General features: G+C 44.9%; 52 protein-coding genes (1 of these 52 running past the window's edge). 17 read left to right on the plus strand and 35 right to left on the minus strand.

Annotated features, from left to right (window positions below; genetic code table 11):
* From J7E26_RS13100 to J7E26_RS13150, 11 genes are all read right to left on the minus strand, one after another.
* Positions 1-6,204, minus strand: a 6,204-nt coding sequence (locus J7E26_RS13100) for a DNRLRE domain-containing protein (RefSeq protein ID WP_214813532.1), incomplete at its 3' end; no start/stop codon positions are given.
* A 165-nt stretch (positions 6,205-6,369) separates the two neighbouring features.
* Positions 6,370-7,434 carry a pectate lyase family protein gene (locus J7E26_RS13105; RefSeq protein WP_214813536.1) on the minus strand — a complete coding sequence of 355 codons (1,065 nt, stop codon included), beginning with the start codon at positions 7,432-7,434 and terminating at the stop codon, positions 6,370-6,372.
* Between the two features lie 157 nt (positions 7,435-7,591).
* Positions 7,592-8,506 carry a DMT family transporter gene (locus J7E26_RS13110; RefSeq protein ID WP_214813540.1) on the minus strand — a complete coding sequence of 305 codons (915 nt, stop codon included), beginning with the start codon at positions 8,504-8,506 and terminating at the stop codon, positions 7,592-7,594.
* Between the two features lie 141 nt (positions 8,507-8,647).
* Positions 8,648-9,094 (minus strand): universal stress protein, encoded by a 447-nt coding sequence (locus J7E26_RS13115; protein WP_214800177.1) that lies wholly within the window; start codon positions 9,092-9,094, stop codon positions 8,648-8,650.
* Between the two features lie 115 nt (positions 9,095-9,209).
* Complete coding sequence (gene bglH, locus J7E26_RS13120; protein ID WP_214800178.1) at positions 9,210-10,607, minus strand: aryl-phospho-beta-d-glucosidase; 1,398 nt, start codon at positions 10,605-10,607, stop codon at positions 9,210-9,212.
* Positions 10,608-10,624: 17 nt separating this feature from the next.
* On the minus strand, positions 10,625-12,469 hold the full coding sequence (locus J7E26_RS13125) for a beta-glucoside-specific PTS transporter subunit IIABC (protein WP_214800179.1): 1,845 nt from the start codon (positions 12,467-12,469) through the stop codon (positions 10,625-10,627).
* Positions 12,470-13,064: 595 nt separating this feature from the next.
* A complete protein-coding gene (locus J7E26_RS13130) occupies positions 13,065-13,382 on the minus strand; it encodes a hypothetical protein (protein ID WP_214800180.1) in 318 nt (105 codons plus the stop codon).
* Between the two features lie 153 nt (positions 13,383-13,535).
* The gene (locus J7E26_RS13135; RefSeq protein WP_214800181.1) at positions 13,536-13,748 is read right to left on the minus strand and encodes a hypothetical protein; all 213 of its coding nucleotides are present in this window, start codon (positions 13,746-13,748) and stop codon (positions 13,536-13,538) included.
* Positions 13,739-14,236 carry a hypothetical protein gene (locus J7E26_RS13140; protein WP_214800182.1) on the minus strand — a complete coding sequence of 166 codons (498 nt, stop codon included), beginning with the start codon at positions 14,234-14,236 and terminating at the stop codon, positions 13,739-13,741. The genes J7E26_RS13135 and J7E26_RS13140 overlap by 10 nt, the downstream gene beginning before the upstream one ends.
* A 459-nt stretch (positions 14,237-14,695) precedes the next feature.
* A complete protein-coding gene (locus tag J7E26_RS13145; RefSeq protein ID WP_214800183.1) occupies positions 14,696-15,124 on the minus strand; it encodes a very short patch repair endonuclease in 429 nt (142 codons plus the stop codon).
* 62 nt (positions 15,125-15,186) lie between these two features.
* A complete protein-coding gene (locus tag J7E26_RS13150) occupies positions 15,187-16,314 on the minus strand; it encodes a DNA cytosine methyltransferase (protein ID WP_214800184.1) in 1,128 nt (375 codons plus the stop codon).
* Positions 16,315-16,391: 77 nt separating this feature from the next.
* Here J7E26_RS13150 and J7E26_RS13155 point away from each other — a divergent pair, with 77 nt between their 5' ends.
* Positions 16,392-17,498 carry a hypothetical protein gene (locus J7E26_RS13155; RefSeq protein ID WP_214800185.1) on the plus strand — a complete coding sequence of 369 codons (1,107 nt, stop codon included), beginning with the start codon at positions 16,392-16,394 and terminating at the stop codon, positions 17,496-17,498.
* Between the two features lie 762 nt (positions 17,499-18,260).
* Here the strand turns inward: J7E26_RS13155 and abnB are convergent.
* Positions 18,261-19,667: an arabinan endo-1,5-alpha-L-arabinosidase AbnB gene (gene abnB / locus J7E26_RS13160; RefSeq protein ID WP_214800186.1), complete on the minus strand. Its 1,407-nt coding sequence runs from the start codon at positions 19,665-19,667 to the stop codon at positions 18,261-18,263.
* 241 nt (positions 19,668-19,908) lie between these two features.
* On the opposite strand from abnB, the gene hutP reads away from it, so the two are divergent.
* The 6 genes from hutP (at position 19,909) to J7E26_RS13190 (ending at position 27,360) form a co-directional block, all read left to right on the plus strand.
* Entirely contained in the window at positions 19,909-20,355 is a 447-nt protein-coding gene (gene hutP / locus J7E26_RS13165) for a histidine utilization transcription antiterminator HutP (protein WP_214800187.1), read from the plus strand.
* 113 nt (positions 20,356-20,468) lie between these two features.
* Positions 20,469-21,989 (plus strand): histidine ammonia-lyase, encoded by a 1,521-nt coding sequence (gene hutH, locus J7E26_RS13170; protein WP_214800188.1) that lies wholly within the window; start codon positions 20,469-20,471, stop codon positions 21,987-21,989.
* Between the two features lie 13 nt (positions 21,990-22,002).
* Complete coding sequence (gene hutU, locus J7E26_RS13175; RefSeq protein WP_214800189.1) at positions 22,003-23,667, plus strand: urocanate hydratase; 1,665 nt, start codon at positions 22,003-22,005, stop codon at positions 23,665-23,667.
* Between the two features lies 1 nt (position 23,668).
* On the plus strand, positions 23,669-24,934 hold the full coding sequence (gene hutI, locus J7E26_RS13180; RefSeq protein WP_214800190.1) for an imidazolonepropionase: 1,266 nt from the start codon (positions 23,669-23,671) through the stop codon (positions 24,932-24,934).
* Positions 24,927-25,877 carry a formimidoylglutamase gene (hutG, locus tag J7E26_RS13185; protein WP_214800191.1) on the plus strand — a complete coding sequence of 317 codons (951 nt, stop codon included), beginning with the start codon at positions 24,927-24,929 and terminating at the stop codon, positions 25,875-25,877. The genes hutI and hutG overlap by 8 nt, the downstream gene beginning before the upstream one ends.
* A gap of 109 nt (positions 25,878-25,986) precedes the next feature.
* On the plus strand, positions 25,987-27,360 hold the full coding sequence (locus J7E26_RS13190) for an amino acid permease (protein ID WP_214985341.1): 1,374 nt from the start codon (positions 25,987-25,989) through the stop codon (positions 27,358-27,360).
* Positions 27,361-27,404: 44 nt separating this feature from the next.
* Here the strand turns inward: J7E26_RS13190 and J7E26_RS13195 are convergent, their stop codons facing one another.
* The 4 genes from J7E26_RS13195 to J7E26_RS13210 form a co-directional block, all read right to left on the minus strand.
* Positions 27,405-28,706, minus strand: coding sequence for a pyrimidine-nucleoside phosphorylase (locus J7E26_RS13195; protein WP_214800193.1), 1,302 nt, complete (start codon positions 28,704-28,706; stop codon positions 27,405-27,407).
* 27 nt (positions 28,707-28,733) lie between these two features.
* Positions 28,734-29,915, minus strand: coding sequence for a NupC/NupG family nucleoside CNT transporter (locus J7E26_RS13200; protein WP_214800194.1), 1,182 nt, complete (start codon positions 29,913-29,915; stop codon positions 28,734-28,736).
* Positions 29,916-30,008: 93 nt separating this feature from the next.
* A complete protein-coding gene (gene deoC / locus J7E26_RS13205) occupies positions 30,009-30,677 on the minus strand; it encodes a deoxyribose-phosphate aldolase (RefSeq protein ID WP_214800195.1) in 669 nt (222 codons plus the stop codon).
* 90 nt (positions 30,678-30,767) lie between these two features.
* Positions 30,768-31,709 (minus strand): DNA-binding transcriptional repressor DeoR, encoded by a 942-nt coding sequence (locus tag J7E26_RS13210; protein WP_214800196.1) that lies wholly within the window; start codon positions 31,707-31,709, stop codon positions 30,768-30,770.
* Between the two features lie 471 nt (positions 31,710-32,180).
* Here J7E26_RS13210 and J7E26_RS13215 point away from each other — a divergent pair, with 471 nt between their 5' ends.
* The 7 genes from J7E26_RS13215 to J7E26_RS13245 are packed head-to-tail and all read left to right on the plus strand — an operon-like array spanning position 32,181 to position 36,486.
* The gene (locus J7E26_RS13215; protein ID WP_214800197.1) at positions 32,181-32,759 is read left to right on the plus strand and encodes a hypothetical protein; all 579 of its coding nucleotides are present in this window, start codon (positions 32,181-32,183) and stop codon (positions 32,757-32,759) included.
* A gap of 11 nt (positions 32,760-32,770) precedes the next feature.
* Positions 32,771-33,202 (plus strand): hypothetical protein, encoded by a 432-nt coding sequence (locus J7E26_RS13220; protein WP_214985254.1) that lies wholly within the window; start codon positions 32,771-32,773, stop codon positions 33,200-33,202.
* Between the two features lie 33 nt (positions 33,203-33,235).
* The gene (locus J7E26_RS13225) at positions 33,236-33,640 is read left to right on the plus strand and encodes a hypothetical protein (RefSeq protein WP_214800198.1); all 405 of its coding nucleotides are present in this window, start codon (positions 33,236-33,238) and stop codon (positions 33,638-33,640) included.
* A 55-nt stretch (positions 33,641-33,695) separates the two neighbouring features.
* The gene (locus tag J7E26_RS13230; RefSeq protein WP_214800199.1) at positions 33,696-34,502 is read left to right on the plus strand and encodes a hypothetical protein; all 807 of its coding nucleotides are present in this window, start codon (positions 33,696-33,698) and stop codon (positions 34,500-34,502) included.
* A complete protein-coding gene (locus J7E26_RS13235; protein ID WP_214800200.1) occupies positions 34,489-35,307 on the plus strand; it encodes a hypothetical protein in 819 nt (272 codons plus the stop codon). Before J7E26_RS13230 ends, J7E26_RS13235 begins: the two co-directional genes overlap by 14 nt.
* 16 nt (positions 35,308-35,323) lie before the next feature.
* Positions 35,324-35,983: an ATP-binding cassette domain-containing protein gene (locus J7E26_RS13240; RefSeq protein ID WP_214800201.1), complete on the plus strand. Its 660-nt coding sequence runs from the start codon at positions 35,324-35,326 to the stop codon at positions 35,981-35,983.
* The gene (locus tag J7E26_RS13245; RefSeq protein ID WP_214800202.1) at positions 35,983-36,486 is read left to right on the plus strand and encodes a hypothetical protein; all 504 of its coding nucleotides are present in this window, start codon (positions 35,983-35,985) and stop codon (positions 36,484-36,486) included. The genes J7E26_RS13240 and J7E26_RS13245 overlap by 1 nt, the downstream gene beginning before the upstream one ends.
* 1,013 nt (positions 36,487-37,499) lie before the next feature.
* Here J7E26_RS13245 and yidA read toward each other — a convergent pair.
* The 3 genes from yidA to J7E26_RS13260 form a co-directional block, all read right to left on the minus strand.
* The gene (gene yidA / locus J7E26_RS13250) at positions 37,500-38,312 is read right to left on the minus strand and encodes a sugar-phosphatase (RefSeq protein WP_214800203.1); all 813 of its coding nucleotides are present in this window, start codon (positions 38,310-38,312) and stop codon (positions 37,500-37,502) included.
* A gap of 69 nt (positions 38,313-38,381) precedes the next feature.
* Entirely contained in the window at positions 38,382-38,903 is a 522-nt protein-coding gene (locus J7E26_RS13255; RefSeq protein WP_214800204.1) for a hypothetical protein, read from the minus strand.
* Positions 38,893-39,258, minus strand: a complete 366-nt coding sequence (locus J7E26_RS13260) for a DUF3255 family protein (protein WP_214800341.1) — start codon at positions 39,256-39,258, stop codon at positions 38,893-38,895. Before J7E26_RS13260 ends, J7E26_RS13255 begins: the two co-directional genes overlap by 11 nt.
* A 169-nt stretch (positions 39,259-39,427) precedes the next feature.
* On the opposite strand from J7E26_RS13260, the gene J7E26_RS13265 reads away from it, so the two are divergent.
* Both J7E26_RS13265 and J7E26_RS13270 read left to right on the plus strand, forming a co-directional pair.
* Positions 39,428-39,823 (plus strand): hypothetical protein, encoded by a 396-nt coding sequence (locus tag J7E26_RS13265; protein ID WP_214800205.1) that lies wholly within the window; start codon positions 39,428-39,430, stop codon positions 39,821-39,823.
* 161 nt (positions 39,824-39,984) lie between these two features.
* On the plus strand, positions 39,985-40,347 hold the full coding sequence (locus J7E26_RS13270) for a hypothetical protein (RefSeq protein ID WP_214800207.1): 363 nt from the start codon (positions 39,985-39,987) through the stop codon (positions 40,345-40,347).
* A 179-nt stretch (positions 40,348-40,526) separates the two neighbouring features.
* Here the strand turns inward: J7E26_RS13270 and J7E26_RS18630 are convergent, their stop codons facing one another.
* Complete coding sequence (locus J7E26_RS18630) at positions 40,527-40,715, minus strand: hypothetical protein (protein ID WP_214985259.1); 189 nt, start codon at positions 40,713-40,715, stop codon at positions 40,527-40,529.
* 131 nt (positions 40,716-40,846) lie between these two features.
* On the opposite strand from J7E26_RS18630, the gene J7E26_RS13280 reads away from it, so the two are divergent.
* Complete coding sequence (locus J7E26_RS13280; protein ID WP_214800208.1) at positions 40,847-41,809, plus strand: iron-hydroxamate ABC transporter substrate-binding protein; 963 nt, start codon at positions 40,847-40,849, stop codon at positions 41,807-41,809.
* A gap of 43 nt (positions 41,810-41,852) precedes the next feature.
* Here the strand turns inward: J7E26_RS13280 and J7E26_RS13285 are convergent, their stop codons facing one another.
* From J7E26_RS13285 to iolA, 15 genes are all read right to left on the minus strand, one after another.
* Positions 41,853-42,200 (minus strand): YxeA family protein, encoded by a 348-nt coding sequence (locus J7E26_RS13285; protein ID WP_214800209.1) that lies wholly within the window; start codon positions 42,198-42,200, stop codon positions 41,853-41,855.
* A gap of 13 nt (positions 42,201-42,213) precedes the next feature.
* On the minus strand, positions 42,214-44,082 hold the full coding sequence (locus tag J7E26_RS13290; RefSeq protein ID WP_214800210.1) for an FtsX-like permease family protein: 1,869 nt from the start codon (positions 44,080-44,082) through the stop codon (positions 42,214-42,216).
* Entirely contained in the window at positions 44,057-44,830 is a 774-nt protein-coding gene (yxdL, locus tag J7E26_RS13295) for an ABC transporter ATP-binding protein (RefSeq protein ID WP_214800211.1), read from the minus strand. The genes J7E26_RS13290 and yxdL overlap by 26 nt, the downstream gene beginning before the upstream one ends.
* A gap of 144 nt (positions 44,831-44,974) precedes the next feature.
* Positions 44,975-45,952 (minus strand): sensor histidine kinase, encoded by a 978-nt coding sequence (locus J7E26_RS13300; RefSeq protein WP_214800212.1) that lies wholly within the window; start codon positions 45,950-45,952, stop codon positions 44,975-44,977.
* Positions 45,949-46,638, minus strand: a complete 690-nt coding sequence (locus J7E26_RS13305; protein ID WP_214800213.1) for a response regulator transcription factor — start codon at positions 46,636-46,638, stop codon at positions 45,949-45,951. Before J7E26_RS13305 ends, J7E26_RS13300 begins: the two co-directional genes overlap by 4 nt.
* 115 nt (positions 46,639-46,753) lie before the next feature.
* Positions 46,754-47,626 carry a class II fructose-1,6-bisphosphate aldolase gene (gene fba / locus J7E26_RS13310; protein ID WP_214800214.1) on the minus strand — a complete coding sequence of 291 codons (873 nt, stop codon included), beginning with the start codon at positions 47,624-47,626 and terminating at the stop codon, positions 46,754-46,756.
* Positions 47,627-47,644: 18 nt separating this feature from the next.
* Positions 47,645-48,481, minus strand: a complete 837-nt coding sequence (gene iolI / locus J7E26_RS13315; protein WP_214800215.1) for a sugar phosphate isomerase/epimerase family protein — start codon at positions 48,479-48,481, stop codon at positions 47,645-47,647.
* An 86-nt stretch (positions 48,482-48,567) separates the two neighbouring features.
* On the minus strand, positions 48,568-49,437 hold the full coding sequence (locus J7E26_RS13320) for a sugar phosphate isomerase/epimerase family protein (protein WP_214800217.1): 870 nt from the start codon (positions 49,435-49,437) through the stop codon (positions 48,568-48,570).
* A gap of 17 nt (positions 49,438-49,454) precedes the next feature.
* Positions 49,455-50,489 carry a bifunctional inositol 2-dehydrogenase/D-chiro-inositol 1-dehydrogenase gene (iolG, locus tag J7E26_RS13325; protein ID WP_214800219.1) on the minus strand — a complete coding sequence of 345 codons (1,035 nt, stop codon included), beginning with the start codon at positions 50,487-50,489 and terminating at the stop codon, positions 49,455-49,457.
* 21 nt (positions 50,490-50,510) lie between these two features.
* The gene (locus tag J7E26_RS13330) at positions 50,511-51,806 is read right to left on the minus strand and encodes an MFS transporter (RefSeq protein ID WP_214800220.1); all 1,296 of its coding nucleotides are present in this window, start codon (positions 51,804-51,806) and stop codon (positions 50,511-50,513) included.
* A gap of 12 nt (positions 51,807-51,818) precedes the next feature.
* Positions 51,819-52,715 carry a myo-inosose-2 dehydratase gene (iolE, locus tag J7E26_RS13335; protein WP_214800221.1) on the minus strand — a complete coding sequence of 299 codons (897 nt, stop codon included), beginning with the start codon at positions 52,713-52,715 and terminating at the stop codon, positions 51,819-51,821.
* A 15-nt stretch (positions 52,716-52,730) separates the two neighbouring features.
* Positions 52,731-54,644 carry a 3D-(3,5/4)-trihydroxycyclohexane-1,2-dione acylhydrolase (decyclizing) gene (gene iolD / locus J7E26_RS13340; RefSeq protein WP_214800222.1) on the minus strand — a complete coding sequence of 638 codons (1,914 nt, stop codon included), beginning with the start codon at positions 54,642-54,644 and terminating at the stop codon, positions 52,731-52,733.
* 34 nt (positions 54,645-54,678) lie between these two features.
* On the minus strand, positions 54,679-55,656 hold the full coding sequence (gene iolC, locus J7E26_RS13345; protein WP_214813552.1) for a 5-dehydro-2-deoxygluconokinase: 978 nt from the start codon (positions 55,654-55,656) through the stop codon (positions 54,679-54,681).
* 23 nt (positions 55,657-55,679) lie between these two features.
* Complete coding sequence (gene iolB / locus J7E26_RS13350; protein WP_214800224.1) at positions 55,680-56,495, minus strand: 5-deoxy-glucuronate isomerase; 816 nt, start codon at positions 56,493-56,495, stop codon at positions 55,680-55,682.
* A gap of 75 nt (positions 56,496-56,570) precedes the next feature.
* Positions 56,571-57,671, minus strand: partial view of a CoA-acylating methylmalonate-semialdehyde dehydrogenase gene (iolA, locus tag J7E26_RS13355; protein ID WP_214800225.1) — the 3' portion only. Its footprint extends 363 nt past the window's final position; 1,101 of the gene's 1,464 nt are visible here — the last part of the coding sequence; its start codon lies beyond the right edge, outside the window; it ends in the stop codon at positions 56,571-56,573.

Genomic DNA, 57,671 nt, shown 5'->3' on the forward strand with positions numbered 1-57,671 from the left:
GCCGCTGTCGCCGTACGTGTACGATTTTGTGACGTTGTTGTCTGCGTCTGTTTCATACAGGACATTCAGGCTGTCTCCGTCATAAAAGTAGTTCGTGACGTTTCCGTTGACGGTTTTTTGGATTCTGTTGCCTTTTTCATCGTATTTGTATGTTGCGAATGGCTTGTCTTCGCCTTTTTTCGTCACGGCGGTCAGGTTGTCTTCCGCGTCCCATGTGTACGTGTATTTTCCGTCGGATGTGCGGTTGCCGTTTTTATCGTAGGACAGTTCTTCGTCATTCACCTTCGTCAGCTGGTTCATGATGTTGAAGGAAGCGTTGACTGATTTGCTTGCGCCGTCCTTTGTTGTGGTGACGTTTGTCCGGTTGCCGAAGCCGTCGTACGTGTATTGAATGACGGTGCCGTCTTCATGAGTTTCTTTGACGAGCTGGTTGAGCTTGCCGTATTCGTATTGCACCTTTCCGCCCGCTGAGCTGTCGATGATCGTGCGGTTGCCGTTGGCGTCGTACTCATAGCTTTCTTGGAAGATGCTGCCGCCATTTTTCGCTCCGATATGAAGAGAGCTGACGAGATTCCGCTCATCATACGAGAAGCTCGTGCCGACTTCATTGCCGCTGATGAATGTCTGCACATTTCCGTTTTCATCGTAATCAAATGTATAGGCTGAAGTGCCGTCTTTCATTTCAATCATTTGATCAAGTTTGTTGTACGTAAAGCTGTTTGTTCCTTTTTGGCCGCCGTGGCTCCATGAGAAAGTTTTCAGCTTATCCGAATCAGCCGGATACGTCCAGCTCTGGCTGCCGTCGCGGTCGGTTAATTCGGTCAGGCGGTTTTTGTTGTCAAATGTGCGTTTCTTCGTTGTATTTTGTTCTTTATTGACGACAGACGTTTCATTGCCGTTTTTGTCATACGCAAAGTTGTACTTTTCAGTGCCGTTATATGATTTTGACTTTACCCGGTCTGTTCCGTCATAGGTCAATGAGACTTCATTGCCGTTGGCGGAGACGGTTTTCGTCAGGTTGCTGTTGGCGTCATATTCACTCTTCAGTACATTGCCGAGCGGGTCGGTTGTTTTGACGAGCTTGCCCATGACGTCATATTCATATTGATAGGTCTGGTCTGCGCCGGCCCGTATCGTTTTTGTCAGCTCATGGCCTTCCTTGTCATAGCTGTGAAGGATGGATGTGCCGTTTGACAGGGACAGCTTTGTCAGCTGGTCTGCCTGATCGTATTCGTAGGCGGTTGTTTCGCCTTTCGCGTCGGTTTCAGACGTTTTCTTGCCTGTCTCATCATATGCCGTTGTGCTGGCGTAGCCTAGTTCGTCTTCTTCTTTTGTGACATAGTTTCCTTTTTCGTCATAGGTGCTTTTCGTTAAGATGCTTCCTTCGATTAATCGGATATCATCAAACCATGCCGTTCCTGTCGCGCTTTTTTGGAACAGAATGCTGATGTCGATTTTGCTGATCGGCTTTGTTTTCGGAATGACTGCCGCTGCGCGGTTCCATTCCTGTGTCCCCTGCGGGAATTTGGCGCTGTATACCCCTGTCGTGCCGTCCGCATAAGTGACATTGGCTTGAAGCGAGTAATCATTTTCATTTGTCAATTTGACGCCGTCAGCCTTGGACATCCCTGTCAGCGTGATATATACCGGTTTATCGTCTGCGCTTTGGCCTAATGTGACGGTTTGTTTTGCGGCCGCATTGGCTTGTGATGTATTTGTGCGGGACGCTTTTAATGAGACGTCGTCATCGAAGCCTTCATCCGAATCTGCGGCGGCTCCGCTTGCGCTCCAGCTGTCTGTTTTGGCAGTGAAACTGCTGTTTTGAACCGGGTTATAGCTTGACGATACTTCGCCTTTTTCCAGCTGAACCTGATCAAACCAAGCTTTTCCTTTGCCGTCCTTGTCGTTATGATCCACTTCCATATAGATGACGGCTTTTCCTGCATTGGCCGGTGTTGTAAAGGTGATTTGCCGTTTCGTCCAGTCATTCTTTCCGGCTAATGCGCTGGATTCGTTGTGAATCCATTGAATGCGTTTTTGGTCTTTGTCACGCAGATCAATGTTAAAATAGGCTCTTGCTTTCGTCAGATCTGTTTTGATCTGGCCGCTGAGTGTATATGTTGTATTCGGTTCAAGCTGTACTTCCTGTGTTGCGGACGCATGGCCGTGCTCCGTTCCGGCAGAAGCGGATTGAGATGTAATTTCCAGCGCTTTTTGCCCTGACAGCGCGCCGCTTCTTTCGTTTACCGCCGCGATTTTTCCGCTGTCCCTTGTTGCGGTGAGGTTCCAGCCAAGCTTCGCCCCTTCAAAACTGCCATCTGTCAGTAAGCTCGCTGATGCCGCCAGCTCTTTGCTTGATTGAATGACGTTTCCGTATTTATCATAAACAGCAGCGGACGAGGATTTTCCGCTTTGATCCGTTTCAGAAACGGCATCAAGCCCGTCATAGGCAATATCCGTGACGTTCCCCTCGGTATCCTTCATTTTCGTGACGTCATTGTTTTTGTTGTATTCATACGTTTCGGTGCCGTAGGCGTCTTTTACAGCTGTGACGTTGCCGTCTTTATCATATTGATAGCTTTCTGTCGCTTTGCCTGTACCGGCATCGTTCGGATCGGTGTCCTGAATAACGTTGTTGCCTTCGTATACGGTGTTGGTCGTGATTTTCAACCCTTCGGCGTCATCGATCACCTGAATCGGGTTGCCTGCCTCGTTATAGCCGTACTGCACCTTGCGGCCGTTCGGCTGCGTCATCATCAGCGTTTTTTTGTCAGCATCATAGCTGTAAACGTACGTTTCTTTTTTTGCATTGATGGCTTTTTCAAGGCGGTGGCCGCTGTATTGATATTCAGTGAACAGCGGTTTATCATCTGTGCTGTTTGCGGAATACTGCTTGACGAGGCGTCCTTCGTCATCATAATCATAGCTCGTGACGCTGCCGTCAGTATCTGTCACTTTTTTCAGAAAGTCTTTTTCATATGAATACGAAATCTTTTTGTTTTTCGGCCCTGTAAGAGATGTGACATGGCCGTTTTCATCGTATTCAAAGGTCAGCTTGCGTCCTGATGCGTCTGTTATGGATGTCAGCTGATTTTTGTCATTGTACTGGTATTCGGTCGTATTGTTGTGTCCGTCAACAACCTTTTGAAGCTTGCCGCCTTTTTTGCTGAAATACGCATTCGTTTGGTCCTTTGTTTTTAATACAAATTGATCGCTTGTTTCGGTTAACTCGAGATAAACGCCTGTCGGCGGCTGGTAGGTGCCGTCTGATTTCTTTGTGAATACATGGGTTGTCGCATCTTCATCAATATAGATGGCTCTTCCGTTTTCAGAAAGAATGGACGTTTCCGCATCAGCATACCACCCTTGGCCGAACATATGGTCAGAGCTGTCAAGGCTGTTATAGGTCCGCGACAAGCCAAGCCCCGGTCCGCGTCCGTCGATTGACATGTCTTCTTCATTGACGATGGCATTCCCCGTGGCGCCGTTCAGCTGCCCGTCCGGAATGTCAATGATAGACCAGAAATCTTCCGTTCCGAGAAATTCCGCGCCTTCGTGAAATGTCGGATTAAAAGGTGCGGTCGGAACGGTGTCACCGTTTGCGTCATAAGCGGTAAGTGTAAAGGAATAGTTCTTCTTCCCTTTGTAATTGCCGTTTGCGTTCGCATAAACAGGCGAAGGATCAAGCGCCAGCTCTCCGCCTTTTCCGTCTGTGTGAAGCTGATATTTGCCTGCTTTTATCTCATCGGATGACGGCCAGATGTTTTTGTTTTGGGTCGTCCAATGATCGGTGTCGCCGACATCGAATGATTGATAGTCTTTCCCGTTATAGATATTGATTTTATAGCCTTTGGCGTTTTTGACTTTGTCCCATATGAGATTGACATAGCCTGTTTGGCTTGATTTTGTATTCGTATAGACATAACCCGTCAGGTTTTTCGGCTTTGCGATATCAGGCAGCGCCGGACTTGCTTCAGGTGACGAAATCGCTTCTCCGTCTTTGTTATAGGCAATGACTTTAAACGCGTAGGTTTTCCGGTTGGCATCTCCCCCGGCGTTTTTATAAACGGGACCCGGGTTAATCGGCAATTCCGCACCGTTATTGTCTTTCAGGTGAAGCGCGTATTTTCCGGCGCTGATTTCCGCTTTTGTCGGCCAGATCTTTTGGTCTTTTGTCGACCAGGATGTTTTATTTCCGAGGTCAAGGGTTTCAAAGCCTTTACCGTTGTAGACCTGAATTTTATACCCCGCAGCGCCTGATACGGCTTTCCAGGAAAGATCAAAGTAGCCTGTGGCGTTATTGTTATTAAAGCCTTTTGTGGTTGGTTTCTGAGCTCTGCCCACATTCGGGATGACGGGCTTTGCGGCCGCTGACATTGCGCCTTCTCCTTGGTCAAACACCGCGCTGACCGCGACCCAATAGTTTTTGCTTGCCGGATAGCTGCCTCCGGAATTTTTATACACCGGTGACGGGTCAAGCGCCAATTCGCTTCCGCCTTTGCCGTCTGTATGCAGCTTGAATTTTCCTGAGTCGATTTCCGCTTTTGCGGGCCAGATGTTTTTCCCCTTTGTGCTCCAAGAGGTCACATTGCCGACAGAAATGGCTTGATATTCTTTTCCGTTATAAAGCCAGACTTTATAGCTTTTGGCGCCTTCGGCTTTTTTCCAGCTGATATTGAAAAATCCGCTCGAATCACCGTTGTGATACGCTTTGACAGACGGTGTGTCCGCCTTCGGAATCGTATATGTGACTTCGATGTATGGTTTTTTGTCGGAGTTAGCTGAGGACATCAGCTTTTTCCAATACTCTTTTCCGTTGCCGTTTGCGTGGAGCTTAAAGCCGTAATTCGCTCCGCCGCTGTTCCACGACTTGACTGCGGATGTGACATCGTAGCTTGCCCATTGGCCTTTGTAGACCTCGGCTTTGCCGATGTTTTTGGAGCCCGGTTTGTTTTTCCACGTGACCTTGGCATTGTCGTAATTGCTGTTTACGGTATCAAGCCAAAGCCCGGTCGCTTTTGAACCGTAATATGAATGGGCTGTGTATGCTTTGAGCGTTGCTTTTGTAACCGTCATATTTTTAATCGGCTTTAGATTATCAAACTTCATAAACGCATAGTTTGTTCCCGTTGTGCCATCATAATAGCCCGTTTTCAGCACGTACGCTTTTAATCCGGCGTCCCATTTCTGTGAGGCGGCGGAGTAGTTTGTCGTCGGGTAAGCGCTCATGACAAAGGTATCTGATGACACGGATACAGATGTCGACGGGTCAATAGATACCGGATAGACCCGCTCAGGATCTTTCAGCCATTTTTCATCGGCCATTACGTGGAGCAAGTAGCCCTCGTTGTTTTTCTCAAGTTTGAAGCTGACATCATCTGACCGGCTGACCTCGCCGGACTTCTCGTCTAGATTGGAATCGGTCATAAAGGGCTTCGGCACGTTATAGATGACTTTTTCTTTGTCATCAGAAAACGCGATGGAGCCGTCTTCCTGTTCTTTTGCTTGTAAATCGGTTTTGATTTGAAACGTAAATGAGTTATATCCTTCATATTTGTGAAGGACGAGATCTTCTTTGATATTTTCGTTGAATGTGTAGGTTTGTAAGTCAATGTCAGGAAATACTTGCTGATACGTAAGCTCGTTACTGTTTTCCTTCACTTTTGCTGAGGCATCTGTCGGAGTAATTGCAGCCTGATCGGGGCCTTTTGCGCCAGTTAATGAGTATGCGAGCTTATGATCATCGTGTTCAAATGTAGCGTACAATCCGTTCTTCATTTGTTTCAGAAAATCGGAATGCAACACTGTATTTTCCGTCTCGACTTCCTTTGAACCGGTTTTTAATTCAGGGGAGACTTCTTCCCAGTCCGCATTCGCGGTTTCTTTTGTATGAATGGGCTCTGTGTAGACTTCCTGCTTATACACACCGTCTCCCTCATAGAAAAGCTTTGAATGTTCAGTTCTTTCAGACGTGATTTCACCGTCTTTGTTGATATCTTTCTTATCAAACGGCAGCTGTTCGTCTGATTTTTCCGCCGGAAGATCTTTTTCCGGGTCTGCGGCCGGAACGGCGGCTTTCTCTTGCTTGTCATTTTCACGCGTTTCTGCCGCAAATACATCGGCAGGTGCGATCGAAATTAATAAAGCCGCCGCAAGAGTGCCTGCTAACCAGCTTTTCCACTTGTTCTTTTTTCCCATTTTCATATGTCCTCCTCCTTCTTTTGTAACATAGACTTAATAATAGTAATCTCGCTGAAATCCTTTATCAATATATTTCTAGGTATTTAAGGTTATTTTAAGGATAGGAGGAATATATATACTTTTACTCACACAAAAAAACCGCCGCATATTGGCGGCGGTTTTCTCGTATTACGGATAGCGCAAAGTTGAATTTTGCGCTCCGGCGTAGGATTGGGCGTAATTTTTGGCATCCTGTGATGATAGCGTTCTGTAGCTGTAATTTGTTTTCGGGTTCCAGCTGGTGAGAGGTGATTTTGGCGCTTTCAGAGCCGGGAATGAGCCGATATCGGTAAACTGCGCCGTGCCGTAGTCATCTATCATTCCGCCTTTTTCATTTCCATTGCCAAAATAGTTGGCTTCTGAATAAACGGTTGCGTTTGTATGAATGGTAAAGCCTAAATTGAAATTGGTAATATAATTGTTTTTAGCATGAAAATAGCCGTATCTCATCAGTCCCGGTGAGCGGACATAAACATTATTAAAGCAGTTATTGGTGATCGTCATATGCGGGTATCCGATGTAATTCCGGCCTTCGTTATCATCGTTCGGATATCCGAGAATAACCCCGTAAAGGTGATCCGTGAATTTAGAGTTAGAAAGGGTGACAAAATCCGCTTTTGCTCCGACGTAAAGAAGCTTTCCTAAATCATCGTGGTTATTCGGATTATCGCTGTGCCCTTCAAACCAAACGTGGTCAATCCAGTAATTCTGCCCGTTCGCTATGTACATTGGGATGTCGTTGTTGCCTTTAATGGCGGCATTATGGCTGATGATGAGGTTTTTAAAAATCACGTTGTTAGAGTTTGAGCCCGTTGTTAAGTAAATATTGGTGAGTCTGTGGCTGGTGTAAGAGCCGACGATGGTTTTATTGGCGCCGACTGTCACAACGGCTTTTCCTGAGGAGGAGATGTCACCTGTAATGACGATGGTTTTGCGGTCAGTGCCGCCCGCATTGTTTTTCAAATCATTGAGATTGCTGACGTATACGACGGAACCGCCTTGGCCTCCTGATACGGCAGATTTTGATTTTCCGTTATGATCCTTCGCATTTCCCGCAAAACCGGTAAGCCCCTGCATAACATCCGGATAGCTTGCCGCTGCTTTTGCCTGCTTTGGAGCGGAATATGAGATTGCCAGACAGAGCACAAGCCCGAGGGTAATGCCAAAAACGAGTTGACGCGCCTTTCTTATCATTCAATACAGCCCCTTTAATCTCTCAAATTGTAAACATAAGAAATATTATACAATTACCATCCGTTTTTTCCATGATCTGTTTGTCTTCTTTTCTGTCAGTTGACTAGATAGCTGAAAAGCCCCAAAACACATAGAAAAGGCAGCCATCTTGGCCGCCTTACATATGGGTGCTTTCTGTCTTAACAGATTTTTGTTTCTTTACAAGCGTCAGCGCCATACCCGCAAAAATCATGACAATGCCAAGTGATTGATAGAGATCGGGACGAAAGCCGGTAAACACGGTATCCAGCACAATCGCCACAGCCGGATCGAGAAAAACGATGATTGAAATAAATCGGGTGGACAAAAAACGCAGGCTGTCAAAAAACAGCAAATACACAATCCCGGTATGAATGATCCCGGTAGACACAATCATGATCCAGTTACTGTACGACAAATGGGAAAACGATCCAAAATGGATAAACGGAAGCAAGATGACAATCCCCAGTCCCGTCTGCAAAAAGGTGACGGCATAAGGGCTGAGGCTGTTGATGCCTTTCCCGAGCAATGTCGTAAAGGCGTAAAAAAGCGCGGCCAAAACGGCCCAAATGATTCCCGAGCCCATCAGCTGAGCCAGCGACGTATTCCCGCTGATGCCGGAGATCAGCGCGGTGCCCAGAAAGCAAATCACAATCGAGGCGACAGACATGACACGCAGTTTTTCCCGGTATATGACGCTTCCGAGGAGAAGGACAAGCACCGGGGCCAAATGATAAACAGAAATCGCAATCGTCACAGACGTTTCTTCAAATGATTTGAATAAAAACACCCAATTAAACACGAGAAAAAAACCGCAGGCCAGCGTTTGAAGGACCTCTCTCCGGCTCCACTTTTCGGTACGATACTGCCCCGTTGCAAACCAGCAAATCCCTAAAAATAATGTGGCGCAGAGACACCTGACGAAGACAAGTTCAAACGACGGCACATTTGTGTGTTCTGAGAAAAAACCGATTGATCCGAAAATCACCATGGAGATAACCATCTTGATCACGGCGGTTGATGTTTGTTTAGATTGTACAAGCTTCTGCTGCATACGTATATTCTTCCTCCATATATCATATCGTTAACTGTTTATTCAGATAATGATTTTCAGTCCATTGTACTGGAACTGGGGGAAGAAATCATCCTATTTTTAGCATTTCATAAAAAAAGCCCCGCCGAGGCAGGGCTTTTTTTAATGAACGATCAATACAGGACAAGGAGACAGTTGTGAGACCTTGTGGCTCACGCTTCCGAGCATCATTTCTTTAAATCCGCTGATTCCGCGGCTTCCGACGACAATCAGATTGAAATGCTGTTCTTTCGCTATGTTTAAAATTTGATGCGCAGGCTCACCTTGGACATACAAGCCTTGAGCCTCTACTCCGCTTTCAGCCGCTTTCTGTTTTGCATCTTCCAAAATAGCTGTTCCTTTTTGTTCGACTTCATGCTTGATATCTTCAATGAAGTTTTCAGGAACATATACAATTCCGGTTAAGGCTGAGGTTGAGACAACGGCCTCCCTCCCTGCATAGAGGATGGTGAGTTCAGCCTGCTGTTCTTTTGCTAAATGAATAGCTGCGTCCAGCGCTTTGCTGCTCATTTCTGAGCCGTCAACTGCTGCAAGTATTTTTTTAAACATATGAATCCCGCCTTTCTGCTTTTATTGTCCTCCTCTTTTTTCCGATTGTCAATTTTGTTGGTCTCCCGCAGAACACTAAGAAAAGCCGCCCGTTTAACAGGCGGCCTGTTTCTGTTTACAGACTTTCTCCATTTGTGGAAATGACGTCTTTGTACCAGTGGAAGCTTTTCTTTTTCTTCCGTTCAAAAGTGCCTTTTCCGTCATTGTCCCGATCGACATAGATGTAGCCGTAGCGTTTTTTCATTTCTGCGGTTGATGCGCTGACGAGGTCAATCGGCCCCCATGACGTGTAACCGATTAAGTCGACGCCGTCGGCGATTGCTTCTCTTGCTTCTATTAAATGGTCACGCAGATAATTGATCCGGTAATCATCCTGAATGCTTCCGTCTTCCTCCGGCTGATCCACTGCGCCGAGACCGTTTTCTACGATGAACAGCGGTTTCTGATAACGGTCATACAGCGTGTTCAGGGTGATGCGCAAGCCTTTCGGATCAATCTGCCAGCCCCATTCAGATGATGTCAAATGCGGATTTTTCACGCCGCCGAGAAGATTCCCCTCAGATTGCGCGAGATGCTCTGGGTCTGTGCTTGCGGTCATTGACATGTAGTAGCTGAAGCCGATGTAATCCACCGTATGTTCTTTCAGCAGCGCCTCGTCTCCGTTCTTCATCTCGATCGTAATTCCGTTTTCTTTAAAGAAACGCTTCATATAACCCGGATAGCTTCCTCTCGCCTGCACATCAGAGAAGAAAAGCGTGCTTCGCTCTTTTTGCAGGGCTGCCAGGACATCTTCCGGCTTTGGCGTCATTGGATATGTTGTCGTCGCGGCGATCATGCAGCCGATCTTTGCATCAGGGATGATCTCATGCCCCGCTTTTACCGCCAGCGCGCTTGCCACAAATTGATGGTGCGCCGCTTGGTACATCGTGTTTTGTTTATTTTCTCCTTCTTGGAACACAAGACCGCCGCCTGTGAACGGAGCGTGAAGAACGACATTGATTTCATTAAATGTCATCCAATATTTCACTTTGTCTTGATAGCGGCTGAAAACGGCGCGAGCGTAACGCTCATAGAAATCCACGATTTTACGGTTTCTCCAGCCGCCGTAGTTTTTCACGAGGCCGAGCGGCATTTCATAGTGAGAAATCGTAACGACAGGTTCAATATTGTATTTTTTCAATTCATCAAAGAGACGATCATAAAATTGCAGACCTTCTTCGTTCGGCTCTTCCTCATCGCCGTTCGGAAAAATCCGCGTCCACGCAATAGAGGTGCGGAAGGCTTTAAAGCCCATTTCAGCAAACAGCGCGATATCCTCTTTATAGCGATGATAAAAATCAATTCCGTCATGATATAAATTCAGCGCATCATCTGATTCATGAAACGGAGACATGATGCCGTCAGGAGAGACATCCGCCGTAGAAAGCCCTTTGCCGCCTTGTCTGTATGCTCCTTCAACCTGGTTGGCGGCAACTGCGCCGCCCCATAAAAAACCTTCTGGAAATCTTTTCATGTTTTTTCACCTCTTCTTCAGGATAACGCTAAAAGCGCTTCGGTCGGCTTGACCATGCCGCTTTCCTTCACAGCTGTAAATGAATATTGATCTGTGTTGGTAATGATGACCGGCGTCGTCAGATCGTATCCGGCCGCTTCGATTTGTTCGATATCAAAGGTGATCAGCATATCTCCGGGTGCGACCTTATCGCCCTCTTTTACATGCACGTCAAAATACCGGCCGTCCAGCTGGACTGTATCCAGCCCGATGTGAATCAGCACTTCCGCTCCCCGTTCGCTCGTAATGCCGATGGCGTGCTTTGTTTTAAATACGGTTGTGATCTGCCCCTGCACCGGAGAAACGGCCGAGCCTTCTTCAGGAAGGATCGCAAACCCTTTCCCCATAATTTCACCGGAAAACACGCTGTCGTTCACTTCGCTTAACGCTTTGACTTCTCCTTTAATCGGACTGTGAATGATTTCACCGCCAACCGTCATGTCCGGTTCGTCAGACGCTTTGACGCGTTGATTTTCTTCTGGCTGAACATCTTCAAATCCGATGATAAATGCCGCAATCACACCTGCCGCAAATGAAATGACAAGCCCGATCAGCGCGTAAATAAACGTCGGGCCGATGAAGACCGGAATACTCGGAAGACCGGCGTTTCCGCCGACAATGTAGGAGGCGACGCCCGTAACGCCGTAAAAGGCTCCGCCTGCCGCCCCGCCGATCAAAGCAGCCATAAACGGTTTTTTTAATCTCATGTTCACACCGTACATCGCCGGTTCGGTGATGCCCATTAACGCCGTAATGCTTGTCGTAAATGCCAATGATTTAAATTTTTTGTTTTTCGATTTTACGAAAACCGCAAATGACGCGCCGGCCTGCCCCATATTCGCCAAGAACATCGCAGGAAGAATATAATCATGGCCGTTTTGCGCAATGTTATTGATCATGATCGGCACCAATGCATAATGCATGCCCGTCATAATGATCAGTGAGAATGTACCGGCAAGCAGAATCATCGCAACAATGCCCGCGTGATCGAATAAATAATTCACGCCGACAGACAGATAATCCCCGAGAATCGCGCCTAAAGGACCGACCGTGATTAACGTCGCTGGCACGACAATCACCAGCGTAAGCATCGGAACCACAATCAGCTTAAGAGAAGCCGGAGTGATCCGGTCAATCCATTTCTCCACATAAGACATCATCCAAATCGCCAATAAAATCGGAATGACCGTGGAAGAGTAAGTGGCAGCGGTTACAGGAAGCCCTATAAAGGAGATGCTTTTCCCTGAACCGAGCAATGCCGTCAAATCGGGGTGCAGGATCGCCCCTGCCGCCGCAGCCGCCACGTACGGGTTACTGCCGAATTTTCTCGCCGCACTCACCGCAAGCAGTAAAGGCAGGAAGTAGAACGCCCCGTCGCCGACAACCGTAAGAATACTGTACGTCTGGCTCTTATCCGACATCCAGCCGAATGTCAACGCTAACGCGACAAGCCCTTTAATCAGCCCCGCCCCGGCAATGGCCGGCAGAATCGGCGTAAATACGCCGGAAATCACATCAAAAATGGCACTCAGCACATTTTTCTTCTGCTTTGCAGCTCCGTTTGCGCTTTCATCACTGAGCCTGCTGTTTTCCAAAAGCGCTTGATACACCTTCGGCACATGATTTCCAATAATGATTTGAAATTGCCCGCCGCTGATATTTGTCCCCATGACGCCTTCCGTCTGCTCCAAACCGCTCCGATCGGCTTTCGCATTGTCATACAAGTTAAAACGAAGCCGTGTCATACAGTGGATGACGCTTTGAACATTCTCCTCGCCGCCCACAAGTTGTAATATCTCTTTCGATATTTTATGATAGTCCATGAGTATACCTCCTTAGAAATGGGGGGAACTGCCGGACGAAAGGTGGCCGCCTTTCTCCGGCTTTTTTTATGAAAATACGCATCACCTCCAACAAAAGGGTATAAAAAAAACCTAAACTGCGCAGATCACGGGGGTGCTCCCCTATCTGAACAATTTAGGTTTTGCCTGCTGTTGCAGTAACAATCCTATAGTTGATTGTTATTGGTTTGTAGGTATACTTTAGCACTGGGTTTTTAGAATGTCAACGCTTTCATTTTGAAAATTGTTGTGTTTTTGTGATTCATATACGTATGAGAATGTTTTTTTACATATACGCCATATATCACAATAACTTAAAAAAGAGAACACTTGATTAGTATTTAACTAATCAAGCCTCTAACGGTAAATCTACTCTTTTAATAGATAGTTTTTCTCTTTATAAAAAATCATTAAACACGTTAACTAATTTTTTGTTCTCTTCTTTAACCTTCTTATAGGCTTTGAAATGCCTTGTTTCATCCTGATAAAACGTTTGATTCTTACCTTGTATCTAATTTAACACTTTACAACTTCCAATTATGATAGAACTATTTCATTTTCACCTGAATTGGCAAACTCACAACAAAATTATACCCAATTGATCTGCGAATTTTACCTTTATTTTTTCTTCATCCTTGATATAAATGATCATATTATTGTTTACCTTCTTTAATTGTGTAACATTTTTCAACTTTGAATTAAAAACGATTCGTTCATCATAAGTTAGGCTTAAATCGCATTCCATTTTATATACATCAACTAATAAGATCAATTTAAAACCTTTAGTATCTTTAATAGAATATATTAATTCTCCAGCATCTGGATTATCTGCTATGCTTACTGGATCACTCAAAAACAGCTCTAATAACTCAAGCTCATCATATTTTATAAACAAATTAGGTCACCTTCTAAATATATTCTTATTTTGGAATTACAGTTATAACATCGCCAGAAGCATTCAGCACTACTTGAACATCCTTTGTTGAATGAACGAACGTTCCAGGCTTATTTCCTGGTATTGCTTTATTATTTTTTATAGCGTCCTCTATCACTGAAGGCGGAATATTCCTGGGATCAATATATTTATTGATAAAATTTTATATTCTATTGTCTGTGGTCTAAACCCAATTTCTTTTGCCTTTTTTGTTGCCCTGCTAAATAACTCTGCCCTCACTTCAGGCCTGTTCGGCGCCATTCTCTCCAGAGCATGTTGGGAGTAACGTCTATTATTTACAACTCCTCCGTTTTTCCCTAAATCCAACCGTTCTCTCCAAATTGAGAAATTCCATCATTTTTCTTAAATATCTTTTTAGCTTCCCCTGTAACACCCTTCTCCGCCAGCCGCTTCACCGTATGCTTTGCCAAATTTCTCACAAGTCCGGCCGGATAAATCCACTCCAATACCTCATAAGGTGTCCCGGCAAAATAGGTATCAAGCTCCTTCGCTCCGCCGATCTTGTTATCTGGAATCCGTGAGACGATTTCGAGTTTCTTTTTGCCGCCTGTGCGGAATTCTCTTACGATTTGGCCGTTTTCATAGACATGGTATTTGCCGCCGATGTAGTCGATACTGGCGGTGTCACTTGTGGTTTCGTCGATGACTTCAATGGTATCAATGGCTCTTAAGCCTTTATGATTATATAGTTTATCATGGATGATGCGGATGTCTCCATCAACCCTCGGATGAGCGGCGGCTTCTTTTTGGAGGACGGTCAGGGTGCTTCCGCTGGCAGCCAATATCTTGTTCAATCTGATCGTTTTGAGCGTTTTTCTTCAACTCCCCGCCAGTCTGATGATGATGTTTGTTCAGCTTTTCAAGCATCACTGTCATCGGAGACTGTTCCGAAGAAGGGAGCTGCGTTTTCAGCATGCTGAATGTATCGTTCAGTTTTTCTTCCTCAAGCGATTCAATAACTGTATCTCTTCTATTCCAGTATTACATTATTACCTTTTGGTAAAAGCAGTGATAAAGTGGAAGCATTGATATAAAAAAAAAAGAGAATATGATGATTAACCACAAAGGCTTCCAAGAGGAAATTAACAACAGCAAAAACCTTATCCATCACAACATCACATTCAGCCTGTCACTCCAAAAGAATATACTGAAGTTTTGAAATGGATATTCCTGTTTCAGATAATTTGGCTTAAACTGCTTGGAAATCATCAGACTCATGAAATGATTTAAATTATATTATGGCTTTTTATAATCTAGTTTTTATATTTCCTTTTCACATGTAAAATCCATTCTTCCAGCACTATCATCGTTTCGTTAAAGTTTTTAGGATTTAACTCATGTTCCCAAATACGATATATATTCCACCCTATTTTATTATAGTATTCATTAACTTCAGCATCTCTTTTTATGTTTTTATTGATTTTATTAGCCCAAAAATCCACATTTGATTTTGGAGTCCTTCCATGCAAAGAACACCCGTGCCAAAAACAAGAATCTATAAAAATTACGATTTTATACTTTTTTATAGAGATATCCGGCTTTCCTTTTAAATCTTTCACATTTTTTCTAAACCTTATCCCTTTCTTCCAAATTTCTTTACATACTCTCTGTTCAATCTTTGTATTTTTTGATTTTACAGCTCTCATAACATTGCTTCTTTTTTCTTTTGTTATATTATCCATCTCTCTCCCTCCTTCTTAAGAATATTATTACCTTTTATGAAAAACAAAAAACCACCTATTTATTAATAGGTGGTTACTCTAGATCTCGATATACTTCCGATATATTCTTCTTCCATTAAAGTATAGTAAGCTGCTCTGGCGATATGCCACCCCATAACTGGAGGTACCGCATTTCCAATCATTTTATATGCGCTTGAAGCAGATACTATAAAATTAAAATCATCAGGAAAAGATTGAAGCCTTGCGCATTCTCGTATAGACAATCTTCTCCATCCCTCCATATCATTCTCATCTTCTATATTATGTGTTCTATAGTGAGCTTCTATGTTGCCATGATGCTCTGCTCTTATCGTTCCAGCAGGTTTATCAGCAGCAATCCTGTTATTTCCCTGCATCTTTTTCCCAGGATAAAATTTTGCCTTCGAATAATCCTTAGATGTATGATTTAGAATATAGGGATCATCTATTTTACTCCATAAGTCATCTATTGCTTCCTTGGCGGTTACCCACGCTCTTCTCAATAATCCCTCTTCACTATGCGATGGTTCTGGATAAAATATATTCGAGGAAATATCCTTTCTGACCCCAAAAATAATAACCCTTTTCCTTGTTTGTGGGACACCATAATCAGCCGCATTTAACACCTTATATTGGACATTGTAACCTGCTTTTTCGAAGTCTTGTAAAATAGTATCTAAAGCAGTGGAGTCAACATTAGCATGAGCTTTATTTGTTCGAATGCCATCTACGTTTTCCGCTACAAACATTTTAGCGTCACAATGCTTTATCACTCTAATCATGTGCTCATAAAGTCTTCCACGCTCACTGGTTAACCCCTTTCTTTTCCCCGCAAGGCTAAAGTCTTGACACGGGAAACCGCCAATAACTACATCTGCTTTAGGAATTATATTTAAATCAATATCTGCAATGCTTTCTTCTATACCTATATGTCCGAAATTATGTTCATAAACTTTCATAGCAGCGGAAAAGATATCATTAGAAAAAACAATTTCAAAGGGGTTTTCCTCATATTTCTCTCCCATGAAATGAAATCCACCTGTAAAGCCGAGATCCATTCCTCCACACCCACTGAAGAGTGACACAACTTTAATCTTTCCTTTATCTCTTAATGTAAGTGCTTTAGTATTCACTTCAAGAGGGCTTTTTTTATAAAAAGTATTTGCTGACATATAAGCCACCTCCATTTATTAATATAGTATAATTAGTCTTGAAAAGCCACCAGTTTTATTTTCAAGGGGGATTAAACGTGATGGAACGGCTATTAACACTATTAAAAGCCAGAATTGAAACCGATAATTGCATATTCAAAGATGTAAATTCAGGAGAAACTTTTGAAAATTACGTATTTAAACTGATTAAAGAATTACCAGCAGAACTAAAAATTAAAAGTATAAAGCATAACGGAGTTCATTCTTTTCCCGATTTTAGAATTGAATTTGACGACGGCACCTTATTCGGCTTAGAAATTAAATTTTCCAGTTCAGGTAATTGGTACTCAAAAGGAAACAGCGTATTTGAAACTCATTCAAACAAGGAGGAAGAGGATAATTTATCGTATAAAGAAATATATATCCTATTCGGCAGAAAACCTAAGGCTAAAGAATGTATTTCTAATTGTGAGGTGAAATTCTCAACTTATAGCGCTAGTATTAAAAAAATAGAGGTCACTCATTCACCTAGGTTTGCAATCAATATGAATGAATCACATACCGACCTTTTTACAGCCCTTAATTCTGCAGATACATATTTAAAATTCAGAGTTAAAAGCGTCTCAGAAAAAAATGAATTTATAAAAGATTATTTCAATAAATTCACCAAAGATGATCCTCAGGATAAATGGTATATAACCAAAGGAGAAGAAATACAATTAAAACCTGTTAACTTTAAAAAATTAAATAGGCTAGAAAAATCTAAAATTTTAGCTGAATCCTTTATACTGTACCCTCATGACTTATTCCAGAGGATTGCTGATTATTCTGAAGTCGGAGCGAATATGATCACAAGACATTTTGTATATAGCACCTCCTTAAGGGATAGTTTTTCAGCTGGAGGAAAAATAAAAATTTTACCTAATGACCCAATTGAATATCCCAAAATACTAAATACTTTTATTAAACATCAAAATCTCATAAAACAGATATTGAATAACCCAGAAGAAGATTTAGAGGAACTTTGCTTCAATACATGGAAATCAGCATTTAGAGAATCAATTGATATAAAAATTGATAAAACAACAAGCTTAGAGGAAAATTTTAAAAATATTATCTTAAACTTAAAGCCGACTATGGAGATAAAAGAACAAAATAAAAAAATAAAAAAAGTCATCGATCTCTCCTTGTTTCTGACTTTTTGATCTCAAAACAGAGAAGTGTAGATAAACTAACAACATTATAGAACAAATGTTCTTATTTTTCAATATGTGTAATGAACTTATAACTAAAGAGAGTTACCGAGAAAAGAAGGTAACTCTCTTTTAAACTTTAAAAATAAACTTTTTTATTCAATTTTAAAGACACGCATTCAATTAAATCGGACAGTCTCACCTAATGTTTCTAAATTTAACAGCGTCAGGCTCTTCTTCCTCCTCATGCCCGAACTTCTTTATTTCAATCAAACCATTAATTTATGGAGCAATTTGTTTTTGTTTCGGACTGACCAATGACATGTAAAAAGGAACACGGCAAAAAAAACACAGATAAAGATTTAGGGAATTTTAAGGGCGTTCTCTCATGTCCTCCATCCTTCTTGTTATTTTATAAGTCTTTACCTTGCAAAATTAGTTGAAAACTGTCAGCTTCTCCGTTTTCAGGGGATACCTGATTTATTTAGAATTGAGTTTTTTATTTTATCTCGTTTTTTTTTGATCTTCAGAGTGATGGTATGCCACACCATCCACCGCAATCACTCCGAGTGGCTCATTCCCATTTATTAGTGAAATAGAAAATCACCCCTACTACTTCTATCATTTAATATTATATGAACAGTTATTTCACCGTTTTGACTTTTAAATCCTATTTTTTAATTTGCTCAGACGCAAAATTAACGCATTGTTTTCAAAAAGGCGTGATAAATCTAAATAAACCCTCCTGTAAATAGAGGGTTCTAAATATACAAGTCACTTCACACCCCAAACAGCCTCCTCATCACCACTCAACACACTAAACGTCATCACATCCTTCTCCCTCACAGAATCCCACTCCTTCACAAACACCCCGTCATAGCTCACACCGTTAAGTATAATCTTTGCTTTGTAGTCCCCGGTTTTTGTCCATGTTCCGCTCATTTCCCCGGAAATGGTGTCGTTTGTGTTGAGGCGGATGGTTTTTGGGGTTTTGATTGTTGCTGTGATGTCTTTTCCGTGCTGGATGAGTTTGTAGGTTCCGGCAGCTGCTGCTTTTGATACGGTTTCCAGTGATTCTCCTGTATAGCGGTAAGGGGCGGCGAGCGGCCAGCCGTCTTTGTTCATGTACAGCTGGTGAACTCTGACTTCGTGCTCTTCGCCTCTGTTCGGGAAACGGGTGTGGAAAATCCGATAGGTGCGTTTTGATTTATCGTCGTAGAAAACGGAGTTGTGCCCCGGTGAGACGTAGCCTGTGCCCTTTTCGGTTTGTGCTGCGAAGTTGTAACTGCCCATGAGTTTGACGCCGTACGGTTCGATTACTTTGTCGTCGAAGAAGGTGCCGTCCTTTCCTTTGGCGTTGAGCATGTCATGGCCTGCGGCGTCATAGTACGGGCCGTCCGGGTTTTTGGAGCGGGTTACGCGTATGTTGTAGCCGCCTGCGGCATCAAGACCTCCGAATGACAGATACAGATAGTAGTATTTCGTTTCTGGATTGTAGCTGATGTACGGGCCTTCGATCCGGCTGTGGTTTCCCCCGAGCAGTTTTTTCCCGTAGCCTTGGTTCGGGAGCGGAAAACCGGTTTTCGGATTCATTTCTAAGATGAAAATGCCGCCTGAGTAGGAGCCGTATACCATCCAGAGCTTGCCGTCTTTATCAAAAAACGTTTGCGGGTCGACGACGTTCGGATGGATGGCTGCATTGTATGTCGTGCCATCTTCGCTTTTTCCGTCCATACCTGATTTCAGAAAGACGCCTTTATTTTTGTAGGGGCCTTCTATGCTGTCACTCACGGCGACGCCGAGAGCGGATCTTGGCGAATCTCCTTTACAGGCGTTGTAGTACATATAAAACTTGCCGTCCGAAAGCTTAACGACGTCCGGCGCCCATAATGTATCAGACTGGGCCCAGTCGAAGGTTTCTTTTAATTCTGTATAGACGTTCGGAATCAGCGGGTTGTTGTTATTGACGCTTGTCGAAATTTGCTGCCACTGCATCAGGTTCTTTGATTTGGCGGAAGCCAAATGCGAGCCGAATACATAATACGTATCTCCCGTTTTGATGACGGACGGATCATGGACGCTGACTTCTGAGAATACCGGATGCCGGGCTTTTGCCTGCGGCAGGGTAAACCCGATGACCGCTGCTGTAATTAGGCACACGCGAAAGAAGCTGGTTTTCATTTACGGAAATCTCCTCGCTCTCCTCTTTAATAAAATGCTATCAAGACAACGTTCCATTTTATGACGCGGGCAGCGGGAGTATGTGAAAAAATGCTGCCAGATTCCTGATTTATCACTGCACCGCAATAGCAAACTGATTTGTGAAAGGCTGGAAAAAAAGTTTTGACTTCTGATGCATAAACACTTAATATAAAAAACAGTTACTAGTTATCAGAATATTTAAGAATCGAGTGAAGCATATATGACCTTACACAAAGACCGCCGTATCGGGCGATTGTCCGTCCTTCTTCTGCTTCATGAGTCTGAAGAAAGCCAGCAGATCAGCCGGCTGGAGCGTGACGGCTGGAAAGTCTGTCTCGGCAAGGTAGGTTCAATGGATGCGCATAAAGTGGTAGCCGCAATTGAAACCGCTTCCAAAAAAGGCGGAGTGATTCAATCAGAGGGGTATCGGGAATCACATGCGCTGTATCATGCGACAATGGAGGCCTTGCACGGGGTGACCCGGGGCGAAATGCTGCTTGGCTCGCTGCTTCGGACGGTCGGCCTCAGATTTGCCGTATTGAGAGGGAATCCTTATGAGAGTGAAGCCGAGGGCGATTGGATTGCCGTTGCACTTTACGGAACGATCGGAGCTCCGATTAAGGGGCTTGAGCATGAAACATTCGGAGTAGGAATTAATCACATATGAAACAGCCCATAGATCTTAGACGATAGGGGGCTATGCGTGAAAATTAATTTTCATGGCATAGCCCCTTTTTGCATGGGCGCTTTATCAAAGTAAAGAAAAAAGGGGTTGAAATGATGGTAACGTTAGACGGTTCCTCACTGACAACCGCAGACGCCCAGCGTGTGCTGTTTGATTTTGAAGAAGCTGCGGCTTCCGCAGAAAGCATGGAGCGCGTGAAAAAAAGCCGGGCGGCAGTGGAACGGATGGTTCAAGAAGAAAAGACCATCTATGGCATAACAACAGGGTTCGGCAAATTCAGCGATGTTCTGATTCAAAAAGAGGACGCCGCGGCCCTGCAGCTGAATTTAATTCTCTCCCACGCATGCGGCGTCGGTGATCCTTTTCCTGAGTCTGTGTCGCGGGCCATGCTGCTTTTGCGCGCCAATGCCCTGCTAAAAGGCTTTTCCGGTGTGCGCGCTGAGCTGATTGACCAATTGCTCACGTATTTAAATAAACGCATCCACCCCGTCATTCCCCAGCAGGGATCACTGGGGGCAAGCGGGGACTTAGCACCGCTTTCTCACCTCGCGCTGGCGCTGATCGGGCAAGGCGAAGTCTTTTTTGAAGGCACCCGGATGCCGACGATGGCCGCTTTAGAAAAAGCAAAAATTGAGCCGGTCGTACTGACCTCTAAAGAAGGGCTGGCGCTGATCAACGGGACGCAGGCCATGACTGCGATGGGGCTTATCGCTTACATTGAAGCAGAAAAGCTGGCTTTTCAATCGGAACGGATTGCTGGCTTAACGATTGAAGGCCTTCAGGGCATTATGGACGCGTTTGATGAAGACATCCATGCCGCCCGCGGCTATCAGGAACAAAAGGATGTCGCAGAACGAATCCGCTATTACCTGTCAGACAGCAAACTGACGACTGTCCAAGGCGAACTGCGGGTCCAAGACGCTTACTCGATCCGCTGTATTCCGCAAGTTCACGGCGCGTCCTGGCAGACGTTAGCATACGTGAAGGAAAAATTAGAAATTGAGATGAATGCAGCGACAGATAATCCGCTCATTTTTCATGACGGCAGCAAAATCATTTCAGGCGGAAACTTTCACGGACAGCCGATCGCCTTTGCCATGGATTTTCTGAAAATCGCAGCAGCCGAGCTTGCGAATATTTCCGAGCGCCGTATCGAACGGCTTGTGAATCCGCAGCTGAATGACCTGCCGCCCTTTTTAAGCCCTCAGCCCGGCTTGCAGTCCGGAGCGATGATTATGCAGTATGCGGCAGCCTCCCTCGTGTCGGAAAATAAAACGCTGGCCCATCCCGCAAGTGTGGATTCCATTCCGTCATCGGCCAACCAAGAGGACCACGTCAGCATGGGAACCATCGCTTCAAGGCACGCCTATCAAGTGATCGCGAATACGAGGAGGGTGCTTGCCATTGAAGCCATTTGTGCGCTTCAGGCGGTGGAATACCGGGGCATAGAAAACGCATCCACTTACACGAAACAGCTGTTTCATGAAATGAGAAAAATCGTGCCGTCCATTCAAGAGGACCGTGTTTTTTCCTACGACATCGAACATCTGAATGAATGGCTGAAGAAGGAATCCTTTCTGCCGGATCAGCATCACCAAAAACTGATGACAAATTAAGGGGGACGAACAGATGACTGACGTTAAAAAATCAATCCGCGCCAACCGGGGCACTGAGCTTGAATGCTTAGGGTGGGAGCAGGAAGCCGTGCTTCGCATGCTTCGAAATAACCTCGATCCGGAGGTCGCGGAGAAGCCGGAGGACCTGATTGTGTACGGCGGAATAGGCAAGGCCGCGCGAAACTGGGAGGCTTTTCACGCCATTGAACGCTCTCTCAAAACGTTGAAAAATGATGAAACGCTGCTTATCCAATCCGGGAAACCGGTCGGATTATTCCGCACGCATGACCGCGCGCCCCGCGTTCTTTTAGCCAATTCAGTTCTTGTGCCGAAATGGGCAGATTGGGAGCACTTTCACGAGCTTGAGAAAAAAGGCTTGATGATGTATGGGCAAATGACGGCCGGCAGCTGGATTTATATCGGCTCTCAAGGCATCTTGCAGGGGACGTATGAAACCTTCGCTGAGCTTGCGAGACAGCATTTCGGCGGCAGTCTGAAGGGAACCCTGACGCTGACGGCCGGACTTGGCGGAATGGGGGGCGCCCAGCCGCTGTCTGTAACGATGAATGATGGCGTCGTCATTGCCGTGGAGGTGGATGAGAAGCGGATTGATAAACGGATTGAAACAAACTATTGCGACCGTAAAACGTCGTCAATTGATGAAGCCCTGCGCTGGGCCGAATCCGCCAAACAAGCCGGAGAGCCTTTATCGATCGCCCTTCTCGGCAACGCAGCAGAGGTGCATCATGAGCTTCTGAACCGCGGGGTCAGCATTGACATCGTAACTGATCAGACATCGGCCCATGACCCATTAATCGGTTATATCCCGGCAGGCTATTCGCTCAAAGAGGCAGATCGCTTACGCCATGATCATCCGGACCTATACGTGAGCCTTTCCAAGCAAAGTATGAAAAAGCATGTAGAAGCTATGATCGCATTTCAGGAAAAAGGGTCGATTGTCTTTGATTACGGCAACAATATCCGCCAGGTTGCCAAAGACGAAGGCCTCGCCGAAGCATTTGATTTTCCGGGCTTTGTCCCTGCCTACATCCGTCCATTATTCTGCGAGGGCAAAGGCCCGTTCCGCTGGGCCGCTCTCTCCGGTGATCCGGAAGATATTTACCGCACGGATGCGTTATTAAAAGAACTTTTTCCGGAAAATAAAGCCCTTCACCGCTGGATTGACATGGCGCAGAAAAAAGTTACATTCCAAGGCTTGCCGTCACGTATCTGCTGGCTCGGCTACGGAGAACGGGAAAAGATGGGCCTCGCCATCAACGAATTGGTCAGAAACGGTGAGCTGAAAGCACCGATTGTCATTGGAAGAGACCATTTGGACTGCGGGTCTGTCGCCTCTCCGAACCGGGAAACCGAAGCGATGAAAGACGGCAGTGACGCGGTCGGCGATTGGGCCGTGCTGAATGCGCTTGTCAACACGGCCTCAGGCGCAAGCTGGGTGTCCTTTCACCATGGCGGCGGCGTCGGCATGGGTTACTCTCTCCACGCCGGTATGGTCGCAGTCGCTGACGGCAGTGACCTTGCCGAAGAACGGCTCGCCCGCGTTCTGACAAGCGATCCGGGAATGGGCATTATCCGCCATGCCGACGCCGGATATGAAAAAGCATCGCAAGTCGCGGAAGAACAGGACATTTTGATACCGATGAAAAAGGAGCGGTAACATGCCGAAACAAATTGATACGATTCTCACCAATATCGGCCAGCTTTTGACGATGGAATCTAGCGGCCCGCGCGCAGGCAAAAGCATGCAGGATCTTCATATCATAGAAGATGCCGTTGTCGGCATTCACGATCAGCGCATTGTCTTCGCCGGAAAAAAAGGGGCTGAAGCGGAATATGAGGCCGATGACATGATCGACTGCGGGGGAAGGCTGGTCACCCCCGGCCTCGTCGATCCCCATACCCATCTTGTATTTGGCGGATCACGTGAAAAAGAATTAAATCTGAAACTCCAAGGCATTTCTTACTTGGATATCTTAGCGCAAGGCGGCGGCATTTTGTCCACGGTGAAAGAAACGAAAGCAGCTTCCGAGGAAGAATTGATCGAAAAAGGGCTTTTTCACCTCGGGCGCATGCTGTCATACGGCATCACGACAGCTGAAGTGAAAAGCGGGTACGGACTCGACAAAGAAACGGAACTGAAACAGCTGATCACGGCTAAGAAACTTCAGGAACGCCAGCCGATTGACCTTGTCTCCACCTTTATGGGGGCGCATGCGATTCCTCCTGAAGACCGGGACAGCCCTGATGAGTTTCTGAACCGTATGATCGCCCTTTTGCCTGAAATCAAAGAGAAACAACTCGCCCAATTTGCAGATATTTTCACAGAGACGGGCGTCTTTACAGTCAGCCAATCACGAAGGTACTTAAAGAAAGCGGCCGAAGCGGGTTTCGGGCTGAAAATCCACGCAGATGAAATTGATCCGCTCGGCGGCGCGGAATTGGCCGCTGAATTACACGCTGTCTCGGCCGATCATTTAGTGGGGGCATCGGATGAAGGCATTCAACAGCTTGCTGCATCAGGAACGATCGCCGTCTTATTGCCGGGCACGACTTTCTATCTTGGAAAACACACGTATGCCAGAGCGAGAGAGATGATTGATGCGGGGGTGCGGGTCAGCTTGGCAACCGACTTTAATCCGGGAAGTTCACCGACGGAAAACCTCCAGCTGATCATGTCGATCGCCGCGCTTCATTTAAAAATGACCGCTGAAGAAATTTGGCATGCCGTAACCGTTAATGCCGCTTACGCCATCGGTAAAGGAGAAGAAGCCGGACAGCTTAAAGCCGGCCGTTCGGCTGATCTCGTCATCTGGGAAGCGCCGAATTACATGTATATTCCGTATCACTACGGCGTCAACCACGTGTACCGGGTCATAAAGGACGGAAAGACAGTTGTTACAAGGGAGGGAGCGGTTCTTGGATAAATATCCATTTCTCAAAAAGGCCGGCTCTCTTTTCAAAGACCGCCATGTGACAAAAGTGGGCGATCTGACGGAGACATGGACGGGGCAAACGATCAAAGGGCCGGCCTTGATCGGCGTCCCCCTCTCTAAATCATCCATCAGCCATTCCGGCGCATGCTTTGCCCCCGGCGCGATACGCCGTGCGCTGGGCGGTATATCTGCTTATTCCGCAGAGCTTCGGGATCATGTCACAGATCATCTATATGATATGGGCGATATTGATATTCATGTCACGGATATTGTGAAATCGCACGAGCAAATTTATCACACCATACATGACCTTCTGACGGATCAGCCTGATTGGGTGCCGTTTGTGCTTGGCGGCGACAATTCGATCAGCTATTCCACCGTAAAAGCCATTGCACAAACGAAAGGAACGACAGCGGTCTTTCAATTCGACGCCCACCACGACGTCCGCAACACCGAGGACGGAGGGCCGACAAACGGCACGCCATTCCGGCGCCTGTTAGATGAGAAAGTCATTAACGGCCAAAACCTGATCCAGCTTGGGATCAGAGAATTCAGCAACAGCTTTGCATATGAAGAATATGTAAAAGCGCATCAGGCGGATGTACACACGATGGAGATGATTCGCGATAAAGGGCTTGTCCAAACCATTCAAGAGATCTTGCCGGCTGTTCAAAAAAGAGCGGATTCCGTTTTTATATCGGTTGATATGGATGTGTTGGATCAAGCCCATGCGCCTGGCTGCCCTGCGATCGGACCTGGAGGCTTGTATACCGAAGAACTGCTTCAGGCCGTCAGGTTTTTAGCACAAGAAGCCAATATTGCAGGGATTGAAATTGTGGAAGTCGATCCCACACTCGATTTTCGCGATATGACGAGCAGAGCTGCGGCTCACGTCATATTGCATGCGTTAAAAGGGATAAAATTGTCTCATTAATTGTGATGTCCGGCAGACGTACTTGGCTGCCGGGACATTCTCATGTCATGTAAAAGGGGGAATCACGTTGGATGTTCATAAAGGCAGCGGCACTCAATTGAAGCGCACCATGAAAAGCAGGCATTTATTTATGATTTCATTGGGCGGCGTCATTGGGACGGGGCTGTTTCTGAGTACAGGTTATACATTGAGCCAAGCGGGACCCGGCGGGACGATACTCGCCTACTTAATCGGCGGCTTCATGATGTATCTTGTCATGCAGTGCCTCGGAGAATTATCGGTAGCCATGCCCGTGACCGGATCGTTTCAAACGTACGCGACGACATTCATCGGGCCGTCTACCGGATTTATGGTGGGCATCATGTACTGGGTGAATTGGGTGGTGACGGTAGGCTCAGAGTTTACCGCCTCCGGCATTCTCATGCAGCGCTGGTTTCCCCACAGCAGTGTCTGGATGTGGAGCGTGATTTTTGCCGTTCTCCTTTTCGCGGCCAATGCGTTCTCGGTTAAATTATTCGCGGAGACAGAGTTTTGGTTTTCCAGCGTCAAAATTGTCACCATTCTTTTATTTATTATTTTAGGCGGCGCCGCGATGTTCGGCCTGATCTCATTACACGGAGCGGCTGAAGCCCCGATGCTGTCGAATTTCACTGATCACGGCGGACTGTTTCCGAACGGCTTTCTCGCGGTTTTTATCGCCATGATATCCGTAAGCTTCGCCTTTTCAGGGACGGAACTGATCGGAATTACAGCGGGAGAAACCGCAAATCCGGCAAAAGATATTCCGCGTTCGATCCGAAATGTCGCCTGGAGAACGGTGATCTTTTTTATCGGCGCAATCTTTGTGTTATCCGGCCTGATTTCCTGGAAAAAAGCCGGTGTCATTGAAAGCCCGTTTGTGGCGGTCTTTTCCCAGATCGGGATTCCTTATGCCGCAGATATTATGAATTTTGTTATTTTAACGGCACTGCTTTCTGTAGCAAACTCTGGGCTGTACGCCTCCACCCGGATGCTCTGGTCTTTGGCCAATGAAAATATGATCAGCTCCCGCTTCAAAAAAATCACTCCGAAGGGCATTCCGCTGAACGCCTTAATCGCCAGTATGGCCGTATCTTCCTTATCCTTAATCTCCAGTATTGTTGCTCCGGGGACGGTATACGTGGTGCTGGTGGCGATTGCGGGGTTTGCCGGAGTGGTTGTATGGATGAGTATTGCGCTGTCTCAGCTTTTGTTTCGGAAGGACTTTCTTAAAAAGGGCGGAAAGGTCACAGATTTAACCTTTCGCACGCCGCTTTACCCTCTCGTTCCCATCGCTGCAATGATCTTATGCTTTGCTTCCTGCATAGGCCTTGCGTTTGATCCCAATCAGAGAATTGCCCTTTTTTGCGGAATCCCTTGTATTATCCTTTGCTACCTTATTCGCTTTTTTAAGAAAGGGCAGCCGAAAGAAGCCGTCCGTGAGATACAGAAAACAATGTCATAAAAAACGGCACATACCGATGAAGTATGTGCCGCTTCTCTATTTTCTTATTCCGTAATCAGCGTATGAATCAGCTTCGGCGCTTCCGCCTTTTCCGCAATGCGGATGTTGTCATAGATTTTAGTGATGACTTCGTCAACGTTTTCGCGGTTGGCGTAAAGGGTGACGAGCGCCTCGCCTTTATCGACTTTGTCTCCGACTTTTTTGCGGAGCATGATGCCGACGGCCAGGTCGATATCGTCTTCTTTTGTTGCGCGCCCCGCGCCCAACAGCATGGCCGCGACGCCGATTTCGTCAGCAACGATTTCTGATACGACACCCGCTTCCTTTGCAGGAACGTCAATTTTGTATGCCGCCTGCGGGAGTTTGGACGGATCGTCAACGACAGAGCCGTCACCGCCTTGGTTGTTCAGGAATTCCTTAAATTTCTCAAGCGCTTTGCCATTTTTCATTACTTCCTGAAGCTTGGCTCTCGCTTCCTCCAATGTCTCGGCTTTTTTCGCTAAAACGACCATTTGGCTGCCGAGCGTGAGGACAAGTTCGTTTAAATCTTCCGGGCCTTCTCCCCTCAAGGTATCAATGGCCTCTTCAACCTCAAGCGCGTTTCCGATCGCATAACCGAGCGGCTGCGACATATCAGAAATGACAGCCATCGTCTGGCGCCCTACATTGTTTCCGATACGCACCATCGCTTTGGCGAGGTTCACGGCGTCTTCGTCCGTTTTCATAAATGCGCCCGCTCCTGTTTTTACATCAAGCACGATCGCATCCGCCCCTGCGGCGATTTTTTTACTCATAATAGAGCTTGCGATCAGCGGAATGGAATTCACCGTTCCCGTCACATCACGAAGCGCGTACAGTTTTTTATCAGCAGGCGTCAAATTGCCGCTTTGGCCGATGACGGCTACCTTGTCGCGGTTTACAAGCTTGATGAATTCATCTTTTGACAGTTCCACATGAAACCCTTCAATGGCTTCCAGTTTATCAATGGTTCCGCCGGTATGTCCGAGGCCGCGGCCGGACATTTTAGCGACGGGAACACCGAGAGCTGCGACAAGCGGAGCGAGTACAAGTGTTGTCGTGTCGCCGACCCCGCCCGTTGAGTGCTTATCAACCTTAATGCCTTCAATTGCAGAAAGATCAATCGTTTCTCCTGAGTTTACCATCGCCATAGTGAGATCAGCGCGTTCTTGATCCGTCATATCCTGAAAGAAAATCGCCATCGCCAGTGCGCTTGCTTGGTAATCCGGGATGCTGCCGTCCGTATATCCTTTTACGAAAAATTGAATTTCTTCCGTTGTCAGTTCTTTTCCGTTTTGTTTTTTTATAATAAGATCTACCATTCTCATGTTAAGTCACCTATCCTTCGTTTATGGTCAGTAAATCAATCCGACGATTGCCGCTGTTAAGAAGCTGACAAGCGTGGCGCCGTATAATAATTTCAATCCGAACCGCGCGACGACGTTTCCTTGCTTTTCATTTAATCCTTTCACCGCGCCCGTGATAATCCCGATGGACGAGAAGTTAGCAAATGAAACAAGGAAAACAGATACAACTGCCTGCGTATGCGCGCTGAAATGAAAACTTCCGGACGAGAGCGTCTGCATGGCGACAAATTCATTCGATACCATTTTAGTTGCCATTATGCTTCCGGCGCTTACCGCTTCATTCCACGGAATGCCGACTAAAAACGCAAATGGCGCGAATACATATCCAAGCAGCGCCTGGAAAGTAATGCCGAAGACCGCGCTAAAGATTCCATTAATCAAAGCAATTAGCGCTACAAATCCGATCAGCATCGCCGCTACGACAACGGCGACTCTGAATCCATCCATTATATACTCACCGAGCACTTCAAAAAAGGATTGTTTTTCTTCTTCAGGGACGACAATGATATCCTCTTCTTTGCTCACGTCATACGGGTTGATGATCGAAGCGATAATAAATCCGCCGAATAAGTTCAGCACGAGCGCCGTCACGACATATTCAGGTTTCAGCATTGTCATATAAGAGCCGACAATAGACATGGAAACCGTCGACATCGCTGATGCGCAAAGCGTATACAAGCGCTGCTCTGATAGAAAGCCGAGCTGCTTTTTCAGGCTGATGAAAACTTCTGATTGCCCTAAGATCGCTGATGCGACTGCGTTGTAAGATTCAATTTTTCCCATTCCGTTCACCTTGCTTAAAGCAAGACCGATATATTTTGTGATCAAGGGGAGGATCTTCCAATGCTGCAATATTCCGATTAAAGCGGAAATAAAGACGATCGGCAGAAGCACGCTTATGAAGAATGTGGTCTGTTTCGCATTCACAAGCCCGCCGAACACGAAGTTGATCCCTTCTGATGCATATTCCAGCAAGTAGTTAAATCCTTTTGCAAAGCCGCCGACAAGATAATTACCGATACCGGTGTTGAGGAGAATATAGCCAAGAATCAGCTGCAGAACAAGCATGACTGCTATCGGCCGAATTTTAACTCTCTTTTTCCCATTGCTGATGAGCCAGGCGAGACCTAAAAACACAATGATTCCAATGATTCCGATAAGATACTTCATGTGTGTTCTCCTTTTATTTGTATTCGCTTACAATTTTTCATGCACGAACGAAAGAGAGGAGATGACGGAAGCAAAACGCTTCCGCACCTTTCCTTAATAATTGTCGCTGCTGCCGCCGTCGCCGCCTACGATGGATACGCCCGCACTTGCGCCGATCCGGCTCGCGCCCGCAGCAATCATGCTGTCAACATCAGCTTTCGTTCTGATGCCGCCTGATGCTTTTACTCCGATGTTCGGTCCGACTGTTTTGCGCATCAAAGCGATATCCTCAGCCGTTGCCCCGCCTGTAGAAAACCCTGTTGACGTTTTGACGAAATCAGCGCCGGCAGAAACCGCCAAGCGGCATGCGCGCTCTTTTTCTTCATCTGTCAGCAGGCATGTTTCGATGATGACTTTGACAAGCGCTTTTTGTGCCGCAGCTTCGACAACCGCGCGGATGTCAGCCTCGACTGCATCGTTATCGCCGTCTTTTAAAGCGCCTATATTGATGACCATATCAACTTCAGTTGCCCCTTTTGAGATGGCATCCCTCGTTTCAAATGCTTTCGTTTCCGTTGTAGCCGCGCCGAGCGGAAAGCCGATAACAGTACAAACGTCAACACCTGTGCCCTTTAGTTCTTTTGCCGCGAGTTTTACCCAAGTCGGGTTCACACAAACGGAAGCGAACTTGTATTCTTTTGCTTCTTTTATCAGTTGTAAAATATCTGCTTTTTGTGTATGCGGTTTCAAAGCAGTATGGTCTATTTGACTTGCAATTGACATTGTATGCACTTCCTTTTTACTAGGATACGTTTAGAATAACCGAATTTTGAACATATGTAAATTGGTAAATGAAATTATGTTCAATAATTGTCACATTTCTTGAACGAGTACTTTGGCCGTATGCTGATCGACAATCAGGACATTCGCATATTTTCCGGCCAGCGCCCCGTGAATGGCCGGGACTTTTCTGCTGCCGCCCGCAACCAGGATGGAACGCTCCTTCATTTTTAAATCAGCTAGCTCCACACCGATTGTCCTATCGTTAATACTGCTGCTGCAAATATTGCCCCCGGCGTCAAAGAAACGTGAACAAATATCACCGACTCCGTGTTTTTTCAGCAATTGCTTTTCTTCTTCGCGGAAATAACCGAGTCTGAAAAGCAGCGCCTCATCCCGAACGGTTCCTACCGTAAACAAAGCGATATTGGCTTGTTTGCCCATTTCAATGATCCGCTTAATATGCCTGTCCTGCTCCACCATGTTTTTCACATCGGCATTGTCAAATATAACGGGCAGCGGCAAATATCTCGGCATCGTCTGGAAAGCCTCGGCAAACAGCTGAATCGTTTCTGATGAATACGTATTGACATTGGAATGGCTGATGCCGCCTTTCAGCTGCACCACTTCAACGCTCTTCACCTGCTTCGGTTCCATATTCCGGGCCATTTGGTACATTGTCGTTCCCCAGCTTACACCGAGAATGTCGCCATCCTTTACGGTTTTATGCATATAGTCTGCGCCGTAGCGGCTCAAGTAATGTGTAATGGCAGGGTAATCGGCACTGGGAGAAAAGACGACGTGCGCCTCAAGCAGACCGTATTTCTCCTCCAGCTTCGCACCGAGTTCATCCAAATCCTCAAACGGGTCCATGACACGGATTTGGACATATCCTTTTTCTTTGGCATACTGAAGCAGCCTCGAAACGGTCGGGCGTGACAGGTTAAGCTGTTCCGCGATTTGCTGCTGGCTGTAATCCGATTGATAATATAGTTTTGCGGCTTCTATGCTGAGCTGCTGTTTTTCACGATCCATATCGAGCCTCCAGATTAGAATCAATATTTTCTATTTATTTTTACGTATTTCAATTTATTTTAACATTGAAGTACTGTATACGCTCCATTATCGGATGGTTTAATACACTTAAAAGTGATATTTGAAGACAAATTAATAAAAAACGCTCAATATATAAGGTATTTCTAAAAATGACTATGATTAAAAGCTATTTGCTTAATCATTTAAACAATTATAGGAATTTAATCTCCTGTTAAGAAACATTTATATTCCTGGTTACGACTTTAAATATATACACCTGAAGCATACCTCATAAAGTAATGAAAGACTATCGCCCTTTATTTTTCAATATTATCTCGCGATCTATGTTAAATGGTAACTATAAGAATAAATACTCAAAAAAATAGAAAAAAATAGTTGACATGTAAAAATAATATAGTTAATATAAGCTTATTGAATTTTTTTCGAGTAAATAAGAGGAAGTGTTCTTTAATGAAGAAATTAATCTTTTTACTATTTTTCACAGTATCCCTCTTAATGATTTCTGCTTGTGGCAAAAATAATGAAGTCAAGATGGTTACAGATTCGGTATCAGAACCAATAGTTGTAATAACAGATACCTCTAAAGACCCTAAGAGCGAAAATAATGACTTTTGGTTAGACTCTGAATCGAAAAATATTTATTTCAAAAAAATATTTTGGTCATCTGATTTTAAGAATGGTCCTTTTTACAGTAAACAAGTAGAGACGAATAATGCTGACATTAAAAAATTACTTAAAGGAAAAAAGACTGATATTGTCCCACTCCCAAAACATAATAAGATTGAAATGGTTAAGGAATTAAAGCATCCTACACCAAATTACATACTTGGAAAGATAAGTGGTGAAAACGGGCAAGAAATTACATGGAAACAAACTTACAAAGATCCTGGACCTGATACAGATTTTCAAATCAAATTACCATCTTTCAAAGGAAAATCAGCAGTTGTTTCTCTTCGGTTTATTTGGTTGAATGAAAATCATGACTGTTACGGTGTGGCAGACAAGATTTTTAATATAAAAAAAATATAGAGGTGACTTAGGTGAAAAAAAAGTTAATTGTATTTATGCTTCTTTTTGGGGTTAGTTTTACTTCTTTAGGTACTGCCAAATTATTAGCGGCCAGCCCACCAGATGGAAACTTTGTAGACACTAAATTTCATTTTGGGTTCTTGAAGGGAAACCCTTATGATGAGACAACTGAACGTGACAAATACCGAACAACTTATGTATATCAAAATGTAAAAGATGTTAATATTGCTTATACATCTTGGGTTAAAGCCAAAGGGCATGATGCTTCCCACGGGCATAATTATACAGTAAGAAAAAAAGGCGTAGTATTAATGACAAACTATGCAGTTGAAGATTATAGAAGTTGGTGGGCGGATTACGTAAACACTTCTATTGCAGCTAAAAAAAATGGAAACGGCCACTCTAATGGCGTATGGAGTCCTGACTACGATAAATATTCGTGATAAAATGTGTTAGTTTCAGAAGGGAGTTAAAGTATGAAGAAAAAGGTTTTTATTTTCGCTCTTATTATGGGGATGAGCTTTACTTTAATAGGTATTAACAAAGTTTTTGCTACTACACCAAAAGATATGAATGCAAGTTATCATTTTGGATTTTTAAAAGGGAATCCATACGATGAGACTCGTAAGCTCACTAAATATACTAGAAGTGCTGTCTATCAAAGAGTAACAGATATAAATATTTCATATACATCTTGGGTTAAAGCAAATGGGCATGATGCTTCCCACGGGCATAATTATACAGTAAGAAAAAAAGGCGTAGTATTAATGACGAATTATGCCCTTGAAGATTTTGGAACTAGAGGTACAGTATCAGCTTCAATTGCTGCTAAAAAAGATGGAAACGGCCATTCTAATGGAGTGTGGAGCTCCGATTATTGATAATTTCTTAGGTACTGATTTTTCAGTACCTATTTACTTGTTAGAGGAGGATTCTATGGGAGTACTAATTTTACACCGACTATTACATAAAAAATCATTTTATATCGCAATTTTAATCGGCTTATTTTGTTCTGTTGCTTATTTTTATACAGATGAACTTTTCTTAGAAGAATCAATTGAAAAAGACGGCGGAATAGCGTTTACACCTTATACCAAGTGGATGGGGATTGGTGGAATTTCAGACTATCCTACCTTGTTTCTGTTCCTTTTACCTGTAATAGCCTCTCTCCCATTAGCAGATTTATTCGCAAGTGATCAACGTACTGGCTATACACCTTTTTTATTTATAAGGAAAAAAGCAAGTTTATACTTTAAGGCTTTATTTGGATTGAATTTTGCCGCAGCTTTTATTACTGGAACGCTGCCTCTAATTGTTAATCTTTATTTATCTTTCATGAAGTTGCCTAATATTCCGCCTGATCGAGTTATCAATAATGAAATGCCTTTAGTAACAGGCTATACATTTTACCCTGATTTTTATTATAATCATCCATTATTACACATTTTATTCTATATATTACTAATCGGTTTGTTTTCTGGTGTATGGGCTACTTTTGCACTGAGTATAAGTATGTTATTTCACAATATGTTTATTGTTGTTTTATCACCGTTCGTACTTCAATTTATACTTAATACTGTATTTACAACGTTAGGACAAGATCAAATGCAAGCCAATAGTTTTTTGCAACAACAAGCACCCAATGGGGCAAGTTGGTCTGCAATGTGCTTTCAGTTAATAGGGATTATGCTTTTAAGTTCAATAATTTTTCTATTAGGAGTTCGCAAATATGTTCGTGATTAAGGAATGGAAAAACTTAATAGCTGATTTATGTGCGGATAAATGGAAGATATTGGGTTGGTTTTGCTTATTTATACTGACTATTCTTTTCTTAATTAAGAGCGCACGACTTGAAGATCTAAAAGGTACGATTAGTATTGCAGATGCAATGGATCAATTTTTCTCAATATATACATTTACCTTCCCTCTCAGTCCACTTTTTCTTTTATTTGTGTCTATTGGTGTTTTATCATTTTTCTCACTATTTCGTATCATTAGATACAGATCACGTTCAGAACTTTTTTTAGCTTTCATTGCTCGATTGTTTGGTATTTCCTTATGTTTTACATTATTATTATTATTATTTGGATATATTATTAGTGGAATTTGGTGCGGTGATTTTGTACATTACTGGGACACAACAGCAGGAACACCATTTATAAGATATGGAGACCAAATAAACCTCACATCTTTTTCAGGGATATGGATGATTACTCGTTATTTTATTACGAGTACTCTCGTGTTCTTTTTCATTTCGGCTGCTGTTAGTGCTATATATTTATTGTTATCAAATTACATATATAGTTTTATCGTTGTAATGTGTTTAATTATAATGGACCGTATGATGAACAACTTTTATGATTTTTCAATTTTGCATGATCACTTATCATTAAATTTAGACCAATGGTTAGTACCAGAATCGTTTGAAACCACAGTCTTTCTTTTTACAGGCGGAACAATACTTTTATTTTCTATAATATATATACAAATGGTCAAAAAAGATTATTCAGATGGAAAAATTGATGAGAACAATGTTAAGAAGAACTAATAATGGAGGTTGAAAAATGTCGAAAGTAATCATAGAAGCTAAAGATATTGTAAAAACATTCAAAAGAAATACGGTACTAGATAGTATTTCTTTTAAGTTAAATAAAGGCGAGATTTACGGATTTCAAGGACGGAATGGATCTGGTAAGACTATGTTGCTTCGTGTACTCTCTGGATTGATGCGCCCTACTAAAGGACAAGTTTTAATCAACGGAACTAATATGACAAAGCAAGGAGATTTCCCTAACAATATTGGCGTTTTAATCGAGTATCCTGGGTTTGTACCTGATTACACCGGCTTTAAGAATTTAAAGTTGCTTTCAAAAATTCAATCAAAAATTTCTGATAATGACATTAAGGAAGCTATTAAAAGTGTCGGCCTAAATCCTGATGATAAAAAAAAATATAAAAAATATTCCTTAGGCATGAAGCAACGCCTTGGAATTGCTCAAGCTATTATGGAAGATCAACAAATCATAATGCTGGATGAACCCACAAATGCTTTAGATCGGGAAGCTGTAAAAGTGGTTGAAAAACTTTTATTTAAATTAAAGGCTGAAGGAAAAACCATATTAGTTGCTAGTCACGACTCTGAAACACTTAATGCAGTATCAGATAAAATTTTTGATATTGATTATGGACGTATTATCCGGGAGTCTGAGAGGAATGTGAATTAATGAAGAAAAAACTATATTTAGCTTTAGTATTAATTTGTTTGATTTTCGTTACTGCATATAGTATTTATCAATACCGTGCTACTAATAAAAACTATGCTGGTTACAAATTATCTATTGTTAATTCTAAACTTGACACACCAATAAAAGCCTTAGGCCTTACACAAACATTCGGTAAAGCAAAAACTGAAGTAGTGGAAGATGATATGTTGAACAAAATAACAATTTTTTCCATACCCTTCACTTTTAAAAATGACACTAATAAAGCTGTTGCATTTCATCCAGAATTTTACCGGTTGATGCGTGGAGAAGATATGACGCAAAGTATCGACTTTATTGATAATCGTACAAAAAAAAGAGTTTATTCTATCCCTCCTTACACAACAATCAAAGGTGAAGCTAAATTCACCTATAATGATATGAATAAAACTGCACCATTACAACTAAATATTAACTCTAGGGATGGTATGTCTATAAATTTGTTCAAAATTCCAGTTTACAAATAAGGCTTTATGGAAGTGAAATTCGATGAAAGATTATTTCTTATTAATAAAAAGAGATCTGCAAACTGGCTTTCAACATATTAAAAACAACTTCATTATTTTTCTAATTCTCACGCTGTTTTTTTTGTTGTACCCAGTACTTCTGTTAAAATCATATGATCAAAATAGTTATTATTCGTATTTAGATGCGTTACTAATTGGTATCGGAGGTGTACCAATTGATCTTGTGAAGCAACACTCTTTTAAATTCCCTTTTTTATGGTTGTTTATTCAACTAAGCTTAATTTTTATTATGAATACATGGGCAAGAACAGACATTATAAATTTCAGCTCATTTACTAGAATTAGAATACGTAAAGTATATTTACTTATCATTAGTAAATATACCTGTACTTTTATTGTAACATTGATCTACTGCTCTCTAATATTTTTATTAACACTTTTTCTATGCTCTTTATTTGGGATCCAGTCAACAAATTATACAGAATATACTTTGCATACACTCAGTTTGTCAGATTTAAAAATGCCTTATCTACAGTTAACATGGTTCATCATTTTGTTGAATTTTTCAAGTGTACTCTGTGCTGTTTTTCTCTTCACAACACTTTCAATAATGATAAAACCAGTTTATTCCTTTTTAATCATAACTGCATGGTACGTGCTGTCTATTTTCAGAGACTCCTTTGTTTTTATAGGAAATCTGAGTATGGTTTTAAGACAGCCCCTATTTCACCAAAATGTTTTTACCTCTATTATGATCACCTTGTTGATACAAATAATAATTATTTTTATGTGTGTAATTACTTCCATTATATTTCTTAACAAAAAAGACATCATAGGGGATTCTAACGATTAAAAATACTGAGCTAAAGAATTATTTCAAATTTTAAAGGGTTTAATCTTAATCATTTCTGAAATCGACTTTAATATTTTAACTATCCTCTCGGTTAATGTAACTACAATATTTCTTAATTAGTATTTAAACTTTTTTCAAAAAGCACCCTCTGATAGGGTGCCTATTTTTTCAGCACAAGCTCCTGAATCGCATGTGCGACGCCGTGTTCGTTGTTTGATTTTGTCTCATAGTCGGCAATTTCTCTTGCTTCCGGGATGGCATTGGCCATCGCCACGCCGCAGCCGGCCCATTTTATCATGGACAGATCGTTGCCGTTATCGCCGATCGCCATGACCTGTTTCTGCTCAATGCCGAGCTGTTCAGCGAGCAGTTTGACTGCATTTCCTTTGCTGACCTTCGGATGGAGAATCTCATAAAAGAACGGCGCGCTTTTGACCATTGTGTACTTTTCTCTGTATGGTTCCGGTATCGATTCGACTGTTTTGTCCAGCTTCTCCGGATCGTCGATGAACATGATTTTCGGAATCAGGATATCCTTCGGCACTTCTTCAATCGTGCGGAAATGAAGCGGCACCTTCGTGATGTATGATTCGTATACTGTGTATTCGCTGATGTCCCGATTCAGTGTGTATAAATTGGCCGAATCAAAGTAATGCATCGGCGTGTCCAGCTGTAAGCTCAGCTCATGTAACGATTGCAAGTCTTCAAAGCCTAAGGATTGCTCAGCTACGACACCGTTCGTATACGTGTTTTGGACAAGGGCGCCGTTGTAGGCAATGACATAGTCGCCTTCTTCCTTTAAATTCAGCTCGTCCAAATACCGCTGCACTCCGCCGAGCGGACGGCCTGTGCAGAGTACGATATTGACCCCTGCCGCTTTTGCGGCATTGAGCGCCTCACGGACTTCGGCTGTGACTTCATGATGATCGTTTAAAAGTGTTCCGTCCATATCTATCGCGATTAACTTGTACATCTTGCATCTCCTTCGTATTGTTTTCGTCTAATGATCTCATCATATCGTTTTTTCATTTCTCAGTTCAATCTAAAAAGACGTTTTTCTCCTTATGAGCCGCGTTTGTTTTCGGATCGGAACCCGCCTTCTTCTTCGGCCGGTCTCCTCTGTTTCAGCGCCGCTTTCTTTTTTCTGCTTCATCAGCATCAGCCCTGCCATTAAGAAAGGAACGGCCGCCAAATCCATAACGGCAAGCTTCACTCCCATCGCTGCCGGAACGTATCCCCACAATGAATAGCGGTTCCGCCTGATCATCACATAAGAAATGATTTCTAATATGATAAAAACGGCATTCAGCCATAAATAAATGAGCAGAGCCGCAAACATAAAGAACAGCAGCGTATTCCGCATCGTCCCTGAATAAAGAAGAGAACGCATCATATCTGAAAATGAAAAAGACTGCATGGTGCCGTTCACAACATTCGGATTATAGATGGTAAAATGCCCGAACTTATTTTCAATCTGAAAGAACAGCCGCAACAGCGTAAACCATTGAATCATATGTATGATGACTCCTGCTAAAACGAGCCGGTCGGCAGCTTTATTTCTCATGTTTGTCCTCCTCGCCTGTTTTCATTCGTTTCATCGTTTTTATTTCTCCATTTTCAATCCAGATCAGCGTGCCGTTTTTTCCCCTTTTCAATGTGCTTTCACCAGGATGGGGCGAGCCGAGATACTGAATTGTGATGGTTCCGTCTGTGCTTTGGGATAACACTTTGTAAGCTTTAAAAGGCAGTTCTGCTTCTCCCCGGCCTTTCATCACTTGCTTTGTCAGTACTTTATCCTTCGTAAACGTGACGGTTTCTGATCTCACCCCGTCCATCGGCCCCGGCTTCAGGCCTTCATCCCATGTTCCGTAATAAAAAGGCGTTTCATCCTCTTTCTTCTGCTGGCAGCCCGTCATCATTACACATGCGATAATAAGAAGCAGCGTAATGAAGCCTATACCGCGAGAATGTGTATTCCGCAATTGTGATCACCTTCCTTTGAAACCTCCTTGTGCTGGGCAGATGCCGTGGCACTGTGCGATTGACTACATAAGGTATAAAGAAATTGACTAATAAGGAGAATGATGAATGAATCCATATCAGTACTACACACCCCCTGGTTATTTCCCTCAGCAGGAATATGAAGTGAGCCATGTTGAATATGAACCGTATCAGCAGGAAACCTATTATGCGCCCTATCAGCAATATCATCAAGATCAGCAAGACGATCGGCAAACGACGGCTTTAGAACGCAGAGTCGCCCAGCTCGAAAGACAAAACGTTCAGCAAACGAGAGAGCTTACCCGCCTCTCAAATGAAGATCAGCGCCAAAACCGTGAACTGACGCGGATGAATGAACAAATCGGACGGTTAAGCCAAGCGATTGAGCTTCATACCCGCCGCTTAAACCGTCTGAATCAGCGCCTGCGCACTGTTGAAAACAGACTCAATATTCCCTTCCACTCCACTGAAGGCGGTTTCTGAGAAAAAGGCCGGAATACAAAGCTCACAGGCAATATCGAGCCTTGTATTCCGCCCTGTACATAAAAAGGTAAATAATTGAATTCCTGTATTTGATGAATGCCGCTCTTATTCCTTCACATGATAAATGTGTAAATCCAATAACCCAATGGAGGTTTTTTATCATGTATCAAAATCAATACAGCGGAAATCAATTAAATCAATGCCGCCAAACAGCGCAGCAGCTCATTCAGCAGACACAGCAAAGCAGCAATCAGTATAAACAAATGCTGCAGCAGGAACAGCAGAATATTCAAATACTTCAGCAGGTGCTTAACCATGAGCAGCATGCCGTGCATACTATTCAACAAGCGCTGCAGGGCCATGAAATGGCGATCCAAAAATGCCAGCAGATCGTAAATATGTGCAACCAGCTGCAGCAGGAAGTAAGCGGACAAATGTCTTCATCTATGGTGAATTCAAACGTTTCTTCATTCCCGCAAAGCCAGCAGCACACACCATTCCAGCAGCATTCATACCAGCAATAACCGCTTTATGCAAATGACAAAGCACGATGATGCCGGCTTTGTCATTTGTTTTTTACCGATGTTTTGTCAAGTCAACATGCCGGGCGGGTTTTCCGCCGAATTTTGCCTCCGCCTCATGTCTTACCGCTTCAAACGCTCTTGCCTCTGCATTTTGTTTAAACACATCAAGCTGGATCATTTCAATCCATGAATGATTTGAAATGATCCATAAAGGCAGAAATAAGACCGTATTTCAGCCAGTTTTTGTTCTTGGCTCTGTAACCGATATAGAAAAAAGCCAAAAAACTGGTCAGCGCAAAGGACACGAAAATCAGAAGCAGCCACCAGCTGTGCAGCACTTCCCACCATGCCCCTCTTTTCGTAATCAAAACACATTCCCTCTCCTTTACCACTATATCATGGATAATCAAGGAAGGTTTTCTAGAAAAATTATAGACGGCCTCATGTCTTCCTGCTATATTAATAATGATAATCATTATCATTATTAAGGAGGATAATTATGAAGAAACAATCATGGCTGATCGGTCTGGCACTCCTGCTTGTTTTTGCTTTAAGCGCGTGCAGCGGCGCGAATGAAAGCAGCGGGTCAGTGTCCGGCAAGGAAAAGACAGACATGCGTACATACCACTCATCTAAAGGCAATGAAAAAATACCCGCGCACCCGAAGCGGATTGTCACTGATTTTTATGCGGGAGAGCTGTTCACCGTTGACGCAAATGTCGTCGGAGCAGGCTCATGGTCCTTTAAAAATCCATTTATCAAAACACAGCTGAAAAACGTCACGGACATCGGCAATCCGGTCAATGTCGAGAAAGTTATGCAGCTGAAACCAGATTTAATTGTGTTAATGAAAGATGACCAATACGATAAATTGTCTAAAATCGCACCGACAATCGTTATTCCGTTTAACACTGCAAAAAATGTAAAAGACACGGTCAGCTTATTCGGAGATATTGCCGGAGCGAAGGATAAAGCGAAAAGCTTTATGGCGGACTTCAACAAAAAAGCGGAAGCAGACAAAAAGAAACTCGAAGGCGTCATCAGCAAAGACGCGACATTCGGACTTTTTGAAAGCACGGATAAAGGAGAGCTTTGGGTCTTTAATGACAATTCCGGGCGCGGCGGCCAGGCTGTGTATAACGCACTCGGACTGAAAGCGCCAGCCAAAGTGGAAAAGGACATAATGAAAACGGGGGCAATGAAACAGATCTCCCAAGAGGTCATTCCTGAGTATGCCGCTGATTATATGTTCATCACCGATTACAACCCGAACGGAGAAAGCAAAACCCTCCAGCGGCTGAAGGGATCTTCCATTTGGAAAAACCTGGACGCCATTAAGAACAATCGCGTCTTTATCAACGACTTTGACACCTTTTATCCATATGACCCGATTGCCGTCAGCAAACAGATGGATCTGATCACTGACATGCTGATCAAGCGGGCTGAAGAAAACAAAAAATAAATAAAACGGCACAGAGTTTTCTCTGTGCCGTTTGCTGTATGGTTTAATGAAATTTTGACTGCACGATGTTCGGCATCTCTTCATACTTGACTTCTTCCCAGGTCTCTACATACTTTCCTTTTGCCTTGACCTTCAGATAAGCTTGCTTCCGAAGATCTCCTCCGGCAAAAAAGGTCACTTCTTCTTTTTTTCCTGATTGATTATATCCGTCTAATGTATATTCAATACCGCCCGGGCTAAGATGTTTGCCATCTCGATTAATCTGTACATAAACATCTTGTTTGTGAATAAACGGATTAATTCTGTCTGTAACGTCATTATGAAAAAAGAGAAGCCCGCAAATCACGGCAGCGGCCGCCAAAGCGGCCAAGATTGCCAGTACCTTTTTCATCTGTATACTCCCCTTACTTTTTCATTTTTTTCAAATAGCTTGACCGTACCGCAAGGAAGAATAGAAGCTGAAAAATGAAAAATCCTCCGATGGTGAAGCTGAGCGGTCCCGCCACATTGGAATAGCCTTCCACCGCCAGTGTTCTCAACGCAAACAGCGTATGAAGCACGGCGATCGCAAATGGAAAGAAGAATAAAATCGCCAATTGTATCGTCACGCTCTGCGACATTTCACGTTCACTCAAGCCGATTTTCGCCAATGAGCGATAGCGATGCCGATCCTCATCTAAATCGGTAAACAGCCGGAAGTACAAGAAGCTTGCTGCCGCGATAAAGAAGACGATCGCGATAAACAGCCCGATGAATAAACTCAAGCTCGGCAGCTGCACCGTAGCATAGTAGGTGCCGGCTTTTGTCATAAAATCAAAATGCACATCTGAATAGTCGCCGTAAAAGTCATTTTTCAGTGACTGGCTGAAATCAAGACTGTCCTTCCAATGATCATAGCTGTAACCGTATAATTTAGATGTTTCACCCAGTGATTTGAGATGGGTAAAGGTTTCGCCGTTAACCGCGATAACGCTGTTCAATGAGATAAGCGGTTTTTTGACCTCTTTTACCGAAAGCTTTTGATCCGTCAGCTTTTGTTTTTGGTTCAGCAGCTTCAGCTGATCCGGCGATTCGTTTTTAAAATTGCTATCGTACGTGCCTGGGAAATATACGGCCTCGCCGTCTTTCAGACCGTCCAAGCTGACATGGAAATATTTTGACAAGTCCGATTGATTGATCATAATGACAGGCGGTGCGCCGTCTCCCTGCTGATATCGAATATAGGAAACTTCCATATCGTCTCTCTTATACGTAAAGCCATGCGTTTTCAAATCATGTTCAATTTCTTTCAGATGAGTCTGTTCTTTCTTATTGCCGCCGTATGATAAATACTCCATTTCATAAGCGGATTCCTTCGCCCCAACGGTCGCTTTGTACATCGCCAGGACGCCTGTGGCTGTAAACGCCACGGCGGAAATAATGCTGACAATAAAGAACAGGCGGGCGTTGTCTTTTAAGCGGTAGACAAGATCAGAAACCCAAATGACATTTTTCCCGTGCAGATAAAAGGTTTTCCATTTCTTCAAAGCCCGCAAAATCCAGATACTGCTTTGGCTGAAGAAGAAATATGTGCCGATAATCGTTAACAGTAAAATAAAAACAGGCTCATACCCGTGCACACTGCCTTTGAGAACCATGCCGTACCCGGCCGCAAGGCATCCGACGCCGAATAATGACAGAATCACAGACGGCTTCGGCTCCGGTTTGATTTTTTCAGTGCCTTTGATCAGTTTAATAATCGTGTTTGATCTGATAAAAAAGATCGTGAATTGCGATAAAAGGAAAAATAAGAGCAGGAACCCGCCGGCCGTAATTCCGAGCGCTTTCCAAGGCATATATAAAGGCAAAGCATCCATTTCTAAAATATAAGCCCCGACTGTAAAAAACGTTTTTGAAAAGATAAAACCGCCGATAATGCCGGCCGCGATCGACATAACGCCGATGATCATATTTTCCGCAGTAATCAGCGTTCTGAGCTGTCCCGGCGTGATTCCCTGCATAAGCAGGATGCCGAATTCCTTATTCCTTGATTTCAGGAATGCATTCACGGAATACAGAACGAACAAGAAAGAAAAGACAAAAATCATCCATTCGGCTGCGGTTAAGCCCTTTTTGGCAATGCTATTCAAGTAGCCTTCCTTCAAAGCCGGATGAAACAGAAACATGGCAAAGGTAAAGAAAATCAAAACGGAAAAGGCGCTGCTTAAAAAGAAAGCGAGATAGGCCCTTTTGTTCCTCGTGACATTTTTATAAGCGAACTGAAGAAAGGTCATTTGCGTTTCCCCCCAGCATAGACAGCACATCAAGAATTTGTTCATAAAACACTTGGCGGTTTTCCCCGCGATAAATCTCGTTAAACAGCTCGCCGTCTTTAATAAAAATGACGCGGCGGCAGTAGCTCGCCGCAACCGGATCGTGGGTCACCATCAAAGCCGTCACTTTATCATTCTGATTCAGGCTCTGCATCGTTTCCATGACATCCTTCGATGCTTTGGAATCAAGGTTTCCCGTCGGTTCATCAGCGAGAATGAGGGACGGCTTATGAATGACCGCTCTTGCGATGGCGGCCCGCTGGCGCTGGCCTCCGGACACCTCGAACGTCCGTTTATTCAGCAAATCTTCAATCCCCAGCTTTCCGGCGATGCTGTGCAATTTTTCTTCCATCACAGACGGTGATTCTTTTTCAAGCGTTAACGGCAGCATGATATTTTCACCGATCGTCAGCGTGTCCAGCAGATTGAAATCTTGAAACACAAATCCAAGCTGCTTGCGGCGAAAATGGGCCAGCCGCGTCCGCTTCAGATGGTGCGGGTTCTCCCCGTGAATCAGGATATCGCCGGAATCCGGGCGGTCAATCGTTGAGATGATGTTCAAGAGCGTTGTTTTTCCTGACCCTGACGGCCCCATCACCGCCGTAAACTCCCCTTCTTCTATTGAAAATGAAATTTGCTTTAAGGCTTGATAGGACACTTGTCCTTTGTAAGTTTTATTTATATGTTTAACTTCAAGCATATTCGCCATGAGAATCCTCCTTATGGTTTTATTCTTGTTGAACAACGTGTTTTTCATGTGGCATCAGGGCTTTTCAATGAAAAAATCCCCTTGACGTAAACAAATTTTATCAAGGGGAAACAGAATGTGCTATGTCGTTTTCTTAACGCAGCCTTACACTTTTGTAAGAAATGAAAATCGAACCGCTGTCCCTTCGCCGGGAGAAGAGCTGATCTCCACCTCATGATTGAGCTTGCCCGTGATTTCTTTGACAAGGTGCAGGCCGATGCCCGTTGATTCTTGGAAACGGCGGCCGTTTTCGCCGGTATAATAAGGGTCAAATACCCGCTTCAGATCCTGAGAAGGAATGCCGACGCCATGATCTCTGACCTCCAGCACCGTCTTGTCCCCGTCTCGGAAGACGTTCAGCTCAAGCCTGTCACTCATTCCGGCTGAATACTTCACCGCGTTTGTCACCACCTGGCCAATCGCGAATTTCAGCCATTTGGCATCGGTGTAAATCTTGTCCTCAGCGAGGATTTTCGTTTTAGGATATACCCGATATTGGATAAAAAATCGTTTATAGCTTTGAACAATGGATTGAACGAGCTCGGATAAGGAAACCGCCTCGATTTTGAAATCCCTCTCAAACAAATCAAGCCGTGATGAGTAAAGGAGCGTCTCAAGCCCGTATTCAATCTGCCGGACTTCTTTTTTGATTTGTTCAAAAATCGGCTCATCCTCTTCCTGAATGATTAAATTAATGACAGAAAGCGGCGTTTTCACTTGATGGACCCATTGGTTCATATATGTCACCCTTGCGTCAAGCTTGGCTTCCGTCTCATGGAGCTTCTGATGCTGCAAGCGGATCAGCTCCATCTGCTTTTCATAAAGCTCTGAACTAAACACCGAAGAACCGAGAAAAGGAATCTCCATATCGTCCTGCCCCGAGCTGATCCACTCATAAACGCCGCGTTCCTTGTACCAGCGGTATGCCAAGTACCCCGCCAAAATCAGAAGCTGCACGCCCAATATATAAAAAAGATGAGAAAAAGAATGAAGACCCGCAAACCAATAGTAAAAGAACACAAACAAACCTTGGAGGAAAAACAGCAGGATTAACACCGTATGAGATCGCAAAAACAGCTTCATGACAGCGTCCTCAGCTGATAGCCTTCGCCCCGCACCGATTCAATCGAAACAGGCACACCGAGCTCCCGCAGTTTTTTACGCAGCCGTGTAATATACACATTCAGCGTATTGTCATCCACAAAAATATCAGTGTCCCACGTTTTTTCCATCAGACGGTCTCTTCCCGTTACCTTTTCTCCCCGCTCCAAGAGCACCTCAAGCAGCTTGCTTTCCTTCTTTGACAGTTCGCTTTTTTCATGTTGATAACGCAATTCAAACCGTTCCACAAAAAGCTGCACACCGGCATATTCGATCACTTTTTCTCCTTGCTTTGCGGCGTACTCGCCATATGCCCTGCGGATTTGGCTTTTGATTTTCGCCAATACAATATCATAGGAAAACGGTTTTTCTATATAATCATCACCGCCGTTTTCAATCGCCATCACCTGATCCATTTCCCCGTTTCTGGCTGAAATGAAAATGATGGGGCTTGTCGAGTGCTGGCGGATCTGGCGGCACCAATAATACCCGTCATAGGACGGGAGGTTGATATCGAGCAGCACCACATCAGGCTTTTCCCGCAAGAACACGTCCAGAACAGACGTAAAGTCAGAGGTCACCACGGTTTGATATCCGTATTTCTCTAAATAATTCCGCAATAGCAGCCGAATGTCTTCACTATCTTCCACAATCATGATTTTATTCAAACTGAACCACTCCTAATTTTTGCGCTGATGCCCTCATCATAATCGTTCAGGACATACAGACGCAACACCGCGCAAAAAAACCGCCTTCCCGTTAAGATGGCGGTTCTTTATCCTGTCAGCCCACATGCTGCTTCGCGGCTTTTCCGGCTGATCCGAATTCCCTCATTTTGCTTCGCACTGTCTCTTCCACGGCTTCAATACCGGGTGTCATATAGCCCCGCGGCTCGTACATGTCTTCGTTTTCCAGAAACATGCTCCGTGTTTTGTCTGTCCAGGCGACCATACATTCCGTATTGATATTAATTTTCGCGTGGCCGAGTTTGATGGCTTTTTTGATTTGATCTTGCGGAATGCCGGATGCTCCGTGAAGAACGAGCGGAACATCGGTGATGCCGGAGATTTCTTCCATTTCCTTAAATCCGAGATTCGGCTCGCCCTGATACTTGCCGTGAACGGAGCCAAGGGCCGCGGCCAGCGCGTCAATATTGGTTTCTTTGACAATCCGCTCACATTCCCTGATATCGGCATAGCAGACTCCGCCAATCAAGCCGTCTTCCATCCCGCCTACCGTGCCGACTTCGGCTTCGACCGATACGCCGTGCTTTGCGGCATAATCAGCGACTTCTTTTGTCATGGCGATATTCTCGTCAATCGGGGAGTGGGAACCGTCAATCATCACCGAGCTGAATCCCGCGTCAATCGCCTGTTTGCAGCGTGCCGCACTGCTTCCGTGATCAAGGTGAAGCACAACGGGAACGGTAATCGCCATTTCCTCCATTAACGCGCTGACCATGGCGGCAATGGTTTTAAATCCGCCTAAATAATCGACCAGCCGATCGGAGGCTGCGGCGATGACAGGTGATTGCTCTTTTTGCGCCGCTTGTAAAATCGCCTTTGTCCATTGAAGCCCGTTTATATTAAACTGGCCGACTGCGTAATGCTCTCGCTTTGCTTCCGCAAGAAGATCTTTCATGGATACAAAAGCCACGTTCACCCCTCCTTTTGATTACATCTTGAAGTATTTTGATAACGCGTCAACTGTTGTTTCTTTCGCCGTTTTGATTGTTTCCTCCGCGCTCAGCCTGTAATATTCAGGCCGGAACAGCTCGACGGAGGCAACGTCTGAGAATCCGATTTCTTTCAGCGCCGATAAGTGGGCGTCTAAGTCGATCGCTCCGTGCCCCGGCCAGACGCGATCCTCGTCGGTTAAACATCCGATTGGGAAATCTTCTGTATCGTCAATGTGATAAATAAAGATTTTCTTCCCGTCAGCCTGCTTTAAGCTTTCGATATTTGACCCCATCGCATGGAAATGAAAGCTGTCAAAAACAAGTCCAACATTGTCGCTGCCGACAGTGTTCACGATGTCATACGCCTGTTCAAATGTATTGACCGTACATTGCGGATGGCCGACAAATTCAAGTGCGATTTTTACGCCGTACGGCTCCGCGATATCAGAAAGCTCAGTCAGAACCTCTACACAACTCTTTTTGATCTCTTCTTTTAAGATTTTCTGCTCTGTCACAAGCGGAACGGCCACCACATATCTCACACCGAGGGTTTTGCACGTTTCCATCATGCCCTTGAATTCAGCAATGATGTTCTTACAGCCCTTTTCATCACGATTGTTGAAGAAAACGAGTGCGTTTAAGGCAAGCGGTTTAATGTGATGGGTTTGAAAATATTCCGCAAGATCGGCCAGTGAATGGTCTTTTAAGTACTCCGGCAGCTTATCCATTGTGCGGATTTCAATATAATCATAGCCGTGCTTTTCGCATAGCTCTAAATCCTCTTTAAGATTTGAATTCTCCAATGTTGTTGCTTCATTAAAACAAAGTTTCATGTCAGACTCCCCCATCTGCGTTTTAGATATGAAGGGAGTTCGGCAGGAAGGCTGTTCGCCAAATCCCGCCGAACTCCATGCTCAGCTTATGCCAGACCTAATTCTTCTTTCACTTTTCGAAGCATAAATCGGCTTGATTCATCCGCTCTTTCGTCGACCCAAGCAAAAACGGCATTCGTCGCAATTCCGTCAAACTTCATCTCTCTCAGCTTTCTGAAAATCGTATCAAAATCAACCTCGCCTTGACCAATGTCCAAATGCTGGTGAACCGTTACTTTCGCGTCAGGCGGATTGACGATGTAGCGCAGGCCGTGAGCCGCTTTATGATTAAAGGTATCTGCAAATAAAACATGTGTGAGGCGGTCTCCGGCTTCGTCAAACATGGTCTCGATGTCGCCTTTGCCGTCATCATAGAAGAACGTATGCGCAGTCGAGTAAACAAGATTGATCCAATCCTTGTCAAGCGCGCGGATCATATCCATCGCACCTTTGTGCGTTTCGATAAAATCGTATGGATGGGCTTGAAGATTGAGTTTAACGCCTTCTTTTTCAAAGACGGGCAGAAGCTCATCCATGGATTTGATAAATTTTTCTTCACTTGTTAAAGGATCATATTTTGAACCGCTGAATTCACTGTTCATCAAATCGACTTCAAGTTCAACCGCTATTTCGATTGCCCTTTTCCAATTGCGCACCGCAGCCTGACGGCGGTCTTCATCAGGGCCCGCCCAGTGGTAAAGCGGAAGGAGTGATGAAAGCTTAACACCTGTATCCCGTAAAAGACGCTTTAATTGTTTGATCTTTGCTGAATCAACTTTCGGATATTTATAGAATGGACAAAAATCCTCGCGCGGTGATAGTTCGATATATTCATAGCCAAGCTCCGCCGTTTTATAGACCATTTCCTCCAAGGTTAAATCATCTCGATACATTGATGGATCCAATGCTAATTTCATATTTTTCACTCCTTACCTTATTTGTTCACAGTTGTAAATGACTGATAGAATTCCGGTTTCTCTTGGAGTGCCACGGGCTCTTTCCGGCCGGATTCCTGAGCTCTTACGCACGCGTCAGTCGTCACGGCGGCGATATAACCGTCCCATGCCGTCGGCCCGCTGACTTCGCCTTTCTTCAGGATAGAATCAATGAAATCTTGGATTTCCACATCGTACGCAGCCACAAAACGACGCTGCCAATCCATCATAATATCTGTGCTGAATCTGCCTTCTTTTCTCAAGCTGATGCTTGACGGTTCAGGAAGCTTGATGATGCCGTCTTCTCCGACGATTTCACATTGAATGTCATAGCCGTATTTACAATTCACATAGATTTCAGCATTGATGATGATGCCGCCTTTTGTTTCAATCACGACGATTTGCGGATCTTTTAAATGCGGCAGCGCGTTTTTTGATTTTTTCGGATAGATCACTTGAACTGACTCATAGTCATCATTGACTAGCCAGTGCAGCACATCAATTTCATGAACAAGCGTATCAACAACGGCCATATCCGTTGTATAGTTATCTCCCACAGCCGGGTTGCGGTGCGCGCAATGGATCATGAGCGGTTCGCCGATGACGCGGTTGTCGATGGCCTCTTTCAGCTGTACGTAACCGCTGTCATATCTGCGCATAAAGCCTACCTGCACCATCCGTTTCCCCGTTTTCATTTCCTCTTCGACAATGCGCATGCAGCCTTCCGCCGTTGTGGCAAGCGGCTTCTCGCAAAATATGTACTTGCCGTGCTGAATCGCTTTCAAAACACTGGATTCATGAGCCGGCCCCCAGCTTGTCACTAAGACAGCGTCTACATTCTCATCAGCGACGAGGCTGTCATCATCAGCGTAAACAGCCGCGTTCAGTTTGTAATCTTGAACGGTTTGCTGCGCAGCGGCCTGATTCACATCCGTTACAGCCGTAATTTCCGCTCCGGACAGTTTGTTTGTGATGCGGTTGATGTGCTCTTTTCCGATTGCCCCGGTTCCGATAACACCAATACGTAAATTCATTGACAGCCACTCCCTCTGATATTAAATAATGTTTCTTGCCTTGCTTTTCTTTGTGCCGCCGCGAGGAGTTCCGTAGAGTTCCTCTTGGATCTGTTCAAGCGGCTTACCAGATGTATTCGGTGCGAACACAAGTCCTATGATCATACTGGCCGTGACGCAAACCAGCAGGATCGCAGACATAAAGCCGATGCCGAAATGTGTCATGATCATCGGCACAAATAAACTCCAAATCCCTATCGAGATACGGACTAGAAAGAACATCAATCCTTGCGCAGAAGCCCGGTGCTCCGTCGGAAACAGCTCACTTGCCCACAGCTGGTAGTTCGCTTGCTGACCGGCTCCGTTATTAATGCCGATCACGAAGACGAACAGAAGCAGAACCGGCAGTCCTTGAATCGGCAGTAAAAACAGCGACCAGCCGATGACGGCCATAAATGCGCAGATTCCGAAAACCGTTTTCCTGTATTTATCCGCAAAGGGCATGAAGATACAGGCGACGCCAAGCCCTGTGAAGATAAACAGACCCATTTGCAGCATATTTGCCATGTTCGCAGATACCCCGCCGACCTGCTGATAGATATACGGCATAAAAAATCCCATCACTCCTGCGGCCAAGTTCCATATGAGAAACACGCCCATTAAGAACAAAATGTTCTTAAAGAATTGAGGCTGAAGCAGATCAAAGTAAGAAGTTTTTTTCACTGCTGCCGGCTGATCTTCTTTCTTTTTCCAGGCATCCGACTCAGGTAAACGCTTTCTTATTGTATATGTGATAAGGGCGATCACCAGCAGATGCGCAAAGACGATTTTATTTCCTAAAAGCCCAAGGTCTCCGGTCAACACGGACAACAGCAGCACAGCAACGGCTCCGGCCGCCCATGCCACCTGTGCCACGCCGCAGTGTCTGGCCCGGTTTTTCTCCGGGGCGTTTTCTGCGATAATCGTCCACGATGCCGTAATATCAGCGCCTACAGAAATTCCGATAATCAAGTAGCCGCTTAACAGCATCGGAAAGTTAAATCCAAACAGCACTAAGCAAATTCCTAAGGCGTAAACCAGCATACTGTTTGTGTATACAGCTTTACGGCCGATCTTATCAGCCAAATATCCGCCAAGCAGCGCACCGATTGCCGCTGATATGGCGTTTGCGCTAAAAGCGCCGAGCAAGCCGATTTGACTGTCGGACAGCTTCAGATAGCTGACCCACATGGATAAACCTGCCGATCCTGCCACGATGGAACCTTCGTCTATATAGTTTGCTAATGCTGCGGCAATGGTCCTTTTATTAAAAGCCGATTCCGCCCTGGCACTATTCATATAAGTCCCCCTCTAATTTGCAAGATCGAGCAGTTCGGAGTCGATATACTGTCTCGCCATCAGCGCATACTCAAGCGGGTTGGCCACATCCGGGTCTTGTTCGGCTTCGATGACGATCCAGCCGGAGTAATCGCGCTTTAAAAGCGTCCGGTACACCTCTGTAAAATCGATGCATCCGTCTCCCGGCACGGTAAAGATTCCCTGCAAAAACGACTGCTGGAATGACTTCCCTTCTTTCTTACATTGCTCCATAATATCAAGCCGCGCGTCTTTGAAATGCACATGCTTGATCCGGTCAATATGCTTGTTGAGCATCGGCATACAGTCTCCGTCCGAGATGTAGGCATGGCCGGTATCATAGAGAAGATGGACATGCGCAGGATCAGTATGTTCCATCAGCCGGTCGACTTCTTCCGCCGTCTGGACGCCTGTGCCGAGATGATGGTGGTATACAAGTGTAAGCCCGTGCTCATCAGCGATCTTCCCGAGACGGTTTAAACCTTTACACAGCGTCTCCCATTCTTCGTCCGTGAAGTGAGGTTTTTTCTTAAAGACATCAATGTCCAAGCCCTGTATACTGTACGTTTGTTCAGACACGGTCGCGACATCAGCCCCGACTTCTTGCAAATATTTGCATTGTTCTGTAAACTCATCAGCCGTTTTTTCAATACCATCACGAAGGATGAAGCTGCTGAACCATTTCCCCGCGATCCGTAAATTCCGAAGCCCCAGCTCCTTATTCAGAATGGAGGGTTCAGGAAAAAATCCTCCGACCTCTGTCCCTTGAAAACGCGCGACAACAATGTCACTTAACAAATGCTGCAGCGTATTGCCGGCTCCGATTTCCGGCATATCGTCATTCCGCCACCCTATGGGGGCGATGCCCCACAGAATATCGTGTTTGCCCATCGTGATGCCTCCCATCTAGTACTGCTTCGCAGCATTTAGCATTTTCTCTTTTGCTTCATATGCCTTTTGGACGCTTTCCCGTTCAGAAACTTCAGCAACGCCGACATGCCACCAGCTGTCATAGCCGTCTGTCATCGTTTTCGGAAGGACCTTCATCTCAATCAATGTTGATACGTCTTGTTTTTTCGCGTCTTCCAGCGCCGCTTTCAGCTCTTCCGCTGTATTGGCTTTGTATGTTTTGGCGCCGTAGCCCTCTGCCACCTTTGCATAATCAACATTTAAAATGTGATTGTCGCCTGTGCGGAACTCACAGAAATAACTGCCGCTGCCATGATCCATCTGGAGGTTGTTGATACAGCCGAAGCCGGAGTTATCAAAGAGCAGGACATTGATTTTTTTGTTATATTGAATGGCCGTAATCAGCTCTGAGTGCAGCATCAGGAAGCTGCCGTCTCCGACAAGCGAATAAACCTCTTTGTCAGGGTGGGCCAGCTTGAGGCCGAGCGCGCCTGATACCTCGTATCCCATACAAGAGTAGCCGTATTCGAGATGGTACGTATTCGGGGCATTTGAGTGCCACAAACGCTGTAAGTCTCCCGGAAGAGAACCCGCCGAACTGATGACGACGCTGTCTTCGGGAATCGTTTCGTTAATGGTAAGCAGCGCCGTTGTTTGCGGAAGCTCCGTCTGCAGCGCGTCAGCATACTCATTTAATACGTCCTGTGAGAAATGATTTTTAATTTCCGGTACGAATGCTTCGCGTGTAAAGGTGACCTTGCCAAGGCGCTCCCGTTCAGCCAGCCATTCGTCTTTCCATTCTTTAATCGTTGAACCGAATTCACTCTTGTATCCTTCTAATAAGCCGTGCAGCTTGCCGAGCGTCGCTTTCGCATCCGCTACGACTTGGAACGCGTCCATTTTGTACGCCTGCATTCTGCTGACATTGATATTTAAGAATTTGGCTTTATCAAAATCGAATGCCGTTTTTGATGATGTCGCAAAGTCCGTGTATCGTGTGCCGATTCCGATGATTAAATCAGCCTTTCGGGCCGCCTTGTTCGCGGCGAGTGTTCCCGTAATGCCCATGCCGCCCAAATTGTTGGCGAAATCAGCCTCAACCGTTGATTTGCCGGCCTGTGTTTCCACAAGCGGAATGCCGTATGTTTCAGAAATCGCGATCAATTCATCACGCGCGCCGGAATACTTCGCGCCGCCGCCCACTAAGATGACTGGGTTTTTGCTCTCTTTCATTCTTTCTGCCGCGCCTTTCAGCTCACGCTCGCTCGGCTGCATCCGGTCGATGTAATGAACGCGCTTTTCGAAGAAGCTTTCGTCGAATTCAAATGCTTCCCCCTCCACATCCTGAGAAATACAAATCGTTGCCGGGCCAGCTTTTGCTGGGTCTGTCATCACTTCAAATGCCCGGATTAAGCTGCTCATCAGCTGTTCGGGGCGTGTAATGCGGTCCCAATAGCGGGAAACAGGCTTCAATGCATCGTTTGTCGTAATCGCCGCACTGTATTCTTGTTCCACCTGCTGTAAGACAGGGTCCGGCTGCCTTGTCGCAAATGTGTCTGCCGGAAGCAGCAGCACCGGGATATTATTGGCCAGCGCCGTACCTGCCGCGGCCGTTAAGTTCGCGGCTCCAGGGCCGACTGACGTCGATACGGCGTAAATTTTTCTTCTCAGCATTTGCTTGCTGTATGCCATTGCGGCATGTGCCATGCCTTGCTCGTTTTTGCCTTGAAAAACTTTCAAATGGCCTGCGTCTTGTTCAAGCGCTTGCCCGATCCCTACGACATTTCCATGCCCGAAAATCGTGAAGATCCCTTCAACGAACGGCTCTTCTTTTCCGTCAATATGGATGTACTGCCGGTTTAAGAATTTGATCAGCGCTTGTGCTGTCGTTAAGCGAAGTTTCTTGCCCACAAACGATCCCACCTTTTATACGTTTGATTTACCATTAAGACTGTGCTTCAATGAGCCTGACGATTTCATCCGCAGCCGGCATCGCTTCCGAGGAGCTGTGCTTGCTGACGACAATTGACGCGGAGGCGCTCCCGTATTTTAATGCCGTTTCAATGTCTTTTCCGCTGACAAGCCCGTAAATGAAGGCTGAGGCATAGGAATCACCAGCGCCGAATGTTTTCAATACTTTTGTTTTGTAGGCTTTTGCCCGGAAGACCTCTCCTGATTTGCTGTATGCGTATGACCCGTCAACACCGTGCTTGATGACGACAAGGTCAGCGGAGTGTGCAAATAAATGTTGAACGGTTTCGTCGTTACTGCCGCCGGGGCGGTGTTCCATCACGTCAAATTCATCACGCGTGCCGATGACGATGTCGGATTGTTCCGCAACCAATGTATAGTACACGGCGGTTTCTTCTGCCGACTGCCATGTATACGGACGGTAGTCGAGTTCAAAAACGACTTTTACGCTATGCTTTTTCGCGATGTTTACCGCTTTGAGGACGGCTTCGCGTGAAGGGCTTTTCGCAAGCGCCGTACCTGATACGAGAAGCATCTTCGCGTTTGCAACGTACTCCTCACTGACTTCAGACGGTTCAAGATACAAGTCCGCCACGTCATCTCTGTACATCAGAATGCTGCACTCTTCAGGGCTGAGTATTTCAGTAAAGGCAAGACCCGCTTTGTGTCCGTTTCTGTCAATGACCATCTGGGACGTATCGACACCCTTATCCTTCATATACGACTCTATGAATCTGCCGTGCTGATCGTCCGGAATTTTACCGATAAAACCCGCTTTTAAGCCGAGCTTTGCGCTGCCGATCGCAATATTCGCCGGAGAGCCCCCGACATATTTAGAAAACGTCATCGTTTCTTCCATCGGCCGATTGTATTCCGCCGCGTTCAAGTCAATACACGCGCGTCCGATCGCGACAATATCAAACTCTTTTTCTTCATTAAACGTATACTCCATCGTAAACTGCCACTCCTCACTTGTTAGCGTTCCAGAATCCATTCGTGGGCGGGATCATTATGAAACTTCCATTTCCGTGTCGGTCCCGCCATTACATTTAAGTAGTAAGATGTATATCCGTCAGGAACACCAACCGGGTGATAGCCCGCCGGCACAATGACAACGTTTTCATTTTCTGCAGTCATCGTCTCATCAATAGAGCGGTCGTCCGTGTATACGCGCTGGAATACAAAGCCTTGCGGCGGGTCCATTTCATGATAATAGGTTTCTTCTAAAAAGGATTCAGCAGGCAGATTGTCTTTGTCATGTTTATGAGGCGGATAGCTCGACCAGTTGCCGCTGTCCGTATAGACTTCAACAACCAGCAGGCTGTTCGCCGACGGGTCTGAATCGGGGAGAATGTTATGAACCGTACGTTTATTCGCCAGCTTTCCGCGGTGCTCCACGCCATTATCCTCAGCTTTAATCAGCTTTGTCGGGAGCTGCCGCTCAGACGGAGAATAGCAAAGCGCGACCCGTGCCTGACTGACCGCTGTCACTTCAAAGGATTGATCGTTTGATACATAGACGCTGTCCGTCGGTTTTCTTTCAAATACGCTCTCGCGGGTGCCGATGCTTTCAAATGTCTGATCATGGTCCGTTACCGTGATTTTGCCTGTCACTGCAACGATACAGCACTCCATCTTTTTCAATTCTTCTGTATAGCGGGAGCCCGGTGCGAGATCCACGACTTTAAACCCGGCATATTCGAGGTCTGAATTAGCTGAAGTGACGTCATGGATGATCTTCACGCCTTGTGAAAGCTCATCCGCCTGCGGTTTCCGCAACAAATGACTCATGATTATTCCTCCTCTTTATTGTAAAGAATGAGCCGGACGGCAGCGGTTCGCAAGCCGTCCGGGATGGCTGTCATATTAGCTGAAGTCCGGAGACGGGTATCTTGCCGTCACGACTTTTTTACGTGTATAGAAATCAACGCTGTCTTTTCCGTTTGCGTGCAATGTTCCGAAGAAGGAAGACTTCCAGCCGGAGAATGGGAAGAAAGCCATCGGCGCAGGCACACCGAGGTTGATGCCGAGCATTCCCGCATCGATATTCTCACGGAAGTAGCGGATCGCGTTCGCATTTGAAGTAAACAGGCACGCGCCGTTGGCAAATTCAGACTGATTTGCGATATCGACCGCTTCTTTTAAGTTCTTCACGCGGATGACGGACAATACAGGCGCGAAAATTTCGTCTTTCCAGATTGTCATATCCGTTGTGACGTTATCAAAAATCGTCGGGCCGACAAAATAGCCTTCTTCCGATACGTTTTCACGGCCGTCACAAAGGAGTCTTGCCCCTTCCTCAATCCCTTTTTCGATATAGCCGAGCGTGCGTTTTTTGTTGTCCTCGCGAATGACGGGGCCTAAGAATACGCCGTCATCCAATCCGTTTCCGATTTTGATGTCTGCGGCCTTTTCCTGCAATTTCGCCATAAACTCATCAGCAATTCCCTCTTCAACCGTCACAACCGCACAAGCCATGCAGCGCTCTCCTGCTGAACCGAATGCAGCGCCGATAATGTTTGTGACCGTATCCTCAAGGTGGGCGTCATTTAAAACGATCGTATGGTTTTTCGCGCCCGTTAATGCCTGAACGCGTTTTAAGTTTTCGCTTCCTTTTTTGAACACGTACTCGCCGACCGGTTTTGAACCGACGAATGAGATGGCTTTAATCTCAGGATGCTCAAGAACGCCGTTTACGACGTCATGCGCTCCGTGTACGACATTGAATACGCCTTTCGGCAGCCCGGCTTGTTCAAACAGCTCGACCAGCTTTTCCGTTAACAGCGGGGTGCGCTCAGACGGCTTCAGTATGAAGGTGTTTCCTAATGAAATCGCCATCGGGAACATCCAGCAAGGAACCATCATCGGGAAGTTGAACGGCGCGATTCCGCCGACCACTCCGATCGGGTAGCGATAGTTCGCCGCTTCTACATCCGTCGCGATGGAAGCAAGTGAGTCGCCCATCAT

Origin of the sequence: Bacillus sp. ISL-51 (genome assembly GCF_018613535.1) — a bacterium.
In the GTDB taxonomy this organism is placed as follows: Bacteria; Bacillota; Bacilli; order Bacillales; family Bacillaceae; genus Bacillus.

Excerpts from the sequence above, each read along its gene's own strand:
- J7E26_RS13105 (WP_214813536.1), bottom strand. The coding sequence starts at position 7,434 with ATGATAAGAAAGGCGCGTCAACTCGTTTTTGGCATTACCCTCGGGCTT.
- J7E26_RS13110 (WP_214813540.1), bottom strand. The coding sequence starts at position 8,506 with ATGCAGCAGAAGCTTGTACAATCTAAACAAACATCAACCGCCGTGATC.
- J7E26_RS13115 (WP_214800177.1), bottom strand. The coding sequence starts at position 9,094 with ATGTTTAAAAAAATACTTGCAGCAGTTGACGGCTCAGAAATGAGCAGC.
- bglH (WP_214800178.1), bottom strand. The coding sequence starts at position 10,607 with ATGAAAAGATTTCCAGAAGGTTTTTTATGGGGCGGCGCAGTTGCCGCC.
- J7E26_RS13125 (WP_214800179.1), bottom strand. The coding sequence starts at position 12,469 with ATGGACTATCATAAAATATCGAAAGAGATATTACAACTTGTGGGCGGC.
- J7E26_RS13145 (WP_214800183.1), bottom strand. The coding sequence starts at position 15,124 with ATGGATAATATAACAAAAGAAAAAAGAAGCAATGTTATGAGAGCTGTA.
- J7E26_RS13150 (WP_214800184.1), bottom strand. The coding sequence starts at position 16,314 with ATGTCAGCAAATACTTTTTATAAAAAAAGCCCTCTTGAAGTGAATACT.
- abnB (WP_214800186.1), bottom strand. The coding sequence starts at position 19,667 with ATGAAAACCAGCTTCTTTCGCGTGTGCCTAATTACAGCAGCGGTCATC.
- hutP (WP_214800187.1), top strand. The coding sequence starts at position 19,909 with ATGACCTTACACAAAGACCGCCGTATCGGGCGATTGTCCGTCCTTCTT.
- hutH (WP_214800188.1), top strand. The coding sequence starts at position 20,469 with ATGGTAACGTTAGACGGTTCCTCACTGACAACCGCAGACGCCCAGCGT.
- hutU (WP_214800189.1), top strand. The coding sequence starts at position 22,003 with ATGACTGACGTTAAAAAATCAATCCGCGCCAACCGGGGCACTGAGCTT.
- hutI (WP_214800190.1), top strand. The coding sequence starts at position 23,669 with ATGCCGAAACAAATTGATACGATTCTCACCAATATCGGCCAGCTTTTG.
- J7E26_RS13190 (WP_214985341.1), top strand. The coding sequence starts at position 25,987 with ATGAAAAGCAGGCATTTATTTATGATTTCATTGGGCGGCGTCATTGGG.
- J7E26_RS13195 (WP_214800193.1), bottom strand. The coding sequence starts at position 28,706 with ATGAGAATGGTAGATCTTATTATAAAAAAACAAAACGGAAAAGAACTG.
- J7E26_RS13200 (WP_214800194.1), bottom strand. The coding sequence starts at position 29,915 with ATGAAGTATCTTATCGGAATCATTGGAATCATTGTGTTTTTAGGTCTC.
- deoC (WP_214800195.1), bottom strand. The coding sequence starts at position 30,677 with ATGTCAATTGCAAGTCAAATAGACCATACTGCTTTGAAACCGCATACA.
- J7E26_RS13210 (WP_214800196.1), bottom strand. The coding sequence starts at position 31,709 with ATGGATCGTGAAAAACAGCAGCTCAGCATAGAAGCCGCAAAACTATAT.
- J7E26_RS13215 (WP_214800197.1), top strand. The coding sequence starts at position 32,181 with ATGAAGAAATTAATCTTTTTACTATTTTTCACAGTATCCCTCTTAATG.
- J7E26_RS13225 (WP_214800198.1), top strand. The coding sequence starts at position 33,236 with ATGAAGAAAAAGGTTTTTATTTTCGCTCTTATTATGGGGATGAGCTTT.
- J7E26_RS13230 (WP_214800199.1), top strand. The coding sequence starts at position 33,696 with ATGGGAGTACTAATTTTACACCGACTATTACATAAAAAATCATTTTAT.
- J7E26_RS13235 (WP_214800200.1), top strand. The coding sequence starts at position 34,489 with ATGTTCGTGATTAAGGAATGGAAAAACTTAATAGCTGATTTATGTGCG.
- J7E26_RS13240 (WP_214800201.1), top strand. The coding sequence starts at position 35,324 with ATGTCGAAAGTAATCATAGAAGCTAAAGATATTGTAAAAACATTCAAA.
- J7E26_RS13245 (WP_214800202.1), top strand. The coding sequence starts at position 35,983 with ATGAAGAAAAAACTATATTTAGCTTTAGTATTAATTTGTTTGATTTTC.
- yidA (WP_214800203.1), bottom strand. The coding sequence starts at position 38,312 with ATGTACAAGTTAATCGCGATAGATATGGACGGAACACTTTTAAACGAT.
- J7E26_RS13255 (WP_214800204.1), bottom strand. The coding sequence starts at position 38,903 with ATGAGAAATAAAGCTGCCGACCGGCTCGTTTTAGCAGGAGTCATCATA.
- J7E26_RS13260 (WP_214800341.1), bottom strand. The coding sequence starts at position 39,258 with ATGATGACGGGCTGCCAGCAGAAGAAAGAGGATGAAACGCCTTTTTAT.
- J7E26_RS13265 (WP_214800205.1), top strand. The coding sequence starts at position 39,428 with ATGAATCCATATCAGTACTACACACCCCCTGGTTATTTCCCTCAGCAG.
- J7E26_RS13270 (WP_214800207.1), top strand. The coding sequence starts at position 39,985 with ATGTATCAAAATCAATACAGCGGAAATCAATTAAATCAATGCCGCCAA.
- J7E26_RS13280 (WP_214800208.1), top strand. The coding sequence starts at position 40,847 with ATGAAGAAACAATCATGGCTGATCGGTCTGGCACTCCTGCTTGTTTTT.
- J7E26_RS13285 (WP_214800209.1), bottom strand. The coding sequence starts at position 42,200 with ATGAAAAAGGTACTGGCAATCTTGGCCGCTTTGGCGGCCGCTGCCGTG.
- J7E26_RS13290 (WP_214800210.1), bottom strand. The coding sequence starts at position 44,082 with ATGACCTTTCTTCAGTTCGCTTATAAAAATGTCACGAGGAACAAAAGG.
- yxdL (WP_214800211.1), bottom strand. The coding sequence starts at position 44,830 with ATGGCGAATATGCTTGAAGTTAAACATATAAATAAAACTTACAAAGGA.
- J7E26_RS13300 (WP_214800212.1), bottom strand. The coding sequence starts at position 45,952 with ATGAAGCTGTTTTTGCGATCTCATACGGTGTTAATCCTGCTGTTTTTC.
- iolI (WP_214800215.1), bottom strand. The coding sequence starts at position 48,481 with ATGAAACTTTGTTTTAATGAAGCAACAACATTGGAGAATTCAAATCTT.
- J7E26_RS13320 (WP_214800217.1), bottom strand. The coding sequence starts at position 49,437 with ATGAAATTAGCATTGGATCCATCAATGTATCGAGATGATTTAACCTTG.
- iolG (WP_214800219.1), bottom strand. The coding sequence starts at position 50,489 with ATGAATTTACGTATTGGTGTTATCGGAACCGGGGCAATCGGAAAAGAG.
- J7E26_RS13330 (WP_214800220.1), bottom strand. The coding sequence starts at position 51,806 with ATGAATAGTGCCAGGGCGGAATCGGCTTTTAATAAAAGGACCATTGCC.
- iolE (WP_214800221.1), bottom strand. The coding sequence starts at position 52,715 with ATGGGCAAACACGATATTCTGTGGGGCATCGCCCCCATAGGGTGGCGG.
- iolC (WP_214813552.1), bottom strand. The coding sequence starts at position 55,656 with ATGGAGTATACGTTTAATGAAGAAAAAGAGTTTGATATTGTCGCGATC.
- iolB (WP_214800224.1), bottom strand. The coding sequence starts at position 56,495 with ATGAGTCATTTGTTGCGGAAACCGCAGGCGGATGAGCTTTCACAAGGC.